This is a genomic window from Chitinophaga sp. 01L420, from assembly GCF_056399985.1.
Genome location: NZ_JBFTSK010000047.1, coordinates 1 through 57,671, shown reverse-complemented (window position 1 = coordinate 57,671; position 57,671 = coordinate 1). Strand labels below are relative to the sequence as shown.

At 44.5% G+C, this 57,671-nt stretch carries 41 protein-coding genes and 1 tRNA gene (1 of these 42 running past the window's edge); 24 read left to right on the top strand and 18 right to left on the bottom strand.

The features are described from left to right. The 3 genes from AC1DP6_RS30315 to AC1DP6_RS30305 form a co-directional block, all read right to left on the bottom strand. The coding region annotated (locus tag AC1DP6_RS30315) for an amino acid adenylation domain-containing protein (RefSeq protein ID WP_477058243.1) crosses the window boundary (this coding region is incomplete at its 3' end): on the bottom strand, positions 1 to 287 show 287 of its 5,054 nt. 4,767 nt of the annotated region lie to the left of the window's left edge. Positions 288 to 1,363: 1,076 nt separating this feature from the next. Further along, positions 1,364 to 2,188: a M57 family metalloprotease gene (locus AC1DP6_RS30310; RefSeq protein WP_477058242.1), complete on the bottom strand. Its 825-nt coding sequence runs from the start codon at positions 2,186 to 2,188 to the stop codon at positions 1,364 to 1,366. Positions 2,189 to 2,569: 381 nt separating this feature from the next. Then, positions 2,570 to 3,112: a GNAT family N-acetyltransferase gene (locus AC1DP6_RS30305; RefSeq protein WP_477058241.1), complete on the bottom strand. Its 543-nt coding sequence runs from the start codon at positions 3,110 to 3,112 to the stop codon at positions 2,570 to 2,572. Positions 3,113 to 3,340: 228 nt separating this feature from the next. Here AC1DP6_RS30305 and AC1DP6_RS30300 point away from each other — a divergent pair, with 228 nt between their 5' ends. After that, positions 3,341 to 3,580, top strand: a complete 240-nt coding sequence (locus AC1DP6_RS30300; RefSeq protein WP_477026797.1) for a GlsB/YeaQ/YmgE family stress response membrane protein — start codon at positions 3,341 to 3,343, stop codon at positions 3,578 to 3,580. Positions 3,581 to 3,649: 69 nt separating this feature from the next. On the opposite strand, the gene AC1DP6_RS30295 is transcribed toward AC1DP6_RS30300, so the two are convergent. Continuing rightward, entirely contained in the window at positions 3,650 to 5,803 is a 2,154-nt protein-coding gene (locus AC1DP6_RS30295) for a GH92 family glycosyl hydrolase (RefSeq protein ID WP_477058240.1), read from the bottom strand. Positions 5,804 to 6,032: 229 nt separating this feature from the next. Between AC1DP6_RS30295 and AC1DP6_RS30290 the strand changes: the two genes are divergently transcribed. The 9 genes from AC1DP6_RS30290 (at position 6,033) to AC1DP6_RS30250 (ending at position 18,189) form a co-directional block, all read left to right on the top strand. After that, entirely contained in the window at positions 6,033 to 6,992 is a 960-nt protein-coding gene (locus AC1DP6_RS30290) for an alpha/beta hydrolase family protein (RefSeq protein ID WP_477058239.1), read from the top strand. 190 nt (positions 6,993 to 7,182) lie between these two features. Beyond that, entirely contained in the window at positions 7,183 to 7,743 is a 561-nt protein-coding gene (locus AC1DP6_RS30285) for an RNA polymerase sigma-70 factor (RefSeq protein WP_477058238.1), read from the top strand. A 79-nt stretch (positions 7,744 to 7,822) separates the two neighbouring features. Beyond that, complete coding sequence (locus tag AC1DP6_RS30280) at positions 7,823 to 8,893, top strand: FecR family protein (RefSeq protein ID WP_477058237.1); 1,071 nt, start codon at positions 7,823 to 7,825, stop codon at positions 8,891 to 8,893. 196 nt (positions 8,894 to 9,089) lie between these two features. Then, positions 9,090 to 12,344, top strand: a complete 3,255-nt coding sequence (locus AC1DP6_RS30275) for a SusC/RagA family TonB-linked outer membrane protein (RefSeq protein ID WP_477058236.1) — start codon at positions 9,090 to 9,092, stop codon at positions 12,342 to 12,344. Between the two features lie 25 nt (positions 12,345 to 12,369). Further along, positions 12,370 to 13,920 (top strand): RagB/SusD family nutrient uptake outer membrane protein, encoded by a 1,551-nt coding sequence (locus AC1DP6_RS30270; protein WP_477058235.1) that lies wholly within the window; start codon positions 12,370 to 12,372, stop codon positions 13,918 to 13,920. Positions 13,921 to 14,084: 164 nt separating this feature from the next. Beyond that, positions 14,085 to 14,966: an ATP-grasp domain-containing protein gene (locus AC1DP6_RS30265; protein ID WP_477058234.1), complete on the top strand. Its 882-nt coding sequence runs from the start codon at positions 14,085 to 14,087 to the stop codon at positions 14,964 to 14,966. Positions 14,967 to 14,979: 13 nt separating this feature from the next. After that, positions 14,980 to 15,570: a Crp/Fnr family transcriptional regulator gene (locus AC1DP6_RS30260; RefSeq protein WP_477058233.1), complete on the top strand. Its 591-nt coding sequence runs from the start codon at positions 14,980 to 14,982 to the stop codon at positions 15,568 to 15,570. Positions 15,571 to 15,655: 85 nt separating this feature from the next. After that, positions 15,656 to 16,012: a nuclear transport factor 2 family protein gene (locus AC1DP6_RS30255; RefSeq protein WP_441578398.1), complete on the top strand. Its 357-nt coding sequence runs from the start codon at positions 15,656 to 15,658 to the stop codon at positions 16,010 to 16,012. 122 nt (positions 16,013 to 16,134) lie between these two features. Beyond that, positions 16,135 to 18,189: a LamG-like jellyroll fold domain-containing protein gene (locus AC1DP6_RS30250; protein ID WP_477058232.1), complete on the top strand. Its 2,055-nt coding sequence runs from the start codon at positions 16,135 to 16,137 to the stop codon at positions 18,187 to 18,189. Positions 18,190 to 18,305: 116 nt separating this feature from the next. Here the strand turns inward: AC1DP6_RS30250 and AC1DP6_RS30245 are convergent, their stop codons facing one another. The 3 genes from AC1DP6_RS30245 to AC1DP6_RS30235 all read right to left on the bottom strand — a co-directional run bounded on the left by AC1DP6_RS30245 (position 18,306) and on the right by AC1DP6_RS30235 (position 23,645). Beyond that, complete coding sequence (locus AC1DP6_RS30245; RefSeq protein ID WP_477058231.1) at positions 18,306 to 19,817, bottom strand: RagB/SusD family nutrient uptake outer membrane protein; 1,512 nt, start codon at positions 19,815 to 19,817, stop codon at positions 18,306 to 18,308. Between the two features lie 57 nt (positions 19,818 to 19,874). Further along, the gene (locus tag AC1DP6_RS30240; protein WP_477058230.1) at positions 19,875 to 22,943 is read right to left on the bottom strand and encodes a SusC/RagA family TonB-linked outer membrane protein; all 3,069 of its coding nucleotides are present in this window, start codon (positions 22,941 to 22,943) and stop codon (positions 19,875 to 19,877) included. Positions 22,944 to 23,150: 207 nt separating this feature from the next. Continuing rightward, positions 23,151 to 23,645: a hypothetical protein gene (locus tag AC1DP6_RS30235; RefSeq protein ID WP_477058229.1), complete on the bottom strand. Its 495-nt coding sequence runs from the start codon at positions 23,643 to 23,645 to the stop codon at positions 23,151 to 23,153. Positions 23,646 to 23,891: 246 nt separating this feature from the next. Between AC1DP6_RS30235 and AC1DP6_RS30230 the strand changes: the two genes are divergently transcribed. Beyond that, positions 23,892 to 24,623 carry a GntR family transcriptional regulator gene (locus AC1DP6_RS30230; protein ID WP_477058228.1) on the top strand — a complete coding sequence of 244 codons (732 nt, stop codon included), beginning with the start codon at positions 23,892 to 23,894 and terminating at the stop codon, positions 24,621 to 24,623. Positions 24,624 to 24,749: 126 nt separating this feature from the next. Then, on the top strand, positions 24,750 to 24,980 hold the full coding sequence (locus tag AC1DP6_RS30225; RefSeq protein WP_477058227.1) for a hypothetical protein: 231 nt from the start codon (positions 24,750 to 24,752) through the stop codon (positions 24,978 to 24,980). A gap of 185 nt (positions 24,981 to 25,165) precedes the next feature. On the opposite strand, the gene AC1DP6_RS30220 is transcribed toward AC1DP6_RS30225, so the two are convergent. After that, positions 25,166 to 26,053 (bottom strand): COG4315 family predicted lipoprotein, encoded by an 888-nt coding sequence (locus AC1DP6_RS30220; protein WP_477058226.1) that lies wholly within the window; start codon positions 26,051 to 26,053, stop codon positions 25,166 to 25,168. A 219-nt stretch (positions 26,054 to 26,272) separates the two neighbouring features. Here AC1DP6_RS30220 and AC1DP6_RS30215 point away from each other — a divergent pair, with 219 nt between their 5' ends. After that, entirely contained in the window at positions 26,273 to 30,304 is a 4,032-nt protein-coding gene (locus tag AC1DP6_RS30215; protein ID WP_477058225.1) for a DEAD/DEAH box helicase, read from the top strand. Between the two features lie 11 nt (positions 30,305 to 30,315). On the opposite strand, the gene AC1DP6_RS30210 is transcribed toward AC1DP6_RS30215, so the two are convergent. From AC1DP6_RS30210 to AC1DP6_RS30185, 6 genes are all read right to left on the bottom strand, one after another. Further along, positions 30,316 to 31,074: an SDR family NAD(P)-dependent oxidoreductase gene (locus AC1DP6_RS30210; protein WP_477058224.1), complete on the bottom strand. Its 759-nt coding sequence runs from the start codon at positions 31,072 to 31,074 to the stop codon at positions 30,316 to 30,318. A 22-nt stretch (positions 31,075 to 31,096) separates the two neighbouring features. After that, on the bottom strand, positions 31,097 to 32,815 hold the full coding sequence (locus AC1DP6_RS30205) for an IlvD/Edd family dehydratase (RefSeq protein ID WP_477058223.1): 1,719 nt from the start codon (positions 32,813 to 32,815) through the stop codon (positions 31,097 to 31,099). Positions 32,816 to 32,909: 94 nt separating this feature from the next. After that, positions 32,910 to 34,667 (bottom strand): family 43 glycosylhydrolase, encoded by a 1,758-nt coding sequence (locus AC1DP6_RS30200; protein WP_477058222.1) that lies wholly within the window; start codon positions 34,665 to 34,667, stop codon positions 32,910 to 32,912. A gap of 4 nt (positions 34,668 to 34,671) precedes the next feature. Continuing rightward, a complete protein-coding gene (locus tag AC1DP6_RS30195; RefSeq protein WP_477058221.1) occupies positions 34,672 to 36,000 on the bottom strand; it encodes a glucoamylase family protein in 1,329 nt (442 codons plus the stop codon). A gap of 19 nt (positions 36,001 to 36,019) precedes the next feature. Next, the gene (locus AC1DP6_RS30190) at positions 36,020 to 37,504 is read right to left on the bottom strand and encodes a RagB/SusD family nutrient uptake outer membrane protein (RefSeq protein WP_477058220.1); all 1,485 of its coding nucleotides are present in this window, start codon (positions 37,502 to 37,504) and stop codon (positions 36,020 to 36,022) included. 16 nt (positions 37,505 to 37,520) lie between these two features. Continuing rightward, positions 37,521 to 40,595, bottom strand: a complete 3,075-nt coding sequence (locus AC1DP6_RS30185; RefSeq protein WP_477058219.1) for a SusC/RagA family TonB-linked outer membrane protein — start codon at positions 40,593 to 40,595, stop codon at positions 37,521 to 37,523. A 432-nt stretch (positions 40,596 to 41,027) separates the two neighbouring features. Between AC1DP6_RS30185 and bglX the strand changes: the two genes are divergently transcribed. The 7 genes from bglX to AC1DP6_RS30150 all read left to right on the top strand — a co-directional run bounded on the left by bglX (position 41,028) and on the right by AC1DP6_RS30150 (position 49,562). Next, entirely contained in the window at positions 41,028 to 43,319 is a 2,292-nt protein-coding gene (gene bglX / locus AC1DP6_RS30180) for a beta-glucosidase BglX (protein ID WP_477058218.1), read from the top strand. A 184-nt stretch (positions 43,320 to 43,503) separates the two neighbouring features. Continuing rightward, positions 43,504 to 46,278 (top strand): outer membrane beta-barrel family protein, encoded by a 2,775-nt coding sequence (locus AC1DP6_RS30175; RefSeq protein ID WP_477058217.1) that lies wholly within the window; start codon positions 43,504 to 43,506, stop codon positions 46,276 to 46,278. Positions 46,279 to 46,283: 5 nt separating this feature from the next. After that, positions 46,284 to 47,054, top strand: a complete 771-nt coding sequence (locus tag AC1DP6_RS30170; protein WP_477058216.1) for a GLPGLI family protein — start codon at positions 46,284 to 46,286, stop codon at positions 47,052 to 47,054. A 24-nt stretch (positions 47,055 to 47,078) separates the two neighbouring features. Further along, positions 47,079 to 47,885 carry an AraC family transcriptional regulator gene (locus tag AC1DP6_RS30165; RefSeq protein ID WP_477058215.1) on the top strand — a complete coding sequence of 269 codons (807 nt, stop codon included), beginning with the start codon at positions 47,079 to 47,081 and terminating at the stop codon, positions 47,883 to 47,885. Between the two features lie 144 nt (positions 47,886 to 48,029). Further along, entirely contained in the window at positions 48,030 to 48,404 is a 375-nt protein-coding gene (locus AC1DP6_RS30160) for a VOC family protein (protein WP_477058214.1), read from the top strand. Positions 48,405 to 48,508: 104 nt separating this feature from the next. Beyond that, entirely contained in the window at positions 48,509 to 48,775 is a 267-nt protein-coding gene (locus AC1DP6_RS30155; RefSeq protein ID WP_477058213.1) for a hypothetical protein, read from the top strand. Between the two features lie 253 nt (positions 48,776 to 49,028). After that, complete coding sequence (locus AC1DP6_RS30150) at positions 49,029 to 49,562, top strand: hypothetical protein (RefSeq protein WP_477058212.1); 534 nt, start codon at positions 49,029 to 49,031, stop codon at positions 49,560 to 49,562. A gap of 9 nt (positions 49,563 to 49,571) precedes the next feature. Here the strand turns inward: AC1DP6_RS30150 and AC1DP6_RS30145 are convergent, their stop codons facing one another. After that, entirely contained in the window at positions 49,572 to 50,009 is a 438-nt protein-coding gene (locus tag AC1DP6_RS30145) for an acyl-CoA thioesterase (RefSeq protein ID WP_441578375.1), read from the bottom strand. A gap of 199 nt (positions 50,010 to 50,208) precedes the next feature. Between AC1DP6_RS30145 and AC1DP6_RS30140 the strand changes: the two genes are divergently transcribed. Beyond that, positions 50,209 to 50,293: transfer RNA gene (locus AC1DP6_RS30140), tRNA-Ser, on the top strand. 177 nt (positions 50,294 to 50,470) lie between these two features. Here the strand turns inward: AC1DP6_RS30140 and AC1DP6_RS30135 are convergent. From AC1DP6_RS30135 to AC1DP6_RS30125, 3 genes are all read right to left on the bottom strand, one after another. Beyond that, positions 50,471 to 51,058 (bottom strand): hypothetical protein, encoded by a 588-nt coding sequence (locus tag AC1DP6_RS30135; RefSeq protein ID WP_477058211.1) that lies wholly within the window; start codon positions 51,056 to 51,058, stop codon positions 50,471 to 50,473. A gap of 41 nt (positions 51,059 to 51,099) precedes the next feature. After that, positions 51,100 to 51,687 (bottom strand): hypothetical protein, encoded by a 588-nt coding sequence (locus AC1DP6_RS30130; RefSeq protein WP_477058210.1) that lies wholly within the window; start codon positions 51,685 to 51,687, stop codon positions 51,100 to 51,102. Positions 51,688 to 51,939: 252 nt separating this feature from the next. Next, positions 51,940 to 52,137 (bottom strand): hypothetical protein, encoded by a 198-nt coding sequence (locus tag AC1DP6_RS30125; protein ID WP_477058209.1) that lies wholly within the window; start codon positions 52,135 to 52,137, stop codon positions 51,940 to 51,942. A 350-nt stretch (positions 52,138 to 52,487) separates the two neighbouring features. Between AC1DP6_RS30125 and AC1DP6_RS30120 the strand changes: the two genes are divergently transcribed. The 3 genes from AC1DP6_RS30120 (at position 52,488) to AC1DP6_RS30110 (ending at position 57,353) form a co-directional block, all read left to right on the top strand. Further along, positions 52,488 to 53,030, top strand: coding sequence for a hypothetical protein (locus tag AC1DP6_RS30120; RefSeq protein ID WP_477058208.1), 543 nt, complete (start codon positions 52,488 to 52,490; stop codon positions 53,028 to 53,030). A gap of 181 nt (positions 53,031 to 53,211) precedes the next feature. Further along, complete coding sequence (locus tag AC1DP6_RS30115) at positions 53,212 to 55,227, top strand: M13 family metallopeptidase (RefSeq protein ID WP_477058207.1); 2,016 nt, start codon at positions 53,212 to 53,214, stop codon at positions 55,225 to 55,227. Positions 55,228 to 55,607: 380 nt separating this feature from the next. Continuing rightward, a complete protein-coding gene (locus AC1DP6_RS30110) occupies positions 55,608 to 57,353 on the top strand; it encodes a CocE/NonD family hydrolase (RefSeq protein WP_477058206.1) in 1,746 nt (581 codons plus the stop codon). The last annotated feature ends 318 nt before the right edge of the window (positions 57,354 to 57,671 follow it).

The following is a 57,671-nucleotide window of genomic DNA, read 5'->3' as shown; positions in this document are numbered from 1 at the left end:
CAGGCTTTCTGGCTATTTTCCTGGTTTGAAAAATCCAGGAAAGAAAAGATGGAGGCATCAGCAGCAACAGCTGGTTTTATTAAAAGCCGGGGTATGCCATCTATCTCTTCAAATCCGGAACGGAGTACATCATTTTGCGCAATCAGTATATAGATGGATTTTTCGAATAAACTAACATCTATACTTCCGTGTATGTGCGTATACACACATACATTGTATATGGCGGATTGCAGAAATAGTTTCTGTTCAAACCAGATGGCTCTTTGGTTAGCAGGAAGGGAAAACATATCTAAAAATTTGACACAAGTGACTATAATAGTGTAATATGGTAATTCTAAAAAGTGATAAAAAAGTTAAGTCTGAATTAAGTTTAAGAATGATGTTTTTTGTTATTGCTGGCATTCATACAAAGAGGGAATCATATCTTTTATCATTGTTGACATCTGTTTGGGAAGTTGTCACTGATTAAATAGAAACCAAGGTCATTTTGAGTGTTGAATCGCCTTTGATAACAACAACTACTTAACGGTTTAAAAACAGGTTATAACCATCACTTTTCAGCAACAGTAATATGATTCAATGTTATGTTCAGGTACAAAAACAATCCCGGCGGAAGTAATTGTTTTTTGTTTGTCAGTAAACGCTTTATTGATGAGTTTATTGGCGATGTTCCCGATTAGAGAACAGGGAAAATATACTATAAATGCATTTCACCTCTTTTTATGATGCACAGGCATTTCTACCTAATTTAAAAATTAAATGAGTTAAACAATAAATGCAAAAAAGAATAATCCAGCTTACTTAGTTAACTAAGTGTTGGATGGAAAGCAAATAGATAAATAGAACACCACAATATTAATGATTATCAGGTCTGGGTTTCATTTCGTTGTGATTTTTTACAATAAAAGTTTTCAATAATTAGTTGATCCTGCGCTTGGTGGCGTGCCGGGCATAACAAAAATCAACTGCATGTTCCGTGTTAACGAGATATGTTACTACCTGGATAGTATTTCGATTTCTAAATGTAAAATTTTTTGTTGGAAGAAAAAATTGTCTTCATTTCTTTATAAAGTTTTTAACAATGATATATTGATGATCACTGCTTTAGTCCTGCATTTTGTRCATAAATATATTTGGGGGTGGCATGAATTTTAAATTGTTGCAACATGTAAAATAGCGCTTTTACGTTATAGGCGGAATTGTTCTATAATGCTATATTGCCGCAGTGATAACACAGGTGTGAGGGAAATATCTTAATAATCATTCCTTTTTACACGGAAATAGAAAAAGGTTACACCAGCACGATCTGAGAAGTGTAACCTTTACGTTGATAATATTTTTTCAATGCATCTCTCCGTGTGGGTTATTGATAGAGGTAGTTCAACGCAATGATATCATTGCTATTAAACGTACGGTTGCCACCGTTGGAACAGGCAAGCATCCATGAATCTGCATCGGGTGAACTTGGTGTTCCCGGAATATAAACAGCGCCAACGCCGCCATCACCTTCATCTATCGGATCACCACCGCAGCTGTAAGAGCGGTCCATGTAATCTGTATGACGCATACCAATGCAATGTCCGATTTCATGTTGAATAACGGACCCTACATATTGTACATTGGGATTGCTGCCATATGCATCAGGGTGTGTGTTCATTTGCACCAGGTTGTACGGATCTCCGTTATCAGTAGGGAAACCAGACGAGCCTAACGTGATATAACCACCGCTGGGGCCTTCATAAAAGCCTTTAATAGTAATATCAGCTGTACCGCTGGTGATGCGCTGAAACTGTATACGAAGATTCAGGGCATTATAACGTTGAATCGCCAGGTCGGTGCCTTGCACAAACGCGGTGCCCAGACTGCTAACCTTTACTTTGATAATACGTGGTAAGCCATATACCGTGTTATCGGTATTGTATTGTTCTGTTTTGGCTACTCTTACCTTGCGGGTAACATCTTTCTTTGAAAGGTCCTTTGTACTCAGGAAAATATCTCCTTCTACAAGGTAGCCATCGTTTACTGCATGTACATTTCTGGTGCTGAATCCTTTCGCTTTTATTTGTGCTAACACGGCGTCAGGAACATTGGGTTTTTCACTACCACTTTGTTTATTATCCTTTTGGCATGAAATGGCCAAAGTTGCTGCCAGCAGGCAGGTAAAAAATAATGCTGCTTGATTTTTCATTGATTGAGATTTTGGGTTTTTTAGAATACGATCGTGCCTGCATGAAAAAAAGAGATATTCGCACGGCTAGCTGGATAGCCAGTGTCAGGAAATAATTAATGAAAGGAAATGCTCAGTAAGCAATAAAGAAAGCCAATAGGCATATATGCCCGCTAAATGAATCAATCTTTTTTCTGTTGGTGAAATCCAGTCCTGTACAGTGATTTGGGTCTACTGTGGGTTACAAAAGTTTACTTAAAGATGATGGTTTAGTCTCTCAGATTTTGTTGTAAATAGTAAATATCATTCAGGCAATATTACGGTTTTTGTTTCAGCCACATTTATGCGGTCGTTAATTTAATGGAATTTTAATGTCCTGCCGCAGCATTTCTTTTTCTGTCATCAATGTAATAATGGAAGGTAGGCATCCTTCCTGATTTCATACAAAAAATTCATTTTGGGGGCTTCCCCGTAGTAGGCAATGTTTTCCTCCGCTATTTTGCTGGCGCCTATTCTGCCAATAGCGATCTGAGAACGGATGTTTTCGGCGCCAATGTGGAAATGAACTTTATCTACATATTGGAAGATGTAGTCCAGCATCAGCTTTTTGACGATGCTGTTGATACCCGTTCCCCAAAATCTGGTACCATAAAAAGTATAGCCGATCAGTATACTTTTCTCCTGCTCATTATAGTCGTAGAAACGGGTGCTGCCTGCTATTTCTCCTGATTTTTTATCTATAATTTTAAATGCGCCCTGGCTGCGTATGGCGCCATCAAAATAAGTCAGGAAGACTTCTTTTTTCCAGCGGTCTTTATTGGGATGTTGTTGCCATATTGCTTCGTCAGCGGCTACAGCATATAGTGCGTCAAAGTCGGCTGCTGCTAAGGGTAACATCAGGGCGGTATCATTTTCTAAAATGGGTTGTATGGAGAAATTTATCATGGGCATTTACGTTTTTTCCGCACAAAATTACAATTAAACGGGAAGAGCTGAGTAGTCCAGGTGGAATAAAATGGATAGTCCAGTGTTGGTAAGGTAGTGTTACCAAACATACTTACCTGGCTTTATTAAGATGTAAAAATAATAGGTAATAACACGGCATCCCCTCAGAAAGAATGGCGAATATGTAAATTTATCGTTACATTCATCTCATCTCAAAAATCTCTTTTTATGTTATGGACTTTACTAATCGGTGGCATTGCAGGATGGCTTGCCGGTAAATTAATGCGTGGTGAAGGGTTTGGTGTGATTGTAGACATCCTTGTTGGYGTTGTTGGTGGCTGGCTGGGAGGCTGGGTATTCGGCAAACTGGGTATCCATATGGGGAATGGCTTCATTGGCTCCCTGATCGTTGCATTGATTGGGTCCATCATTCTTATCTGGCTCGTACGTCTTATTAAGGGAAGATAGCCTTTTAAAAGATCTTTTGCAGCACAGCACTCACCGGTATAGCACTGGTGAGTGCTGCGCTGTATGGTATTACTTCGTACTGATTTCTATCTTACCTCCATTCTTGAATAAATCATTCGGTACAAAATAGCCGTTAAGTTGTTGCCCGTTTACTTTGATCCCCGTTAAATTTCTGCCTCTTCCTGGTTTCGATATCGTGAGCAATTTACCACTCGCGGTTTTCCATTTTACTTCATCAAAAAGTGGTACTGTCACAATATATTCCGGATCAGTAGCAGAGAACGGATACAATCCTAATGCGCTGAATACATACCAGGACGACATTTCACCTGCATCATCCATGCCGCAGAGCGCAATGCCATCGTCGCCGATACCGTATAAAGTATTTAAGATGGTATCCAGAATATGCTGGGACTTTTCCGGTTTCCCAACAAAGTAGTATGCAAAAGGAGCTTCATGATCCGGCTGATTGCCATGGCAATACTGACCTATCATTGTTTCTACATTCCGGGCAATATATCGGGGATTCCAGGGAACGGTAAACAAGGAATCCAGTTTGGATTCAAATACTTTTGCACCACCGTATAAGGCCACTAAGCCGGGCATGTCGTGCGGCGCAAAGAAAGATACCTGCCAGGCGTTGGCTTCCCTATACATGTATTCGTAGTAGGGATATTGCGGATTAAAGGGGGTAATCCAGGAACCATTTTCCAGCCGACCCCGCATAAACCGGGTAGATGAATCAAATACATTTTTGTAGTTTTTGGACCTGGCCATCAATATCCTGTAGTTGGCCGTATCTCCCAGCTTTTTGGCAATCCGGGCAACGGAGTAATCATCATAGGCATACTCCAGTGTTTTAGACACACCTGCTTTCCCTTTTGTTTCTACGTGGGGATTCGTTACATCCGGATCTGAAATAAACCCTTTTTCAATATACTCCCTGATAAATGGTCGTGCACCACCTTCTACGTTGGCGTTCTTCAGTAGTATTTCATAAGTACCTTTGATATCAAAATTATCAATGCCTCTCAGGTAGGCACCTGCAATAGAGGAGGCGCCGTGATCACCATGAAAAAAAGTAGGGATAAATCCTTTTTTATCTCCCACATCTTTCATGGACTTAATCACATCCAATGTTACCTGGGGGGTGATCAGGCCCAGTAACACATCTTTATTCCGATAGGTATCCCACAGCGAAGGTTCTGTGTAATAATTGAAATCAGCTTTCACTACATGATGCCTGGCATCGGTAAATGCGCCGTTTACATCGCTGCGTAATGCAGGCCATAAGAATGACCGGTACAAACAGGAATAGAGCATTATTTTCTGTTTCTCTGTGCCTCCTTTTACCTTTATGGATGACAACAGTGTCTCCCATTTTTTCGTGGCTTCTTTGCGGATGTCAGCAAAAGATTTGCGCCCGATTTCTTTCTCCAGGTTTTCCTTTGCATTAGCTATGCTTACGAACGATATACCTATTTTCACTTCTACAGGAGCGGTACTGCCATCTACTAAATGCACCATGGCATAACCGTCGTTGTTGCCTTTGTTTTTCAATTCTAATTTTGCAATGTCTGTGTTCAGGAGTGCGTAAAAATAAATTCTTTCTCCCGCCTGCTGATAGCCCTGTACAGCATTGTTGCCTGCTTTTTCAATATCCCATCCGTTGACCCTGTTGTTGGCTCTGGCCAGGTCAAATAGAATTTGCCGGTCACTATTGTTTTTATATTCATATTGGTGATAACCGCATCTTAAGGTAGAAGTAAGGTTTACATTCACATTATAATCATCCAGGTACACCTGGTAGAATCCGGGTGCTGAACTTTCTTTTTTATGGGAGAAGTGTGAACCAAATTTTTCACCGGGATTTGAAACAGGCAGTATAGGAATGTTACAAAGATTCCAGTGTCCTTTGTTGGTATGTGTAAAGCCAAAAATAAAATTATCCTCATATTGGTATCCTGCGCCGGATCCATAGGCTGTTACAGGGCTTAACTGCACCATGGCATTGGGAAGAGAGCTGCCGGGAAAGGTAAGTCCGGCCCATGATCTCCAGCCCCGCGGTAATTCATATCCTAAAATTTTCGGATCTGTCAGTGGTGCGGTGCCAATAAAAGTATTTACATACTTCGTATAAGCCGTTTTAGTCTGGCTGTTAGCCGTTGCGGCAAACAGTAGTAACCATAAAATGTGGAATCCCTTGATAACTTGCTTGTTCATGCCTGGTAAATAGTTTTGTGGCTATCTCAAATATATAAGTACCTTATTGAGTGTCTTACACACACTGTATGTGATTGCTAAACCGATTTAGGCACCAATAAATGTATTCAAAAAAAAGTATTTATCAAAGCTATTATTGTGGAGTGGGACAGGCGTAGCAGCACACCCGTAATTATTATCGGAACGATGAACTATCTTGGGCGGGATTTTTTCACCATAATAATAACCCATGAAAAAAGTTTACCAGCCTTTACTGCTCCTGTTTTTATCAGCCGTTTTTCTTTCCTGTAATAACAGCAACGGTGGCAAAACCACGGAGGCAGCCCAGGAAACCTTGCCTGCTTTTGCGGATTCCCGGAAAGGGTTTGTTACCAAATTGACGCAGCACAACAAAATGGACGTGCCCGTACCCCAACCACCGAAGGAGCTGTTTTCCATTGTGGCCTATTCGTCTGATATTGGTAACATGGAAGCCTATCTTGGCAAAATACCGGACAGCGGGAAACTACATCCTGCCATTATCTGGATCAGCGGAGGCTTCGGAAATGATATTGGTGGCGTATGGGAGGACGCAGATCCGGAAAATGACCAGACAGCCGGTGCATTCAGGAAAGCAGGTATTGTGATGATGTATCCGGCTCAGAGGGGTGGTAACCGGAATCCCGGGTATGATGAGTCTGGTTTTGGTGAAATTGATGRTATACTGGCCGCCGCGGACTTTCTTGCTAAACAGCCCGGTATAGACTCGAATCGTATCTACCTGGGTGGGCATAGTACCGGTGGTACCAAGGTATTGCTGGCAGCAGAATGCAGTAAAAGATTCAGGGCGGTATTCAGCTTTGGGCCAGTACAATCCTATGATAGCTATGGACCGGAGTCCTGTACCTTCAATACGCAGGATAGCAAGGAATCACTCCTCAGATCACCGGCTTCCTGGTTTTCCTCTTTACAAACGCCGGTATATGTTTTTGAAGGAGATGGACAGGGTAATATAGAGGAGTTACGTGCCATGAAAAAGAAGGCAGCAGCAGGACAAAATAAGTATACCCATTTTTATGAGGTGAAAAATAAGGATCATTTTTCTGCGCTGCAGCCGGTTTGTAAAATTGCTGCGCAGAAAATTCTGGAAGATGATAAACCGGGCGCCGTAAATATGGATTTTGAAAAAGAGGTCGCAGCCATTCAATAGGTGCACCTGGCATATATGTAGCAAAGGGGGAGGAGAAGGCGTTGCAGGAAACCATAAGTAAGCTTTATATTGTCTGTTGGCATACAGTAGTTATAAATGGCGCGAATTTACGGGTAATTTACTATTGAAAATGGGTAATCTGGTGTTCATCTCCTATCAAAAGAAATCTTATTTTAGGCTATTCATGACCATGAGCAGCAAAGAACAGGATTATTATTCTTTTTGGGCATTGGGAGATCTTGCCGCATTTAAACAGATGATGAAGGCTTTCAGCCCTTCATTAAAGTATTTTGCGTGTAGTATCGTTGGAAATGAAGCGGAAGCAGAAGAGGTGGTAGCAGATGTGTTTATCAAAATATGGCAACAAAGAGCGGATATTACCCCGCCTGATAATTTGCAATACTATCTTTTTAAAGCGATAAAAAATACGGCCCTTAATTACCTCAAAAGTAATGGCCGCAGAACCACCCATTATGCTGCCTGGGAAGTACAGGTAAGCCGCCATGGCGCCCAGAGTCCGGAAGACATACTCATAAGCAAGGAGCAGCTGGATCATATCCGGTCCGCCATCCAGTCTTTGCCCCCGCGTTGCCGGCAGATTTTCGTGCTTGTAAAAGAAGAAGGCTTCACCTATGAACAGGTAGCTACCCTGCTCGACCTCTCAAAAGCCACCGTAAATGTACAGATGACCATTGCCCTGAAGAAAATATGGTCGGCACTGGGACCTACCATCAAATACTCCTACTCATAATTTTTTTACCCCGCTTAATTGTTTTCTCTTTTTGAGTTGTCTTATTAAAGAATTAATCAAAAAACTATACTTTCTGTAAATGCCCAAACGGTTATCGGAGCTATTGGCCCTGCACTGGAGCGGAGAAATTTCCGCCGCGGAAAAAGCGGAACTGGATGAATTGTTATTGCAACATCCCGGTGACTGGCTGAAGGCCGGCCAGATAGAGCAGCTTTCGTTCAGAAAGGTGTCTGCTTTTGATGAGGACGATGTGGATAGGCTGGTAAACAGGGTAAGCAGTTTTATAGAAGCCGAAAGCAGGGAGCAGGCATCTGCCAGCCCGGTGGCTGAAAGACGGCGCTTTACGGCCCGTAAATGGCTTGTATCGCTATTGGTCGTTGTTGGTTGTGCCGGCGCATTGCTGACATACTATTACAAACAGTCGCCCTTTGCCGGATATAAGATAGTAACAACAGACGCCGGTATGAAAACGAGGATCCGCATGGCAGATGGTAGCACCATTTTGCTCAACGCCGGCAGTACTTTGCGGTATCCGGAAAAAATGGACAAAGCCTTCAGAGAAGTATATCTCACAGGAGAAGCTTATTTCGATATCAAACACGCTGCCAGCCGCCCTTTTATTATACATGCGGAGAAAATGGATGTTCGGGTGCTGGGAACTTCTTTTAATATACGTTCTTATAAAGAGGAAGATTTTGAAGAAACAGCGGTGATCTCCGGAGCAGTAGAAGTGGTGGTAAAAGAAGGACAGCAGGCATTCCGGATAGCACCCAATGAAAAGGTATTGCTCAGAAAAGTGTCTGCAGAAAAAGACACGAAGGGAAATGCCGTGAATACGGCTACCACAAAAGGAAACATCGTTATTGAACGTCAGCCATTATCCCCCATTTCATCCACAGACAGCAGTCGGGTATTGGAAACAGCCTGGGTAAACAATCAACTGATATTTCAAAATGAAACATTGTCCGCTATTGTGCAAAGACTCGAACGCTGGTACGGTGTAAAGATCCTCATCCGCGATCCGCAACTGGCGGCATTAAGATTCTCTGGCCGGGCCGATAATGTGCCCATAGAAAAACTATTAAACATCTTACAGGAAATTCAACCATTCAAATATTCCATCCAGGATGATATAATAACGATTAACTAAACCTACCAATATGAATAACAGGATCATTATTGGGGAGCGACCTCCCTAGCGGGTTTACTATGCCGGATATTTCCAGCCATTGACCACTAAAGCATTCCACATTTATTGAGTCTTAATAAGAACTTTCCAGGTTATGAAAATACCAACGAAGCAAACAACGTTTGAGCTGTCATGTTATGGAAGAAAACTGCTGCTAATGTTTAAATTCACCGGCGTGTTGTTGGGGTTATTTCTCCAGGCATCCGCATCAGGATACTCGCAAAACACCATTTCCGTTTCCTTTGTAAAGGCGGATGTAGAAAAGGTTTTCCACTATCTCGAAAGAAAATCGGGATATACTTTTTACTATAGTAATACTGCCATAGAAAAATTGCCGAAACTCAGTCTGACCATGGAAAAGGCAGATATCCGGGACGTGCTGAATGAAATCTCACATCAAACAGGACTGCACTACGCTATCATGGATAATAACATGGTAGTGTTTAAAAATGCCGCTGACCAGATCCGGACAAAGAAAATCACTGGTAAAGTACTGGATGAAAAAGGACAACCTTTACCCAATATTACGGTGCAGGTAAAAGGCACTACCACAGGCGCCTTAACTACCACAGATGGTCTGTTCTCGCTGCAGGTACCGGATAATGCTATCCTGGTGATATCCGCCATCGGCTTCCTTAAACAGGAAATCACCGTGACCGATCAAACTGCTCTGACAATTACCCTGAAAGAAGATGTAGCCGGCCTGAATGAAGTAGTAGTGGTGGGATACGGTACCCAGGAAAAACATAAACTCACCAGTGCTGTGGCCACCATCTCAGGCGCTGATTTAAATAAACGCGTGGCTACCAATCCAGCTTCGCTGCTCCAGGGGCAGCTGCCAGGCCTACAGGTAACGCAGGGCTCCGGGGAGCCCGGAAATGAAAACGTACAGCTGCGTATCAGGGGGATCAGTACTTTCAGCGGCGCCGGCAACGATCCGCTGGTGGTGATTGACGGACTACCCGGTAGTCTGAGTGCATTAAACCCCAACGACATCGAATCCGTTTCCGTATTGAAAGATGCCGCCTCCGCCGCCATTTATGGTTCCCGTGGCGCTAACGGCGTGATTGTCGTTAAGACAAAAAAAGGCAAGAATGGCTTCTCGCTTACCTACGGCTATAACCTGGGTATTTCCAAAGCCGCAAAACTGCCGGACATCATTTCCAATTCTGCGGAGTATATGCAACTCTCCAATGAGGCCAGAGCTAACTCCGGATTGGCTCCAATCTATACCCAGCAACAGATAGACCTGTATCAGCATGCAACAGACCGTGTGAAATATCCCAACCACAACTGGCTGGATGATATTTTCCGCACTGCTTACACGCAGAACCACTATCTGAACATGAGCGGTGGAAAAGACAATACCAACTACAGTTTGGGCTTAGGCATCAGCAATCAGCCTGGTGTATTGATCGGGTTCGACTACAAAAAATATACACTTGATCTGGGCCTCAGCTCCAGGGTTAATAAAAGAGTGACTATCGGTACCAATGTACAGATGCGGTATGCCGACAGAAAATATCCTGAAAACGGCGCAGGGGATATGTTCCTCTCCGCGTTGGCACAATCACCACTCTATCCTGCTTCCAGCGATGGAAAGTGGATCAAAAAAGGTTATTCCAATGAACTAGGCAATAAGAACCCGGTAGCCATCGTAGGCGAAGATGTGAGGGTGAGAACGAATGATTACTATGCACAGGGTAATTTGTCGCTCGATGTGGATATCGTAGATGGACTGAGATGGGAGAACAGAGCAGGTATGAACTACGACAACTACAAAAGCAACGATTTCAGACCTACTGTGCCTACTTACTACTATAGTGATATGAGTCCTGCCGGGTTGCTGGATGATGGCACACCAGGGCTTAGCGTAGGCAATAGCGGTTATATTTATACTGTATATTATTCCCAGTTTACTTATAAGAAGAAATTTGGTGTACACAATCTTTCTGCCCTGGCAGGTTTTCAACAGGAACAGAATAAGGCTGACACCCTGAATGCCAGCCGCACACAGTTTCCCACTAACCTGTTGAGAGAACTGAATGCCGGACCTTCAGAAGGACAGGCCAATAATGGTACCTCCGGTCAATGGGCCATCCGTTCATTTTATGGTAATGCCAACTACGATTATAAAGATAAATACCTGTTTGGCGCCAGCGTTAGATATGATGGTACATCAAGACTCCCGTCAGATACGCGCTGGGGTTTGTTTTATTCCTTTTCAGGTGCATGGAGAATGTCGGAAGAATCATTCCTGAAACAGGCTTCCTGGATCAACGATCTTAAATTACGCGCTTCCTGGGGACAGCTAGGAAATCAGAACATAGGTACCTATCCTTATCAGTCCACACTGGACAACAGACCTTATGTATTTGGCTCCAGTGTTAGCACCGGCTTTAATGGCAGGCAACTGATAGATCCGGGACTGACCTGGGAAACTACCCGGGTACTCGATCTGGGTATTAACCTGACCGCCTTTGATAACAAACTTACGTTTACTGGTGACTGGTTTAATAAATACACCTTTGATATTTTGCGCACTTCCCAGGTGCCGCTATGGCTGGGTTTAGCGGCGCCCACTGTGAACAATGGAGCCGTGAGAAATAAAGGGTTTGAATTAAATGTACAATACAACGACCGGATCGGGAAGAATTTCACCTGGTATATAGGCGCCAATTTGCAGCGTTATAAAAATGTATTGGAGGAATTTGGTAAAAGACAGATCGATGATCATACTATCCGGGAAGAAGGACATGCCCTGGATGAATATTATATGTATCAGTGGGATGGTATTTTCCAGAGTGCAGATGAAATTGCAAAATCACCTAAACAGCCGGTGGCCGCTACCCCAGGTGATCTGAAAATAAAAGACGTGAACGGCGATGGTGTGATTGATGACAAAGACCGTACCTATACAAAAGGAAAGTATCCTTCCTTCCAATATGCGGTGAACCTCGGCGCTTCCTGGAAAAACTTTGATCTGAGTGCGCAATTATATGCATCTGAAGGACAGAAAATTTATGTAAACGGATGGGGTATAGAACCTTTCAGACAAGGATCTGTTCCCACCACCGACTGGCGCAACCGCTGGACACCGGAGCATCCCAGCACCACCATGCCTAAAATTTATGTAGCAGACGGATATCAACCGGTACAGTATTATGCTTCTACTTACTATCTGAAAGACGCCTCCTTTATAAGGCTGAGGAATGTGCAGTTGGGCTATAATCTGCCTGCTGCCAAAATTGCCAGGGCAGGTATCAAATCGCTGAGGGTATTCTTTACAGCAGATAACGTATTTACCATCAGCAAATTCCCGGGCCTTGATCCGGAACGCGTAGGAGACGGTAGCTATGTTACTTACCCGCAAACAAAAACATACACTTTCGGCGCCATGGTGCAGTTTTAATTTCTTCCTGTTAAATGATTCAGTTATGAAAAAATATCAGCAATACTTACTTTTAATTGCAGGTGCAGCAGTCATGATATTCAGCGGATGTAAGAAAGTGCTGGACGTAATGCCACCTGATAAACTGGCTTCTTCGTTGTTCTGGAAAACGCCGGCGGATGCAGATCAGGCACTCACTGGCTTATATAACTATCTCTATGCAAGTGGTGGTGGTTATGCTACCTCACAGTTTTCCGTTTTTGCCTGGGATAACTTCACAGATGATTCTTACGGACAATATAATTACGGCGGTGGGAACAATGCACTCATTTCGGGTATTACCCCGCAATCCGGCGATTTTGTAAATGTTTATTATGTAAATAGCTATCAGGCCATTGCTGCTGCCAATTCATTCCTGGCCAATGTTAGCAAAGTACTGACCGGCGATAAGCTCACCCTTTATAAAGGGGAAGCCTGTTTCCTCCGGGCATTTAACTACTTCTGGCTGGCACAGCTTTATGGTAATACCGTTATTATCACCGAGGATCCGTTTACTGTAGATTATACCTCTTCCCGCGCCAAATCCAGCAGAGAAGATGTGTTGAAGCTGGTGTTGACAGACCTGGATGCCGCTATCGCCGCATTGCCCGATGTTGCTTATAGTGATGGACATGCCGTGAAAGCCACTGCACAGGGCTATAAGGTAAGGGTGCTGTTGTTCCAGAAAAAATATGCCGAAGCCGCAGCGCTGGCAAAAGAAATCATGACCGCTAATAAATTCAATCTTAATGGCAGCTATGCCGGCAATTTTTATAAGCCAGATCAGAACAACAGTAAAGAAATCCTGTTTTCCGTAAGATACCAGCGCCCGAATATCCTGCACCAGGATGTGGCTATTGCGGTAAACCTGCAACGCTGGAAGGGCGAACAGGGTACACAGGACCTGATCAATGAATATGAAGCAGCAGATGGTAAAGACACGGCTTCTTCCGCTGTATATGTTAAAGGGAAACCTTATGAAAACAGGGATCCCCGTATGCGGCTTACCTTCTTTTTCCCCGGCGATACCAAAGCACAGGGATGGCCTTTTACCGGTGCACTGTCCGTTGCTACGCCTGGAAAAGATAGCTGGACAACCGGTTACTATGCTGTAAAAAAATGGCTGGATCCCAGCCTCGTGGATCCTGATTATGGTACTATAGATGACAATGATTTTGTATTGCTGCGTTATGCAGATATCCTGCTGATGTATGCAGAAGCACAAAATGAAGCAGCAGGGCCGGATGGTACCGTGTATGCGGCCATCAAACTAGTCAGGAACCGGAGCAATATGCCGGATCTTCCCGCAGGATTATCTCAAACGGATATGCGTACACGTATCCGGCATGAAAGACGCGTGGAATTTGCATTGGAAGGACTGCGTTATTTCGACTTGAGAAGATGGGGGATTGCCACACAAAAATTAAATGGGTTTGTGCCTAACCCATTACAACCTACTATTAAAACAAAGTACCAGGATAATTATGAATTCTGGCCTATTCCACAAACGGAAATAGACCGCAATGAACCGCTGCTGTTGCAGAATCCGGGATACTAAGGATCGTAATTAAATAACAGACGCTGTAAAGCAATGAGTCATCATTGTTTTACAGCGTTTGTTATTTAAGAAAAGAGCAGCCATATTATAATTAAGAAGTCATCCGTCTTTGAAGTATTTTTGCAGACCAAACCGATTGTCTCAAATATATAAAGCCGGGAACTATGAATAAAAGAATAGCGCTGGTGACCTATCAGCAACAAGCACGATATACTGCAGGCGTCACCGTGAATGAAGATGAACAATTGCTGAAATTTCTACAGGAGAAAGGACTCGACATTACTTCTGTTGTCTGGAATGCGCCGGAAATAAACTGGCCGGAATATGATGTGGCCATCATAAAATCACCCTGGGATTATCATGATCAGATAGATACATTCTATGCCTGGTTAAAGGCCACGGAGCAAGCTGGTGTACAGCTACTGAATTCCGCTGAAATGATTGCATGGAACAGCAACAAAAAATACCTCCTTGAAATAGCCGCCGCCGGATTACCTATTATCCCGAGCAGGCTGATTGAAAAGGGTGAAACACCAGACTGGAAGTCTTTTTTTTCGTTGTGGAATACCGATAAAATTGTAGTGAAGCCCTGTGTAAGCGCTGGCGCTAAAAATACAATGCTGCTTACCGTGGAGGCGATCGAAGAAAAACGTGATCAGCTGACTGCTTTATTGCAAACAGAAGATTACCTGGTACAGCCCTATCTGAACGAGATTGAGGAAGGAGAATGGTCATTTGTTTTTTTCGGGGGAGTGTTTAGCCACACGGTGTTAAAAACACCCAAACAAGGTGATTTCAGGGTACAACATTATCATGGAGGCTCCATCAGCACGGCGGTAACCACCGATGTGTTTATTCATAAAGCCGAAGCCTATGTAGATCATTTCGGGAAAGGCTCGTTATACGTAAGGGTAGATGGCCTTATTAAAGATGGAGAGTTTTACCTGATGGAACTGGAAATGATTGAACCCTATCTGTTTCTGAGTACTGCGGAAAATGGGTATGAAAATTATTACCAGGCGCTGAAGGGCATTATAGTATTTTAAATCCTATGACCGGATGTTTGACCTTGATAACATGGCGGCGAAAAATGTATTGGATTACATTCATTCGCTCACCCTTTATACAGATAAAAACTGGGAAGTGCTGTATCCGGCACTCAGCATCGTGGAATTCAAAAAAGATGATTACCTGTTGGAAACCGGTAAGATATGCGAGTCGCTGTTTTATATCAGCAAAGGCTGTTGCAGGGCTTTTTACGATAAAGACGGGAAAGATATCAACACCGCTTTCTTTTTTGAAAATGATATCGCCACCAATATTAACAGTTTTGCCCGGGGCGAAATATCCGCGCATGCAATTCAGACAATGGAAGCGCTAACAGCGGTGCAGTTTGATAAGCAGTTGTTGTATGCTGCGGCCATCAAAGACCCGGATATTGAAACGCTGGGCAGGAAATGCCTGCAGGGGATTGCGGCCAGACAGGAACAACATGCCGCTATATATAAACTCATGACAGGACTGGAGCGATACGAATACATGGAGGAACATTTCCCGGAGGTAGTACAACGGGTATCGTTAACACAGTTGTCTTCCTACCTGGGCGTAGCCAGGGAAACGTTGAGCCGTATCCGTGCCAGAAGAGGATAAGGAATGCTTTGTGACGAACGTCACAGGTTAATCTCCCGGAATCGCGCGAATTTTACACCACGATAGGAACTTTAAATTTTAAAACATGAGTGTAGCAACAACCACCAACGCAAAAGAAACGGTACTGGCTTTTATTAAGGCTTTGAACGATGAAGATTTTACAGCGGCCCGGCAGTATCTGCAGGATGATTTTACTTTCACCGGCGTGCTGGGTAGCCGTAACGGAGCAGACACCTACCTGACAGATATGTCACGTATGAAATTTAAGTACACGGTTAAAAAAGCATTTGCAGACGGCCAGGATGTGAGTCTGTATTATGACGTTAACATGGGTGACAAAACCATTTTCTGCAGCGGCTGGTATGAACTGGCAGATAACAAAATCAGTAAATTCCGGGTAATCTTTGATCCCCGCCCGCTGTTGGATAATCCGGCACAGTAAGTATAAGTAAGTATTAACAGCGGCAGCTCTTTAAAAGAGCTGCCGCTGTTTGTTTTAGCGTGTGGCCGGTTAATTTCTCCATTTATCGCTGAATTATTTTATACTTGTAGAAATAGTGAACAATGAAAGTCAACCTGTTTTTCCGTTGCGGGAAAAAACTATTCTTCGCCGGTATCTGGCTGTTTTCAGGTATCCTTTCCAATGCACAGTCCCGGAATAATGCCTTGCTGCTGGATGGCAACGATAATAATCCCTGTATAGGCATGGACATTATCCGCCGGCAATGGACACTGGAAGCCTGGATTAAAGGGGATGACAACAACTGGAAAGACAAGGAAGCGATTATAGGAGGAGGGGAGTATGCAGCATATCCCAACATCGACAATCTTCCCCTGATGCTTAAAAACGGGCATCTGCATTGTGCCAAGGCGAATATTACGGCGCCGGAAGTATTGGATAACAAATGGCACCATGTAGCCGCTACCTGCGATGGTAGTGAAACCAGGTTATATATTGATGGTAAAGAAGCAGGCAGCGCAAAAGTAGCAGTGGATATCCTGCCCGGTGCCATCGGCACTAATGACCAGGACTCCAGCACCTTTGGCGGCACCATTGATGAGGTCCGTATCTGGACCACCGCTCTAGCTCCGGCAACGCTGCGGCAGTGGATGTATCAGCCGCTTACTTCCCGCCACCCCAATTTCAACGCACTGAAAGGATATTATACTTTTGATGATATGGCCGATGATGTTTGTCTGAACCTCGTGGGAAAAGGTCACCAGGCCTATCATATGCGGAATACCCGTAAAAAATACAAGGGGAAACTACCACTGGCCGTTCTGGTGAAAAATGATAACCCGCTATTTGTAACACCCTCCACCAAACAACAACTATTTAATGCCGTGACCATTCAAAGTGAATGGGATGCCGACCAGGGCAGCAAAGGCGATGCGGTACTAAAACTACGTATAGTGGTCAACGGTATCACAGCTCCGCTGAAATTAACAGCGTTACAACTGGACTTGTCGCATGCCTCCACCATCAGAGATGTGGCAGCGGTGCATGTTTATGAGGCGGGGCAAACGTCCCGTACTGCTGCTGGCAAAGAGCTGTTTGGCGCTGGAAAAACACCGGTCCGGAAAATGATTTTTACTTTGTCTCCGGCAGATGGATATACCCTGAAAGACGGGGTAAATTATTTCCTGGTAACCTTTGATGTGAAGCCGGATGCAACGCCTGGTGATACACTGCATGCAGCAGTGGCTTCTTTTTCATTGAATGGGATAAAGTACACATCGGAAGAAGCGTCTTCCAATATTGTGAAAACAGTGGTGGCATCTTCCGCTACTAATCCGTATATAGTGAAGTTATTACAATGGAATATCTGGCATGGTGGGGTACATGTGGGCAACAACGGGCCAAACCGGATCAAAGAACTACTCGTTAAAACAAATGCGGATATTATTTCCATGCAGGAAGCTTATGGCTCCCAGCAAATGTTGAGGGACTCCCTGGGATTCCAGTTGCAAACATCTGCTCCCGGCGCCAACCTGGCTCTTTTCAGCCGGTATCCGCTGGTCGCACATCCCTCCAATGATAAATTTAAATCCAACACTGCTACCATCCAGTTACCTGGCCACCGGAAAATACTGATGGGCAACTGGTGGTTGCGATATGCCTTTAAACATGAGTATACTGATTTTTATCCCACATCCGGATATAATACAGCTGATTGGGTGGCAGAAGATAGTGAACTGGCGGAAATGGATGCACGTAAAAATATAGAACAGGACATAGACCCGGTTTTGCAGGCTGATACTACAATACCCGTTATCCTGGCCGGGGATTTTAATTCCGGCAGTCACCTGGACTGGACCGGCAGAGCGGCATTCCTGCATTATGGATATGGCCCGGTGGAATTACCTGTGTCAAAGCTGATGCTGGGAAAAGGCTACCTCGACAGTTACCGCGAACTTCAACCGGATGAAGTCACGCATCCTGCCGGCACCTTTGCCGCTATTTACGGACATCTGCAAACTTCCAGGATAGATTTTATTTACTATAAAGGGCCGCGCATTAAGGCGGTATCTTCCAAAATTATCAGAACAGCACCGGAGATCGATGATGTATGGGCTTCCGATCATTCGGCAGTATTGACGGTGTTTGAAGTGCGGTAAGCGGAAAGCATAAAGCCAAAAGCTATTGAAGCGAATGATCTAAGCGGAAAATAATATTCGCCCAGGTCATTCGCTTCAATAGCTTTTGGCTTTATGCCTTTTGCTTTCCGCTTCTACTAGAAGCCGGTATTATTGGGTAAAAGATTCGGGTTCACGTCCAATTCCTGTTTAGGAACGGGGAACAACAAATTCTTTTCCGCAAAAGTGGCATTAAATACGGTGGTATGTCCGATGAAGTTATCCCAGTTGCCGGTAACATCATTATGTACTTTCCGGGTTCGGATCATATCGAACCACATTTTATTTTCAAAGCACAGTTCGAAGTACCGTTGCAGCCATACTTCCTGTTCAAAAGCGGTTTGAGACATGCCCGCAGGTAAAGGACCCAGGTTCGCACGATCGCGGATCGCTTTCACATATTTAAGCGCATCGGCATTAGGACCGCCTTCTGCGCGGTTAGACGCTTCTGCATACATCAGGTATACATCTGCGAGGCGATAAATGGTAAAGTTAAGATCAGACTTAGCTGTATTTACCACTGCCAGTGAATCAAAGAATTTGTAGATGTATGTATTCTTGAAAGTGACCGTATCGGTGCTGTTCATCTTTCTATATTTGGTATAGAAAAATTGTCTCTCCTGTACGCGCTTATCTCCAGCAGGGAATGACTTTATAAACTGAGGGGTAGGATATACGGATCCATATTCATCAGAATATTTGGAGATGCCTGCGTAGTTGGGAATGGTGAGGGGTGTCAGCGGATTGGTTGAAGGTACAGAGGCTGCATACTGCACCTGGAAAATGAATTCGCCGATGTTTTTATTCTGCGGATTAATCATATCCGTATAAGTGTTGAATAGTGTAGCGCCACTGTTGGCGATTACCGCTTTGGAAGCTGCTGCCGACAAGGCGTAATACTGATTTCCGCCATTGATAGCCGCACCTGCATAAGTAAGATATACATCAGCCAGCAGCGTTTGTACTAAGCTCATGGTCACATGACCGGTATTGTCTTTCCACGCCAGTGTTGATTTTGCCGCTTCTACCAGGTCCGGAATAATGATACTGTCGTAAATGGCTTTGGCAGGCGTACGTGACAGGTTCAGATTGTCGGGGGTAGGTACGGTGGGTACCACTGTTACTTTAGGAACAGCGCCATACAGTCTTACCAGGTAAAAGTAATACAGTGCACGCAGCGTCCTGGCGGTAGCCAGCTGGTTAGTAGTAGTGGCAGCGGGTTGTATGGCCTTCGGAATATTCTGAATGGCCAGGTTACACGCGCCTACTCCGAGGTATAAACGTTGCCACCAGGTGTCTACATAAAACGAGGTGATATTGTAGCTGAGATTCTGGAAGTTGATAAAACCTGTTTGCCCAAGATCACTGTTGGCCTTACCGGTCATAAACTCCATCAGGTTGTAGGTGTTGCCTCCGTAAGAAGAAGGCTGGCCCCAAATTAAACCCGGGAGATTCTGATAACAACCATTTGTAAAAGCGGTGGCCACTTTGGGGCTGGTAAGATCAGCATCCGGCGTGAGGAAGTTTGTTGGTTTTTCTTCCAGGAATTTTTTGCAGGAGCAACTGAGCAACACCAGCAACGCGATTAATATATGTTTTGTCGTTTTCATTTTCAGATTTTTTAATTCACTAAAATGATATCACATCAATGGTTAAACGCAACGCTGCTAAAAGTTAAGATTTACACCCAGGTTCCACACGCGGGGGCGTGGATAAGGGAAGAAGTCAATGTTCTGAGAGAAGCCGATGTTGGCGCCATAGGTGCTGTTAAATGTATCTACTTCCGGATCGTAACCAGTGTATTTGGTGATCAGGAAAAGGTTTTGCACGCTGGCGTAAATACGGAATTTGGTGATATGACTTCTTTGCATGAAAGCATCCGGGAACGTATAACCGAGTGTAAAGTTCTGGCCACGGATATAAGAACCATCTTCTACCCACCAGGTATCAAAGTGAGAATCCTGTGTGAATTTATAGCTGCGCACCTGCGCAATGGAGGTGTTCTGGTTATTAGGCGTCCACGCATTTAACACGGTAGCCAGACTGTTCGCCAGTGTTTGACGGTCTTCTGTAGAGTGTTTAAAGGTAGCAGCGGTGTTTACACCCTGTACAAAGCGTATATCACAGGTAAGATCCCATCCTTTGTATTTGAAATTAGTACTAAAAGTACCAGTCCACTTAGGATAGGCCCGGCCTATGATGCTATAGGATGGATTACCATTGGCATCATAAATATATTTTCTGTCGCCGGGCAGCAGGGAATGTTTGGCTGCTTCTGCTGCTTCATCAGAGCTGTAGGTGCCCAGCCTGGTCATACCATAGAAGGAACCAATAGGTTCACCTACCCGCAATACGTTGGTTTGACCCAGGAAGTTTGGTCCGGGGAAGATATCCGCATTACCATCATTGAGGTTTAATATTTTGTTTTTATTGGAGGCGAAAATGAAATTAGTTGTCCAGGTAAAGTTGGAGTTTTGAATATTCACGGTATTCAGACTTACTTCAAAACCTCTGTTTCTCACGGATCCTACGTTCTTGTACACATTCGCATTGAACATGCCGGCCGACCATGGAATAGGCGCTGCCAGTAACAGGTCTTTGGTAGTACGGTTGTAGTAATCTACGCTCAGGTTAATACGGCTTTGTAAAACAGACAGTTCTATACCTGCATCCACCTGGTTGGATTTTTCCCATTTAAGATTTGGGTTACCGATATAGCCGGGCACTAATGTGGGTTGATTGGCACCACTTAACACCGTTTGGTCGGGTCTGTACTGTGCAAAGTTCTGGAACTGACCGATTTCCTGGTTACCGGTAAGTCCGTAGCTGGCGCGGATCTTTAAGTTGTTGATAAATTTGCTGTGTTTCAGCCATTCTTCTTCTGACACACGCCATGCGGCGGCAACGGAAGGGAAGAACGCAAATTGTTTACCGGGACTGAATTTGGAAGAACCATCATATCTGCCGGTAGCGGTAAACAGGTATTTGTTGTGCAGGCTGTAGTTAACACGTCCATAATACGAGTTCATGTCCCAGGGGGTAGTCAGCGAGGTGGCATTGGAACGTACAGATCCTGCTGCCAGACTATTCCACTGGAAATAATCAGACAGGAAGTTCTGGGTTTCCGCGAGGTCATTTTCTCCTGAATATTTGATAAAGGAGAGACCGGCTACTGCATTTAAAGAGCTGTTATTTTTGAACTGTTTGTTATAGGTAAAATAGCTTTCTGACTGCCAGTATTTATTGTAGTCATTGGTAATTCTGGCTACACCACCCTGATCCTGCGACAGGTGAGGCAAATCACCGGCAGAGTAGTAGTTGGCTTTGTTGCTGACCAGGTCATAACCAAAATCTGTTTTAAAATCCAGGTCTTTGGTAATGTGGAACAGCAGGTAAACATTACCCAGTGTATGTTGCTGATTGTTCAGTGTATACCGGTTCTGCGCAATATGTACCGGGTTGGGGCCTCCTTCCAGACCGGCAATATCATTATTACCAGCCCAGGTACCGTCAGGATATCTTACAGGTACAATAGGTACTTCTTCTGTTACCATCCTGGCTACGTTCAGAGAACCGTTACCATCAGAGATCAATCTTTGTTTGCTGGAAATGATGTTCAGGCTACCGCCTACTTTCAGCCAGTCTTTTACATCATTGTCGAAAGTGAGCCTGGCGGAATATCTTCTGAACCAGGATTCTGTCATTAAACCATTCTGATTCAGGAAGCCCAGAGAGGCGCTGTACAGCATTTTGTCGTTGCCGCCCTGGAAGTTTAGCTGGTGGCTGGTAGACACGGCTGGTTTATATACTTCTTTTTCCCAGTTGGTATTATAAATGGGTTTGTCGTTGGCATCAAACAGCAATGGGAAATTCTGATGATTGAGCGCCGCCGGTGGAGCCCAGGTGCCATGTGCCGGGTCAAATTTGGTGGCATTGACAAATGCTTCGTTATATACCTTTACAAATTCATCTGAATTCAATGTTTTAAGATGCCTGGACAGGGTGCTTACGTTCAGGTCGCCCTGGTAGCTTACCTGGGTAGGACCGGGTTTACCGCGTTTGGTGGTGATCATGATCACACCGTTGGCACCTCTGGCACCATAGATGGCGGTGGAAGATGCATCTTTCAATACTTCGAGGGAGGCGATATCATTGGGGTTGATGGCGTTACCATCTACGCCCGCCACACCATCTACTACGTAGAGTGGATCGAGGGAGGAGTTGACAGAGCCGATACCCCTGATACGTACTTTTGCTGCCTGTCCCGGAGCACTGCTGTTAACATTTACATCCACGCCGGGTACTTTACCCTGCAATGCCTGTGAAATGTTGGGTACTGGTGCATCCATGATCTGTTCTGCCTTGAGAGAGGTGACGGCGCCAGTCAGATCAGACTTTTTTACGGAACCATAACCAATCACCACGAGATCATTGAGTGTATTGGCTTGTTCCGATAATACTACGTTGATAACAGTTTGGTTACCTACTTTCACTTCTTTCGTAGCAAATCCTGTAAAGGAAAATACGAGGACTGCATTAACGTCGGGTACTGTTACTGTGTAGAAGCCTTTGGCGTCTGCTATGGTACCTTTTACGGTACCCTTAATGGCCACCGTGGTATTAGGGATCTCGCTCCCGTCCGCAGCATTGGTGACCTTGCCACTTATTTTAATCTGGGCCATAGCATGCATGGAGAGTAGTATACATGCAAGCACATAAACAAGTTTTGTTTTCATAACAAGTCTTTAGAGATGATGGAATAATAGCCGGTAAATCGTTCGTTTAGTTGATAATGTGCGTGGGATTTCAGTGCACATGGAAACCCCACCTTTACAAGTTGATTTAGCGTTGAATCATAGTAATAACAAGTTTTTTAATTCAGATAGATCTGGTTGAATAATGAATAATAAATGAACAGCCGTAATTGTTTACTATTCTGTTATTTACCGCCCATTTTTTTGTTGGGTGATAGCATCGGGTAATACGCCTGCTTCTCCTCTTAAATTTCCTGAACCTTCGGGTGTGCCTGTCTTAACGTTATTCCATTCGTAGAAGTTCTGATGAGCGATGACGTAATCCGTCACGGGTTTAAGTTCATCAACAGCTTCGGGTATACATCCATTTTTTATGAGGGTTTGTATCATTCGGTGGCCAGGCCATATATGGTCGGCTGCGTGCTTATAAATACCCGGATATGGTGACTCCAAAGCCCCGTCCATGCCTTGCAAAATCGTTTTATCACTGAGGGCTAAAAAAAAGCGACCCTTATTGCCGGTAACTGGAAGGTATTGGAATGCCTGGGACTGTACGGTATCCGGTTGGCTGTCTCTAAGAATGGACGCCGCGAGGACCGTTTGTTGATTATTTTGAGCATGCGTGTTTTCCGTGAAGAAAACAGGAAGGGTAATACCTGCGATTATGGGAATCAAATTTTTCATAATGTGGCCCCGGATATTATGTACAAACATAGAAACATTAAATTATTAATGCAAGAAAAGTTTTTCACAGGTGTGGAATATTCCTTTATTGTATTAATAAGCTGATTATAACACCTATAAATGCCAATTGTTTATTTAATTTGAAAAAATGACATCGATGTCATTTTTCCTTATGACCATACATATGTACTAAAATAAGGGGGCTGAAAATTGTTTTTCTAATTATTTTCCAGTTGCTTTGCAGGCATGAATTTGAGTATAGATCATAAAAATCCTCTACCCCTTCATATTCAGGCTGAAAACCTGTTGCGAAACATGATCAAAGATCCACAATACGCCGGTGGAAAATTTTTACCTAATGAAGTACAGTTAGCAAAACAACTGGCTATTTCCCGATCTACATTGCGTCATGCTTTAAATAAACTCGTATACGAAGGGTTACTGACCCGGAAAAAGGGAGTAGGTACAAAAGTAGCAGAAGCAGCCATCAGCTCTAAATCAAAGAACTGGTTAAGCTTTACGCAGGAAATGACAGMCCGCGGAATTTCTATAAAAAATTTCGAGCTGCATGTTACCTGGGTATTGCCGGATGAAACGATTGCTAACTTTTTTGAAATCAGCCCTTCCAAAAAAGTGCTGAAGCTGGAACGCCTGAGAGGCAAAGCGGAAGGACCTTTCGTTTATTTCATCTCTTATTTCCATCCCCGCGTAGGATTAACAGGAGAAGAAGATTTTAAACGGCCGCTGTACGATATCCTCGAGAAAGATTACATGACAATCGCCACTTTATCCAAAGAGGAAATCAGCGCTAAAACGGCCGATAAATTTATTGCCTCCAAACTGGAACTGGAAGCCGGCAGCCCCATTCTTTTCAGGAAACGGTTTGTATACGACCAGGGAGAACGCCCCATTGAATACAACCTGGGCTATTACAGGGCCGACAGCTTTGTGTATACTGTTGAAAGCAGAAGAGATTAAGCGCAATTTTTCCTGTTAAAAGATTTTTATTTTATCTCCGTATTCCCCGATACCTTTAAAGTGTTTCCTGCAAAGCATCTGCTTGCATGAACAGTCACTTTATACCTGTCCCTGTATTGTACTTATATGACATCATTGCTGTCGTTTTTACTCCTGTTAACCACTGCCACTCCACCAGACAGTGGCCTCATCCTACTTACTCAAGATCAACCAAGAGCGAAAATATTGAAAGAGTCCCACTGCGGAGGCAAGATGGATGTATGGACACCCATAGCTGGTCATGAATATGATGGGGTGAGGGTAGGGGGACGGCGTTATTGCCACCAGAAGAGAAATTGCCACTATCGCCTGGGCTAAGATGGCCACTATGTTGAGTGTGTGAGCAGTGCTAAGGAAGTGATCAGTATCTATGAAACTCTGAAAGGCCGGCCGGCCATTGAACCTGAAATTTATTGTCTCCGGCAAGGGTATGAAAAAGCCATCGCAGAACAATAGTTACTGAACAGTACCGGCTTTGGATAAAGCCGGTACTGTGCTGATTATTATGGCTGCGGAGCTGCTGCTACATCTTTGGTAACAACAGGCCATACACCCGGCGCCGGGAAGCTAACGCCTTTGTTGGCGCCTCTTACACCTGCGTCCTGTCCGAAGTAGTACAGTGGCCAGCCTTTGTAGGTCAATTGTTTTTTACCAAATACAGTGATGCTGCCAAACAGTGTTTTGTCGAGTGTAGAAGGTACAACGATCTGATCTGTTTCATAAATAGGCCACACCGCATTATTAGAGAAATCTGCTTTTGTAAATTTATTGACATTGAATTTATCAATGCTGAAAGCATAGAGTGTAATGCCTTTGCCATCGGTGAAGTAGAGTGTTTTACCGGTACCTTCTGTATGGTCCGCCAGGTATTTTTTACCGTCTGCACCTACCAGTTGGGCATTTACCAGTTGTATGGAGTAGTCTGTTTTGGCTACAAACCACACGTTATTTACCGCTTCACCTTTTGTTTCACCAGCAGCTTCACGCACATTGGCACCATTTACGTTTGGTGCATAGTAGTACAGCGGCCATCCTTTGTAGGTAGTTTGTTTTTTGCCGTCAGTTGTGGTAATGGTGCTGAAATCCTTGATATCTAAACCTGTGCCCAGTGCGGCCTGTGCCAGGTTGTCGCCGGCGTAATAAATAGGCCATACCGCTGCGCATCCGCCACTGCAGTTATTGGCGCCGTTGAAATCGTTGGAGAAATAGTAGAGAGAATTGCCATCCACATCAGAGATATGTGCGCCGAGTGTAGCGCTGGTAGTGAGTTGTACAACTGGTTTAGGTGTGGGTTTATCCGGGTTATTGTTGTCATTTCCGCCGCAGGCGCTGAAAACCACAATGCCGGCCACAGCTATCCATGAGAATAAGGTGTTTGTTACGCAGTTCATGCTGATTAAAATTTTTTGAAAATGAAAGATAAATACGCAATTGCCTGCCGTTGGTCAGCAAGGTTTGGCAATCCGGTACGTATCCTTATTCGCAAAAAACAGGGAAAAGGTTGCCGCACTAGAAAAATAATTTTAGGGTAGCCAGGGTAAATCCGRTATAAATTCCAACGCCATTATTTAAAACCGCCCCACTCCCTATAATCCGCTAAATTTGCAGACATGGTAAACGAAAGCTACTACCTGCAGCAATATGAATCACAGGAAAGCCATACCCGGCTGGTGATGGATGTGATGTCTGTGTATCTGTATCCACTGGAAACATTCACCATTACAGACGCCGTAAACCGGGTAAAGGAAGTGAAGGGCACGGCYATCAGCATGATATTAAAGCATCTGGTGACCACCGGGCTGGCCATCAAAAATGTAACCGGCAACTACGCATTGATACCGGAACTGAACTTTTTACTATTTCCGAAAAATATAGGTCAGCCGCAATATGTTGTCCTGAAGGTCAGATCGCGCCATGCCTTTCATGTTTTTTATAGCGTAAGTGCACGTTTGCAGGATCTGCAACAACTGCTCACTGCTTATTTTACCGGCGACCGCTTTTTATTATCTGCTCCTGTGAAAAGGCTGGAGCTGGAACTGGGTGAATACCAGCCGTACTTATCTTACCTGTTGTACTTCCCGGCATATGCGGAGCTGTTGCCCTTTTTCAGCCAGGAAAGTGTAAACAGTATGGCTTCCTATGCATTGAAGTATAACCTGCTTAAAATGCCGCCGGTAGCTGAACTGGAAGCATTTCGTCAGCAATATGAAGTTGGTTTTCCGGAGTTGTCTATCCTGCAGGGGCATTTTAATTTGCCTGCGGCAGATACATCTGCCGACGATTTGTATGCCCGGGCGGTCATATTATTGTATAGTGGAGAACCGGAAAAAGCCCTTGCGCAGTTTGAAAAGGGAATCAAGCGGCAACGGCAGTACGATAAGAAAAATATCCTGCCTTTATCCCCGGTATTTTCTTTTTATTATGCATTTACATTGGCGGTATTGCCCGGTGAAAAGGTGAACCCGCTGATTACAAAAATAGTAGCTGCCTACGAACGAAAGCTGTTACCCGCTTTTACTCCGGCCGTTTGTCTCCTGCATTTTCACGCAGGGCGCAAAGAAAAAGCGGATAATCTGTTATTGATTTTGCTGGAAGGCGCGGAAAGCAAATTGTTAAGCTACCTGGCGATACTGTGTTTGCAGCTACTACATCCCAAGAGCAGATTATTACGCACCTTTAGCCCACAGGCAGGCCACCTGCTGAGCCTGGGTATGGAACGCCACTACCGGCTACTGACCTACGAATATTTGTATTTATTTAAGGGAGATGATTACGTAGGTTATGAAAGTCAGTTCCAGGAAGCTGCTGCCATCACCGGCCATCCGCCGGTATTTTCCCAGATGGAGCAAACACCTGACTGGGAGCGGCTTTTGAATACATTACTGGGGGCAGACAGTCATCTTACAAAAAAAGAAAAAAATGTGGCGGTCTCCCGGTTAATCTACCTGATAGATTTTGATCATTATAAAATACAACCGGTACTGCAAACTTCGCAGGGAGCAAACACCTGGAGCGCCGGCAGAAATGTGGCATTGAAGAAGCTGAAAGATGGAAAGGCGGAAGCCATGACCGATCAGGATTTTCGTATAGGTAATACCGTACAGAAAGATCATTACTATAACTATGATGGCGAATCGTTTTCTTTCGCAGAAACCGTATGGCAGGAAATTGCAGGGCATCCGCTTTTATTTTCCGCTGATGATCCCACTATTTCTGTGGAAATTGTAAAAGCACAGCCGGAGCTGAGTGTGAACAAAAACGGTCATGGATATACGTTTAGTGCCAATATAGCCGACTATATCAGTGAAACGGTGTTTGTAAAAGAAACCAATACCCGGCTGAAAGTGATCAATCTTACTGCACAGCAGCGGCGGTTGTTGCAAACACTGCAACAGATACCCATGGTGCCGGCCGCAGGAAAAGATAAACTCATACAGGTATTAAAAAGCATTGGTGCACATCTGACTATCCATGCGGATATGGGAGATATTGCAGCCAACATCAATAAGCGACCGGGGGACAGCCGTATTGTAATACAGCTGCTGCCACTGGGAGAAGGGCTAAAAGCAGGGATATATGTAAAGCCATTTACGATGGATCCGCCTTATTGTAAACCAGGTACGGGCGCACATAATATCATCGGCATCAGTAACGGAGAACGCTGGCAGGCCATCCGGGACCTGGCCAGAGAGAAAAGTAATATCACTGCGTTGATGAACCTCATCCAGGGCGCTATTGCACAGGACCTTTCCGATGATACCATCATTTTTGAAGATCCCCTGGACTGCTTACAACTGTTGGAAATCATTAAAGAACATCCGGAGCTGGTCAGGGCAGAATGGCCGGAAGGCGAGCGTTATAAAATCAGCCACCAGGCAGGCTTTTCTCACCTGAGTATTTCACTGAAAGAAAAGGACCACTGGTTTATGTGCGATGGAGAGCTGAAGGTAGATGAAACCACTGTGCTGGCGCTGAAAGACTTACTGGACACTACCCGTACCGTTAAGAAAAGATTTATTGCCTTACAGAACGGCGAATACCTGGCGCTAACAGCCGACTTACGCAGACGCCTGAACGAAATGTCCAGCGTTGCGAAGATAGACCGTAATGCCGTAAGCATACAACCTTTTGCGGCAACGGTGCTGGATGAATTGCTGGAGCAGGCAGGTAGTGTTACCACAGATGCTGCCTGGAAAGCCTTCTCCCTCAAACGCAGTACTGCCATGGAATTGGTGGCACCGGTACCGGTTACCCTGCAAACAACGCTGCGGCCCTACCAGGAAGAGGGCTACCGCTGGATGACCCACCTGGCTGCCTGGGGAGCCGGCGCCTGCCTGGCTGATGATATGGGATTAGGTAAAACCATCCAGGCCATTTCGCTGCTCCTGCACCGGGGGCAGGAAGGTGCTGCGCTGGTCATCTGTCCCGCTTCTGTGGTGAGCAACTGGAGCAATGAAATAAACCGGTTTGCCCCTTCATTGAATGTAATATACCTGCACAATGGCAACAGGGCCGCCCTGGTAAAAGGCGCCGGTTCTTTTGATGTAGTCATCACTACCTATGGTTTGCTGCAGGCGGAAGAGCAGTTGTTGTCTTCTGTGAAATGGCCTACCATCGTGCTGGATGAAGCGCATACCATTAAAAACTTCCAGACAAAAACATCCAAAGCCGCCATGTCGCTGCAGGCAGGATTTAAACTCATGCTAACGGGAACGCCTATACAAAATCATATGGGAGAGATCTGGAACCTGTTTAATTTCCTGAACCCCGGGTTACTGGGTACACTGGATCATTTTAATAAACAGTTTGTATTCCCGTCTGTACGCAATCCGGAAAGTACGGTGAAGCAGCATTTGAAAAAGCTGATCGCGCCATTTATCCTGCGTCGTACCAAAACCGGTGTGCTGGATGAGTTGCCACCTAAAACAGAGATCGTGAAGCTGGTGAGTTTGTCGCCGGACGAAGCGGCCTTTTACGAAGCCTTGCGCCGCAAAGCCCTGGAGAATATCAAGGCGCAGGAGGGCAGTATGGCACAACAACATATCCGTGCACTGGCAGAGATCAGTCGCCTGAGAATGGCCGCCTGTAACCCGCAGATGGTGGATGCAGAAACAGATATTGCTTCTTCTAAATTAGCTGTGTTCCGGGAAATCGTGGAAGAGCTGATCTCCAATAACCACCGGGCGCTGGTGTTCAGCCAGTTTGTAAAACACCTGGACCTAGTGCGGGAAGCGTTGAATGCCATGGGCGTTACTTATCTCTATCTCGATGGCAGCACGCCGATGTCGCAGCGGGATAAACTGGTGAAAGATTTCCAGGCAGGCAAAGGGCAGTTGTTCCTGATCAGCCTGAAAGCAGGTGGACTGGGGCTTAACTTAACCGCAGCGGATTATGTGATTCATATGGACCCGTGGTGGAACCCGGCTATTGAAGAACAGGCCTCTGACCGCGCACATCGTATCGGGCAAACCAGGCCGGTGACTATTTACAGACTGGTAGCGCAACATACGATTGAAGAAAAAATTATAGAGCTGCATAATAGTAAAAGAGATCTGGCGGATCAGCTGCTCGAAGGCAGTGACCAGTCAGGCAGGTTGAATGCGAAAGAGCTGCTGGAGTTGATTGCAGACAGAGATGAGTAGCCGGCGATGCCTCAGAAAGGCGAGGGACTGATACTTGTCCAGCCGCCATCAATGATCAGGCTTTGGCCGGTAATATGCCGGGCCATATCTGATACCAGGAAAAGGGCCGCATTGGCAATGTCGAGTGTAAGTGCCGGTCGCCCCATCGGTGTTAATGCAGACCAGGTTTTTTCATACGCAGGATCGTCGAGCGTACGTTCTGTGAGTGTAGCTCCGGGTGCAATGGTGTTCACAGTAATTTTATGGGGAGATAGTTCTATCACTAAATTTTTAGCGAGCATTTCAAGCGCGGCTTTACTCATGCCGTAGGCGGCCAGGTCTTTATGGGCCTGGTGGCCGGTAACAGAAGACATGAACAGGATGGCGCCGCCCTGTTCCTGTTGTTTCATCCTGTTGGCGGCCGTTTGTGCGAGGAAAAAAGTACCACCCAGGTTTACCTGCATGACCCTGGAAAAAGCGGCGGGTGTATAAGTAAAGAAATCGCCAAACAGGGTAATGCCTGCGTTGGCAATGACAATATCGATACTGCCGTAGCGGGTAACAGCCACCTTGACCATTTGCTGTATAAAGTTTACATCGCTGGAATCGCCGGGCATAGCAATGCAAATACCTTTATCGCTGGTGATAGCATCGGCGGCGTTATTAGCCAGCGTTTCATCGATATCATTCAGTATTACGATGGCGCCTCTTTGTACCAGCTGTTTGCATATTTCAAATCCAATTCCCTGGCCTGCGCCGGTAACGATAGCTACTTTATTTTCGAATTGCATAACGGGTGTTTTGGGCGTTTTATTAATGGGAGTCCCTGGTAACTTCGCTGCCGGAGCTACCTTTCAGGAAATCAAGGTCCGCACCTAAATGGGCTTGTTCTACGTGCTGCTGGTACAGTTGCACATACCCGCGGGTAGATTGTGGATATACTGCTTTCCAGGATGCTTTTCTGCTGTCAATTTCCGCCGGTGTAATGTCTGCATGGAGGCGGCGGTTATGCACATCCAGCGTAATCATATCTCCATCGCGGATAACAGCGAGGGTGCCACCGGTAGCTGCTTCCGGCGATACGTGCAGTACGACGGTGCCAAACCCGGTGCCGCTCATGCGTCCGTCGGAGATGCGTACCATGTCGGTAACGCCTTTGGCCAATAGTTTGGCCGGCAAGCCCAGGTTGCCTACTTCCGGCATGCCGGGGTAGCCTTTGGGACCTACATTTTTAAGTACCAGGATACTGTTTTCATCTACTTCCAGCGCAGGGTCATCGATCCGTTTTTTATAATCGTCAATGTCTTCAAATACGACTGCTTTGCCGGTATGTTGCATCAGGTGCGGGCTGGCAGCAGAAGGTTTGATCACCGCACCCTGTTCGCAGATGTTTCCTTTTAACACCACGATACCGGAAACAGCGTTGAAGGGACTGTCCAGCGGAGAAATAACTTCTTTATTATAGCTGACTGCATGTGCATAATTGGTGCCGATGGTTTTGCCGTTGGCAGTGATACAATCCTTGTGCAGATGATCGAGCAGGATGTTGATCACGGCCGGAAGTCCGCCGGCATAGTAAAGATCTTCCATAAAATAACTCCCTGATGGTTGCAGGTTAGCAATCAGCGGGATGTTGGTGGAAAAAGTATCCATGTCCTGCAGGTTCAGTTCAACTCCGATACGTCCGGCTATGGCCAGCAGGTGAATGACAAAGTTGGTAGAGCCACCTATGGCGGCATTTACGCGGATAGCATTTTCAAAGGCTTCCCTGGTAAGGAGATCTGACAAACGCCTGTTTTCGCGCACCATTTTCACGATTTCAGTGCCGGAGAGTTGAGCCAGCACTTTACGTGCAGCATCCGGTGCAGGAATGGCGGCGTTTTGTGGCAGGGAAAGTCCGAGGGATTCTACCATACAGGCCATCGTGGAGGCGGTACCCATTACCGCGCAGTGGCCGTCGCTGCGGCACATGCCGGCTTCTGCCAGCATCAGTTCTTCGTTGGTCATCCGACCAGCTCTTACATCTTCACTGAACCGCCAGATATCACTGGTGCCGATCTGGTGGCCCCGGTGTCTGCCGGTGAGCATAGCACCACCGGAAACAACAATCGTAGGTATATTCACACTACAGGCGCCCATTACCAACGCCGGCGTGGTTTTATCACAACCGCATAATAATACCACCCCATCCAGCGGGTTGGCGCGGATGGATTCTTCCACATCCATACTTACCAGGTTGCGGTATAGCATCGCTGTTGGCTTGATCAGCGTTTCACCGAGCGACATCACCGGAAACTCCAGCGGATAACCGCCAGCCTCCAGTACGCCACGCTTTACGGCTTCTGCCAGCTCCCTGAAATGTGAATTACAAGGTGTGAGCTCCGACCAGGTATTACAAATGCCGATAATGGGTTTTCCTTCCAGCTCATGAGCGGGGATGCCCTGCTTTTTCAGCCAGGCGCGGTAAATAAAACCGTCTTTGCCTCCACGGGCAAACCAATGACTACTTCTGAGTGCGTGTTCCTGCTGCATAACGGGAAAGGATATAGAATAAGATACAATTATTTACGGATTCCGAAATTTACGCATTTTGAATTTGTAATGCAATGCCAAAGCAGGGATATGACTATTCCGCTTTGACCACCTTACTACCCGCAGAAATACCGTTTTCATTAATCGCCACAATAGAATAATAGTAAGGCTGCTGCTTATCCATCCCTTTAAAGTAATATTCATTGGCATTATGCACCATTATACAACCATATAATTTATCCGGTGCAGTGCCGAAGTAGATGTTATAAGCATAGGCATTGTCTACCGTTTGCCATTTGATCCAGGCACTGCGTTTATCCTTCTCCGTGCGTAGCACCATGAATGATTTTACTGTGTCCGGCGTTTGGCCGTTACCGTTACCAAATACCCGGAGTCCGCTGATCGCAAATTTTCCACCCGGCATATGTATGTTTTCCAACCGGATATACCTGGCTTTTACCGGCTTTGGTAAAGCGATGTAGTCGTGGGGCACATCCGTTTTATTATGACTTTTATCTGCCAGCACCTGCCATCTTTTTCCATCTGTTGAATAACGGAGTATATACTGATGATAGATATCCAGTTGTTTGCCCATGAAAGGAGCATCCTGATCGGCGTAGTTGATCTGTATGGCGTTTACCCTACTTACGGCACCCAGATCGGTTTGTATCCATTCGCCTTTGTTGCCGGTGGCAGCGCTCCAATAGGTTTTAATGTTTTCGTCTACCGCATTGTCAGGGAAATAGCCTCCGAGCGTAGAAGATACGGTTACTGGTTTGTTATAATTCAACAGCATCCACCCGGTAAAGGAGGGATCCATGCGGAAGTCAGTATGTCCGTTCACGTTAGTATCGCGTGGAATACGGTGTGGATAATCTCCGAAGGCAGTGTTGCTATATAGCACATCGTCTTTATCAAAACCTGCAGGCCACAGGCCCAGCCTTCTTTCAAAACTATTTTTTACAGATATCACGGTAGTAGATATATGCCACCAGTTGCCTTTGGTATCCTGGAAAGTGCTGCCGTGACCGGCGCCACGGGCGAATCCTCCTGGTTTAAAGGAAAAAGGATTATGCGCCTGGGGGATAAAAGGGCCCAGCGGATGATCACTCACTACTACACCATCCGCATAGCCACTGAATTCTGTTCCGGGCGCTCCATATTGCAGGTAATATTTTCCATTATGTTTCGTCATCCAGGCGCCCTCTATAAACGGATCCAGGAAAGTGTTATCCATATATTCGCCAAATCGTTGCCAGCCGTACCGTTCATCGTTCAGGAGGTATAACTCTTTTCTGGCGCCTTTCAGTTGCAACGTTCGTTTATCCACTTCTCCTCCATAAAGCGGATAGCTGTTACTGCTGCCATTGTATTGGTACAGTCTTCCATCGTCATCCAGGAAAAAATCGGGATCCCAGCCACCTGCTGCGAAAGAGTCTACCGCCGTTTTCCATTGATTGCCTTTGGGGTTGGTGCTCATCCAGATGGGGAAATCACTGGTGTAGGTAGAGCCAAATACCATCATGGTATCCCCCATCACCCAAACAGCCGGCGCGCACAATTCATCATATACATGATGCCAGGGCTGCAGGAATTTACGGGCAATGAAATGCCATTGCGTAAGGTCTTCGCTCCACCAGTAACCCCATTGATTGGTAGAAAAAAGATAGTAGTCGCCCTTATAGGTTACGATGACAGGATCGGCGGTAGCCCTGTGTTTGCCCCATTCCGTGAAATTGGGAATGGGGCAGTAGCCATAGTCAATATTCATTGGGTTACAATAGGTGGTTTGTGCGTATAACCGTTCCTGTGATAGCAGATATATTACCGATAGCAGAAGGTATGCTCTCATATACTTATTTTAATTGCGGGCTTGTAAAATCCAGTTTTTTTAATCCTGTTTGTATTTCCGGGCAGCTCATAAAAAGCTGCCACAACAAACCGCTGCGGTAATTCTCTATCATCACAATGATAGGCCCCTGGTCAATGGCCAGGTGCGAAGTAGCGTACCATTGCTTTGTTTCATTAAAAGCATCCGTGAATCCATATTGGCTCCATATTTTTTTTCCCAGCTTGTAATAAAAGTATTTCAATGCCTGCATGGAATATTCCGGTGTGTAAGGAAATGCAGATAAGGCAGCCGTAGGAGTAATGGTACCAAAGTCGTTTTCCGGTGAGTGTGCATTGTAACCATCATAGGTATCGCTGGCGGTGAGTCCCCAGCAATCAGCGCTATAGCCTTTGAACCCCTTTGGATTACGTATGCAGTATTCCCGGTTGATCCGCGTATGGTTGCTATTCTGTTCCCAATAGTCGGCGTAACGATCTTTTAATCCGCGGGGATCAAGTCCCAGGAAAGAATAATGTGAAAAGAAAAGCGGGCCGCCGAAATCAAATCCCAGTGGTAACCGTATTCCGAAAAATTCTTTGCCGTTGAGGAAAGATCTGCCGCTGGCCCACCCCTGATGATACACACTCGCCTTTACAGGATAGGTAGGGGAAGATGCTGCCAGCACATATGTCATGAGGCACTCGTTCCATCCCCTGATTTCATGGTTCATACTCCATCCGTTGTTGGGACTCCAATGCCAGTACAATACACTTCGTTCATCGCGCGTATACCAGTCCCATTCTGCTTCCTGCCAGGTCCAGTTGATTTTATCACGCAGTTCTTTTTCGCGGGGTGTATTACGGTCAAAGTACTGCCGTGCGGTTAAGAGTCCTTCAAACAGAAAGGAAGTTTCTACGAGGTCGCCGCCATCATCTTTCCTGCTGAAGGGGATGGTTTTTCCTGTGCGGCCGTTGAGCCAGTGAGGAAATACACCGTGATAGTGATCTGCTTTCCGTAAAAAATCGATGATGGTCAGGAGCCTGTTCAGCGCTGCTTCGCGGGTAATCCATTGACGCGAGGCGGCTACTACGATGGCCATTACGCCAAAGCCGGTGCCACCGGTGGTCACTACTTCATCACCATAATCGTACGCCTTGTTGCTGCGCTCCCGTGCCATACCTGAAACGGGATGACCGAAGTCCCAGAAGTAACGGAAGGTTTGTTGTTGTACCAGTTCCAGCAATGCCGTATCTGAAAGCCCCTGCCGGATGGCAGACCTGTTGGGTGTTTGCTGTTGTGCCTGCGCGTAATACGCGAACAGGCACAACAGGATGATATATTTTAATGATTGCATTCTTTGCAGTTTATAGTCCTTAATATCCGGGATTTTGTGTCAGTTTGCCTGCGCTCACATCTATTTCATTTTGTGGAACCGGCCACACTTCATTTTTACCGGTTACGAAACCCAGTGGTCCGAATAGCTGCGGTGCACGTCCCTGACGGATCACATCAAAATAGCGGTCGTTCTCCATCGCGAGTTCCACCCGTCTTTCACGCCAGATAGCATTGCGTAAGGCCACTTTTTCTGTTACGGTTACATCGGGTAATATACCGGTTAAACCGTTTCTGGCGCGTAGTCTTACAGCATTGAGCGAAGAAAGGGCCTGTGTGGCATTCCCCAGTTCATTTGCTGCTTCAGCGTTCATCAGTAATACTTCTGCATAACGGATGACGCGGATGTTTTGATCGGCTCCTTCTTTATAGCCGCTAACGAATTTATTAAATGGCACGTATGATTTCTGGTTAAACCGGGGATTTACGCCGGTAGGTGAAATCTTGTCTCCTTCAGGAGTTGTTTCGCCACGGAAGATGATGGTAGCATCGCGCCTGGGATCGCCGGGTTCGTAGGAGGTGTCAAGACTGAGGGTAGGTACATTAAAGCCCCAGCCACCGCCTACCGCTTCTTTTACGCCCTGGATCTGGGAGTATTGTGAGTTGGAGGCGTCTGCATTTCCGAGGATCAGTTGTGCCTGTATTTCAAAAACAGATTCAGGTGCGTTTTCATTCGGAATACGGAATAATTGTTCATAATTGGGGAAGAGCGTATATCCCAGTTGCATCACCTGGTTAGTATAATTGAGTACATCAGCCCATTTCTTTTGGTACATCGCTACTTTAGCGTGGAGCGATAATGCTGCCCCTTTAGTAGCACGTCCTTTATCGGCAGCCGGATAGCTGACCGGCAGCACTGTTGCAGCTTCCGTGAGGTCCTGTTCAATAGCCGTCCATACTTCTGCTGCGGGTGTTCTGGCAATATTGTAATCATCCGGTGTTTTTGGAAGATGTAACCGTAGCGGAACATCACCAAACGCGCGTACCAGCCGGAAATTGGCGTAGGCCCTTACGAACTTAGCTTCGGCGAGGTAGCGGGTTTTCAGGGCGGCGTCCATGGTGATGTTGGGAATATTGTCGATCACCTGGTTGCAGAAATTGACTTCCTGGTACTGTCCCTGCCAGAACTCCAGGATTTGTCCTTCTGTGGGAGAGGCGCTGAAATTGTCGAAGTTGGTGAGGAAACTGGCATCAGAAGGGGTGCTGCCTTTTTCTGTATCATCAGCACCCAGACTTTCGATGGCCAGCGCAGCGAAGCCTACCTGTTTCCATTCCCGGAGATTGGCATATATGGCGTTCACGCCTTTGGTAGCATCTGCTTCTGACTGCCAGAATTGTTGGCTTGGCTGCTGGCCTTGTGGTGGCACATCCAGGAAACTTTTTCCGCAACCGGCTGTCATCGCTAACAGGACCGGCATCAAGTAAACGGCTATACGCAATTGGTAATATATGTGGTTATTTTTCATGATCGTAATGATTTGGTTAGAATGTGACGTTTACACCGAAATTATAGGTGGCGTATAATGGGTACACACTGTTGTCGATGCCAACGTTGTTAGGTGTGCCACCAATTTCAGGTGAAAATCCGCGATACCTGAAAAAGTTAAAGGCATTCTGCGCATTCAGGTACAGCCGGAGATTTTTCATCTTCCATCTGTTGATCAGCGCTGTGGGAAAACGATAACCAAGTTGTATGTTCCTGATCCTGAAATAACTGCCGCTTTCTACAAAGAAGGAGCTGGGCAGATAGTTTTGTCTGCCACCGATGAAGGCGGAAGGATAGGTGTTGGATGTACCTTCCCCGTGCCAGCGCTTATTATAAAAATCCTGGGTGAAGTTTTCATTTCCAAAGCGTAGTCCGATGTTGGCGTTATATACGTCTACATCTGCCACACCCTGGAAGTCAACAGCCAGATCAAACTGTTTATAGGAAAAATAAGTATTGATGCCATAGGTATATTTTGGATTTGGATTACCCAGTGCTACACGATCATTAAAATCTATTTTTCCGTCCGGTGTGCCATGAGAACCGCTTACATCGCGGTATTTAAAGTCTCCTGCCTTAGCTTTCGGCTGGGCAGAGGCTGCGGCTTCCGCATCGGTCTGAAAAATTCCATCTACCTGGTAACCAAAAAACTGGCCTATGGGCTGACCTACAAGGGTGCGTGTTCCCAGCGCTCCTCCGGTAGCAGCACCACCGCCGCCATAAATAGGATTATTACCACTTTCCACAGACAGCACCTTATTATTATTGATACCCAGGTTGGCGCCGACCGAATAGCTGAAGTCTTTATTGCCAGGTTCATCTTTCCAGTTCACCGTAAATTCCCAACCCCGGTTCTGGATATTGGCCTGATTGGTAATGATGGTGCTGGATTGAGTACCTACCGATCCGGGGAAGGGCACATTAAAGATGGCCCGTTGTGTTTCCCGGTTATAAAAGCCAGCTTCCACATATAACCTGTTCTGCAATACACTGGCTTCCAGACCAACATCGGTACCTACTGCTCTTTCCCAGTATGTAACCGGTGCTACCACAGAATTGATACTGGCGCCTGTGTTGATGATGCCACCGAAAATAGCCGTCAGGTAGGGGTCCTGGGCTACCCTCAGCACAGATACGTTGGAAGGAATAGACGCATTCCCGATTTTACCCCAGCTGGCACGCAGTTTCAGGTTATCAAAGATGTTTGTATTTTTCAGAAAAGGTTCCTGGCTGATCACCCATCCGGCACCTATGGATGGGAAATATCCCCATCGCTGGTCACCAAAGAATTTGGAAGATCCATCTGCACGAATGGATGCGGTCAGCAGGTATTTATTTTTGTACGCATAATTTAAACGGCCAAAATAGGAAGCCACTGTGTAAAGATCTCCTTCATCTTTCACCTCTCTTCCATCGGCATTCCCGAGTCGGAGATAGCGGTCTCCTTCGCTGTTATTGGGTACATTCTGCGCGGAAGCAATGAGTTTATAGAGCTTGTATTGCTGGGCCGACTGACCGGCGAGTACGCGCAAATCATGATCGCCGAATTTGTTTTCGTATGTCAATGTATTTTCCACGATCCAGTTAGTACGGTCGGTACCTGTACGCATTAATACACTGACATTATTCCGCTGCACAACGGTAGCGGCGTACACCGGTGTATAATTACGGATAATACTATCGCCATATTCGCCACCTGCGCTTGCATGAAAAGTGAAATGTTTCGCGAAGCGCAGGTCTGCATACACACTTCCTGTAACGACATGTCTTTTCGTGGTTTGGTCATAGACATCCAGCGTTACCTGCGGGTTGTTGGCCGCGCCACTACCCAGATTATATTTACTGGGATCACCGTAGGAGCCATCCGGATTATGCACCGGCACTATGGGAGCGGAATTATATAATTGCCCGAAAATGGCATCGGGCACATCATTGGAATTATATACAGCGGCCGTCACGGTATAACCTATTCTCAACGGCTCAAATACCTGGAAGTCGTTTTGTAGTCTTGCGGTTACCCTGGTAAAATCATTTGTTTTTACGATGCCTTCCTGTTTAAGGTAACCCACAGAAAAACTATAAGTAGATTTTTCGGTCCCCCCACTGATAGATAGCTGGTGATTGGTGATCATGGCATTTCGCAGCTCCTGGTCATACCAGTTGGTGCCTTCGCCGAATTCATCCGGATTCAGCAGGTTGGGTTGATTATTTTGTTTGCTTAGTTCATTGACAAGGATGGCATATTCATGGCCATTGGCCATTTTTACTTTGTTGGTAACACGCTGAAATCCGACAAACCCATTGTAATTAACTGCCGGTTTGCCTGCTTTTCCTTTTTTGGTAGTGATGAGCACTACGCCATTGGCGGCCCGGATGCCATAAATGGCTTCACTGGACGCATCTTTCAGGATACTCATGTTTTCGATATCCCCCGGATTTAAAAAGCTGATATCATCATACCAGACACCGTCTATCACATAGAGTGGATTAGGGCTGCCATAGATGGTACCGGCGCCCCGGATTTTAATATTGGGTGCTGCGCCGGGCTTGCCGCTGTTAGTGATCTGCACGCCGGCTACTTTTCCCTGTAAACCGCTGATGGCGTTCGGTGCAGGTTGTTTGGATATTTCTTCTCCTTTTACCTGCGTAATAGCCCCGGTAATATCCACTTTACGTTGCACGCCATAACCTACTACCACTACCTGTTCTACCTGGGTAACAGATTCAGACAGGGCGATATCGATGACCGTTTGATTGCCAACAGGCACTTCTTTATTGGCATATCCAATAAACGTGGCTACCAGTGTAGCATTAGACGGCGCTAAAATGCTGTAGGTGCCATCGTCCCTGGTGACTGTTCCGCGGGTGGTACCTTTTACCGCGATCGTCACACCAGGTAAGGGAGAACCGGAGCTGCCTCCTGTAACCTTACCGCTGATTTTTATGTCCTGCGACTGTGCTGCAGTCGTCTGTAGCAGGATTAGGAAGAACGACAAAAAAAGAAGGATGGCTGCGCGCATTTTCTTGTGGGCATACAAATTGCGTTCAATGCCGGTTAACGTTTTTTTCATACGTAGAAATTAAAATGTAAAGGCAATAACATTGCTGCTGCTGTTGAGGAGCAAGTTGTTTGGGTTTTTTCCAGATGAATAATACACTATCTGTTGGCCTTAAGAGYTGTTGTAAACAGGTGCTATCATATACAGGCGTTTAACAATGATGTAAAAACGAGCCTTCCGTGTTGCTCGTAGAAATAGGTCTTAACTTTTGTATTGAGTTTTCTGTAAAGGGTTATAATAGGATTACACTAAAAATACGTTAATAACGTTTACATGGAAAATTAGAAATACTGTCGGTTAGCACCATATGCTGTGCCAGTTATTTAATATGTACCTCCGGATGAAGAAAAGTAAGATCAGTGGCCATAGCATTACGGTGGTCTTCGTATATTTATAACCGTGGCCAGGTAATACAAAAATTTTTTGCCATCTAAATATGCTTGTATGAAAACCCCTTTTTTTTCTCTTCTGATAGCTGGTATCATCGGTTTATTACCACTTCATGCACAAATACCGGCAACAACCGCCAAAATGAATGCTTTTGTTAGTGGGCTGATGAGTAAGATGACCCTGGAAGAAAAGATTGGTCAACTGAACCTGCTTACACCCGGAGGAGGTGTGGCTACTGGTGCTGTGGTGAGCGCAGATGTAGAAACAAAGATCAGCAAAGGTCAGGTAGGTGGCTTATTTGGGGTAATTGGTGTGGAAAAAATCCGCAAAGCGCAGCAATTGGCCGTCAGCAAGAGCCGGCTCAAAATTCCATTGTTGTTTGGATCAGATGTGATCCACGGATATAAAACCACTTTCCCTATTCCGCTGGGATTATCCTGTAGCTGGGATATGGTGTTGATTGAACATAGTGCACACCTGGCTGGGATAGAAGCCAGTGCCGACGGATTATGCTGGGTTTATTCGCCTATGGTGGATATTGCCCGTGATCCACGTTGGGGACGGGTAGCAGAAGGCTCAGGAGAAGATGTTTACCTGGGGTCAAAGATCGCTGCGGCCATGGTGCGGGGCTACCAGGGAGATGATCTTGCCGCCAATAATACGGTGATGGCCTGTGTGAAACATTTTGCTTTATATGGTGCAGCAGAAGCCGGAAGGGATTACAATACCACTGATATGAGTCGCATTAAAATGTATGAATATTACCTTCCTCCGTACAAGGCGGCTATTGACGCAGGCGCCGGTAGTGTAATGACCTCATTCAATGAAATAGACGGCATTCCTGCTACTGCCAATAAATGGCTGATGACAGACCTGCTGCGGAAACAGTGGGGATTTAAGGGGTTTGTGGTAACAGATTATACCGCTATCAATGAAATGATGGCACATGGTATGGGAAACCTGCAAACGGTATCGGCGCTGGCATTGAATGCCGGCGTAGATATGGATATGGTAGGAGAGGGTTATCTCACTACATTGCCGGCATCGCTGCAGCAACACAAGGTCACACAACGACAGATTGATGATGCCTGCCGCCGTATACTGGAGGCTAAATACAAACTTGGGTTGTTTGAAGATCCGTACCGCTACTGTGATGACAGCCGCGCCGGACATGAAATTTTAAGTGCAGATAAGAAAAAGGCTGCCAGGGAGCTGGGTGCACGTTCCTGCGTATTACTGAAAAATAACCAGCAGGTACTCCCACTGAAGAAATCGGGCACTATTGCGCTGATAGGACCGCTGGCCAATAACAAAAATAATATGTTGGGCACCTGGGCGGTGAATGGTGATCCGCAGGCAGCCGTGCCTGTACTGGAGGGTATAAGAAGTGCAGTAGGTAACGGTGCAAACATATTATTCGCCAAAGGCGCCAATATCAGTGATGATAGCATTTTTGCCAGGAAAGTAAATGTATTTGGCGAGCGGATTGATATTGATCCCAGATCAGCAGAGCAACTCCGGGCGGAGGCAGTAGCTACGGCCAATAAAGCCGACGTAATTGTGGCCGTGGTAGGAGAAGCATCGGAGATGAGCGGCGAAGCAGCCAGCAGATCGGACATAGGATTGCCGGGAAGTCAGCAGCAATTATTACGTGCGTTGGCGCAAACCGGTAAGCCCCTGGTAGTGGTGTTAATGAGTGGTCGTCCATTAACATTGACCACTGAAAATGATCTGGCTACCGCCCTGCTGGAGGTATGGTTCCCGGGTATAGAAGCTGGCAATGCAGTAGCCGATGTACTTTTCGGTCATTATAATCCGTCAGGGAAATTGACTATGAGCTTTCCCCGCAATGTTGGGCAGATTCCGATTTATTACAATCACAAAAATACAGGCCGCCCCCAGGGGGATGGTCCTACTGAAAAGTTTCATTCCAACTACCTGGATGTAGCCAATGATCCGCTGTTTCCTTTTGGATACGGTTTAAGCTATACCACCTTTAAATATGACCACCTGAAACTGGATAAGACAACATTGGGTCTTAAAGACAAAATGGACGTTTCTTTTACCCTCACTAATACCGGCGCTTATGCCGGTGAAGAAACTGTGCAGATATATCTCCGGGATAAAGAAGCTACGATAGCGAGGCCGGTAAAGGAATTAAAAGATTTTAAAAAGATCCGGCTGGAACCCGGAGAAAATAAAACGATTCATTTTACGGTGGATAAAGAAAAACTTTCTTATTTCAACAGCAGCCTGCAATGGACGGCAGATCCGGGTATGTTTGAAATAATGATTGGTGCTTCATCTGCTGATATACGTTTGAAAAGTGAATTTGAGCTTCGGTAAAATGGCGTGATTGAATTTCTAAAGCCATGTAAAAGCAAAGAGATTTGTTAATCCCTTCTTTCTCTACATGATAACTAGGTTATCATTTAACAGATGTTTATCACACACCCCGATAAAAGTTCAGATTTTATTATGGAATTTTAACGGCATTGCATCTGTACCCAACAACCTGTATTTACCCACAATGAAAAAAATAATAGGATTTATCCTTTGTCTGCTCACAACGCAACTCTGTCTGGCACAGCAGGCTGCTGTAAAAGGAAATGTGGTAGACACACTTAATCGCGTTCAATTATCACACTCGGTAATCGCCCTTCTCAATGCCAAAGACTCTATACTAGTAAAGTTTACACGAAGTGATGAAAAAGGCCACTTTGAGCTAAAGGGCATTCCCGCTGGTAAGTATGTGTTGCTGATTAGCTATCCTGCCTTTGCTGACTACGTAGAGCCTTTAACGTTATCTGATACTTCCCTCGTGCATCTGGATAAAATTATGCTTACGCAGCGATCCCGGTTGTTGCAGGAAGTAGTCATCCAACAGAAGGTAGCCGCTATCAAAATGAAAGGAGATACCACCGAATTTAATGCGGCCAGCTTCAAAACAGAAGCCAATGCATCTGTGGAAGACCTGCTGAAAAAGCTGCCTGGTATGCAGGTAGATAATAAAGGACAGATCACTGCAAAGGGTGAAACCGTGAAAAAAGTATTGGTAGATGGAGAAGAATTTTTTGGAGATGATCCTACGCTGGTCACCAAAAATCTGCGGGCAGACATGGTCGATAAAGTACAGTTGTACGACAAGAAAAGTGATCAGTCTAATTTTACCGGGGTTGATGACGGCGAAAAAACCAAGACAATTAATATTCAGCTGAAGGAAGATAAGAAACGGGGCTATTTCGGTAAACTGGCTGCAGGCGCAGGAGATCAGGGTTTCCATAACAGTGAGGCCATGGTAAATGTATTCAGAGGCAAACAAAAACTGGCGGCGTTTGGGATTGTGTCCAACACCGGCAAGGTGGGTTTGAACTGGGGGGACCGGGAGAAGTTCGGATCCGGTGGTGGTGAATTGTCGGTTAATGATGACGGTGACTTTGAGTTCAGCGATGACGGAGGTGAGCCTGACAGCTGGGCGGGACGATACCAGGGTAATGGGTATCCGCTGGTGCAGACCGGTGGCTTACACTATGGCAATAAATGGGATAGGGACCGGCAGAACGTAAATGCCAACTACAAGATCATGAAATTGTTTGTGGATGGCAGCAGGAACACCGTTTCACAGGATTTATTGAAAGACACTACTTACTACAATAATTCTTCGGAGCAGTTTAGAAATAGTATTCTTCGTAACCGCCTGAGTGGGAGTTATGAAAACCAGATTGACTCCAGCTCTTCTATCAAGCTAATGGTAGACGGTGGACTGGATCATAAAATATCCAGCACATTCAATACTGCCGAAGTATTGGCGAATAAGGATATGGTTAATAACAGTCAGCGGAAAACGTCTTCGGTGTTTGATATTGGAGGGGTGAACTCCAGTATCTTATGGCGCAAGAAACTGAAGAAAAAAGGACGTACCGTTTCTGTGTTTTTTGCAGAGAATTATAACCGTACCAATGGAGAAGGGCTGTTGGATGCGCAAACCAACTTCTATAAGATGGGGCGCGTAGATTCGGTACAAAATACCGATCAGCGTAAGACAACGAATAATGAAGCCATCAGTATCAATAGTAACATTACCTATACAGAGCCGTTGTCAAAAAGTTCATCACTGGTGATTAATTACGGTATTAATTTAGATAACAACCATTCCAATAAACTTTCCTTTAACCAAAACAGCGAAGGGAAATATGTCATGATGGATTCGCTGTACAGTAATGATTATGCATTTAATATTCTTACCCATAAGGGCGGTTTGAGCTACGCCTATACGAAGAAAAAAGTGCGCATTAATATCGGTAGTAATGTGGGACTGACCAGCTTTCAACAAAAGGATATGTTCAGGGATCATCAGCGGGATCGTAGTTTTGTTAACTGGTATCCGAGGGCTCTCCTCCGGTATAATATAACCCCACAGCGCCGTTTATCATTCACCTATAACGGCTCTACGCAGCAGCCGGGCATCAACCAGCTGCAACCGATCCTGGTAAATGATGATCCGGTGAATGTGGTGATAGGGAACCCGAATCTGAAACCTTCTTTTAATAATAACTTTGATGCCAACTTCTCCGATTATAAGGTCATGACGAACCGCGGTATCTGGGTGAACATGAGCTATTCGACTACCAGTAATGCGATCAGTGACCGTAGTATACTGGATGCAAACGGAAAAAGAACCACACAGGCCGTTAACGTAAATGGTAATAGTAGTGCCAGGTTCTATTCAAATTTTAACTGGAAGATTGTGCCGCTGGATCTGAGAATAGGTACCGGGGTAAATGGAAGTCTCAACAGGAATGTGAACTACGTGAACGACGTATATAACGTGACAAAATCCGGGAACGTTGGTTTAAATTTATTTGCATCGAAAGAGAAGGAAAAGAAATACGAGGTATATCTGGATGCCAGCGCTAATTACAATAGCAGTGTATCTTCTGTGCAAAATACGCTGCGTACCAATTACTGGACTTATAATCTCAATCCCAGTACAAATATCCACCTGCCACTGAAGTTTCAGTTGCATGCAGATATGAACTGCATGATCCGTCAGAAAACGCCGGTATTTACCAGTAATAACAGCGTTGCTATCGTCAATGCATCTGTTGCGAAAAAATTTGGAAAGAAAGAATTGGTAGAGATCAATTTTTCCATGAGTGATATCCTGAATCAGAACATAGGATTTGAAAGATCGGTATCTACCAACAGGATTACGCAGTCCACCTATAGTACTATTGGCCGCTATGGCCTGCTGTCTTTTATCTGGAATTTTAACAAATTAGGCGCTGCTGCGCCCAAAGAATAGTTGCTATGAAAAACATTTGTAAGAAAATAAGTCTACTCACCCTCCTCATCGTATCTGCTTTAACGATGCAGGCTCAGCATACTATTTTTCTGCAGCAGGGACGTATTGAATATGAGAAGCGGTTGAACATRCATGCCAGGATGAACCAGATGAGCAATGGTGAAGAGGGATCCTGGATGGATGGTTTGAAAAAGGGGATGGATCAATACCAGGTCACCTACTTCGATTATTCGTTTGCCAACAATACTACTTTGTATAAGCCGGGAAGGGAAAATGAAACGGCCAATAAGAATCCTTTCTGGGGGGAGGGGCCTGCAGAAGAGAACGTGGTGTATTCCAGACTGGATAGTATGCAAAGCATTTCACAGAAGAAAGTATTTGAGCAATTGTTTGTGGTGAAGGATACTATCCGCTCCATCCGTTGGAAGATTACGGATGAAACCCGTAAAATAGCCGGGTTTGATTGCCGGCGGGCCAACGCCGTTATCATGGATTCCATTTATGTGGTGGCATTTTATACCGATGCCATTGTTACACCGGGAGGGCCGGAGTCGTTCAGTGGACTGCCGGGGATGATTCTGGGGGTAGCGTTGCCGCATGAGCATATTACCTGGTTTGCGACCAAAGTACTGGTAGATGATATTAAAGAAGGTGCCCTAAAGCCACCGGTCAAGGGAAAGGAGGTCAATAATAAGGAGCTGAATACCACTATCAGTAAAAGCATCGGTAAGTGGGGGAATTGGGGAAAGGCATATATTAAAGCGATTTTGTTATAATTGCAGCTGATAGCTGATCATTTAATGCAACGGATACATAACATAAGAGCGCTTTATTCCCCTGTTCAGCCTTGTGTGAAGCAGGCGGCAGGGGAGGTGGTGTACCGGGAGTTTTTACCGGATGTAAGGTTGCAGGATTTTATTTATTGTTACTGGCAGCTGAAAACCGAATATCCGTTAACGGAGCCTTATCATTACCGCGTAGTGGCTGATGGCTGCATAGATATCTTTTTTGAGCTGCATGACCCACAGCATCCTGTTGTAATGGGTTTCAGCGATGCCTATACGGAATTCCCGCTGGGGCCCACGTTTAATTATGCAGGCATCCGTTTTTTGCCTGGCATGTTTCCGCAGTTGTATAGGGTAAATGCCGCTGAACTGGCCCACCAGGAGGCCCTTTTGGAAGATGTGGCACCTGTGGGATACCATTTCCTGAGAGAGGGACTACCTGGACATCCAACGGTAACGGCCATAAAATCGATGCTGGATAAGCACTTCCTGGTATTTCTCTCAAAAACTGATATTCATGCAGACAGCAGGTTCTATGAATCCATAGACCTTATCCTGCGTACATCCGGTGCGGTGAGCATAGAAAAGGAGGTACCTCAGGGTATCAGTTCGCGGCAGTTGCGGCGTTTGTTTGCTGAATATATAGGCGGCACCCCCAAAGCTTTCAGTAACGTGGTCCGGTTTCAGCAGATTTTGCAATCTTCTCCTGAAGTGCTGAAAAACAGGTTGTACCTGGACGCCGGCTACTATGACCAGGCTCATTTCATTAAAGCGTTTAAGCGGCTGTACGGCCTTACGCCATCCCAGGTCTTCGAAAAATAACTTTGTCCGATTTTTACAATGTTGGCGCCTGCGCGGATAATAACTTTGCTGTCATAAAATTTCAAGGAAATGAAACGATGGCTGTTATTACTGACTTTTTCTTTTTTTATATCCCATCTTTATTCACAAACAAAACCGGTTAAGATGAAATTGAACGCGGGCATCATTACTTCGAAAATAGCGGAGAGTAAAAAGTTTTATACAGATATATTAGGCTTTGGGGTTACGTTTGAAAACGACTTTTACCTGTTGTTGCATACCCCGGATAAGTCTGCTGCTATTAGTTTTTTATCGCCGGAACATGCTTCTCAACAGCCTTTGTTCAGGCCTGCTTTTAATGGGAAAGGGGTATACCTGACCATAGAGGTGGCGCATGTAGACGAACTTTATCAGCAGTTAAAAGCCAAAGGAGCGCATATTGTGATCGATATCCGTAATGAGCCCTGGGGAGACCGGCATTTCGCTATACAGGACCCTAATGGGGTGGGAATAGACCTGGTGACCTATTCACAGCCATAGTGTGTGTTAACATAATTTTAAGATAAAGAAATCATAAAAAGGTGGGTGATGGCACCAAAGAGGAATCATTTTTGTTTTATGCCAGGTAACTAAAAATTTTAACCATGGCAAAGCTAAGCAAGGACACCGTAAAACAAGAAATTCAGGAACTGGCCATCGGTAACTATAAAAGTTATCCTGCTGATTATGAAGAAGCGCCGGCAGCGGTTTCAGAGAACATCCAGTCATTGGCAAAGGGTTATTGGGACAGCCGCGAATTCAAGGAAGTAACGCGTGATGAGCGGTTAGGAATAGACCTGGAAGACTATAAGCACTGGACAAAAGAGGCGTATGATGCCTTTATGGAAGCCAATCATCAATCAATGAATTGATTCCACCACACATTATTACCACAAGGATAGCCCCGGCACCCACGTGCCGGGGCATTTTTTTGTAATCTGCAACTATTTAAGGAAGCTGGTTGTTTAACTATAACGGTGGATTCACTGCCATATAAATGTAGTGGGCACTACACCTGCTTGGTGACTTAAATCTGCATCTACACCTCTTTTGAGCTGGTGTTCGTAACCCCTGATTGCATTGGGCCAGTGGCTGAACCTGCCATTAATCCTAAAATTTCAGCGCATGAAAAAGTTTGTATGTTTGTTGGTGATCCTGGGTGCCGCCTGGCGGTTGTGTGCTCAGAGTGCCCCTGTTGCGGCGGTTGTTATACAGGATGAGGACCTGGTGACACAAATCTTTGGCAAGAATAAAGAGTCGCTCCTGGATGATTTATTGCAGATATCTCCGGTAGAAATGCAGGCGTTTCAGTCCACTTTCCTGGAGTATGAAACGGAAAAAAGCCCCTGGTTAGCGGAGCGTATTGCTTTACTGAAGATGTATAATGAAGAGTTTTCTTCTATTGACGAGCGTAAAATGAATTCGCTTACCAGGCAAATCATTAACAACGACCTTGAATTCGGACGTTTACAAATGCGCTATTTCAGGCGGATGAATAAGCTGTTGGGAGCTACCAGGGCAGCTAAATTCTTCCAGCTGGACAATTACCTGGAGCAGTCGTCCCGCGTATTTTTACAAAACAAGCTACCATTTATTAAGGAGTTGGAAACAGGCAGGCAGGCGTTTTCGCACGACAGCAAGCCGCTTACCAGCAGGTAGCCATGGGTGCTAGACCGCTTCTTCTATAAAGTCTTCGCTACGTGGAATGGCTTTGAATTTTTCGAGCAAGTCTGCCGGGAGTCCTGTAAGCTTACGTTTACGGGTATCTATCCATGCACCGTCTACGAGTACTGTAGCGGATTTGGTACCATCTCCCCGGAAAATTTCATGTTTTATAGACCAGCGGGAGGCATCTGTTCTGCATTTTGTCAGTTCGCAGGTGACCTGGACTTTGTCGTTGGCGCCAATTTCCCGGTGATAGAAGAGTTCTTCGCGGAAGAGGATAGGGCCTATCTGTAGTTGTACGAAATGGGCAGCATCGAGGCCTATTTTATCCAACATGGTTAACCGTGCCTGGGCGGCAAAGTCGGCATAGGCCGAATGCCGCAGGTGCATGTTAGCGTCTATCTGTGACCATAATACGGGTCCTTCAAAGAATATGTTCATCTTTAAATTTACGAAAAAGCCGCATAAAATAATCGTGGAAGGAAGTTGCATATAATAGAAATATCTACCTATAACGGCTATACGTAAAAATAATCGGCCGGGGATACCGGTCAGGGAAGGGGCTGTTAACGAAATTTTTCAATAAAAAAAAGTAAAACAAATTTTTTTAGAAACATTTCCTTTTATACTTTCGCAGCCTGGAGAGTTGGCAGAGCGGTCGATTGCGGCAGTCTTGAAAACTGTTGACTGTAACAGGTCCCGGGGTTCGAATCCCTGACTCTCCGCAAAAAGCGATACAAAATTCAGTAATGGATTTTGTGTCGCTTTTTCATTTTTAAGAAGGTGACCTTCTGTTTGAGATTAAATTTGACTCCTTTATCCATAAAAATGCCCCCAAAAGTGTCTAACTTTTTGGGGGCACTTCAGACAGAGGCTGCCAATTCCGTGTTAAATGCTTAGATCTATTTAGCTTTTTTAGCTACGAATTTACCAAGTACTTTACCAGCTTTGGCGTATGCATCACCGATACGAGGACCGGTGGCAAACTGACCTTTACCGCCTTTCATATCATTCAGCATAATTTTGCAGAGGACTTTAGATTTATCAGCAGCATCGTAAAAATAAATTTCGAGATTAACCGCTGCTTTGGCAGAAGTAATGCCTACATTATATCCTACCTCGATAAATTTGGTATGTACTTCCATGATATATTTAGTAGCAGCATCTTCGCTGATGGTTCTTTTGGAATATTTCGCAAACAGCTCGTTGAATTTAGGCTGGTAATGATTTTTTCTATCGCTTATCCAGCTTTCTTCCCATGCTTTGCCGGTGCCGGGTTCTTTCGATTCTTTCTCTGCTTTTTTTCTTTTGATGTAGGTAGCTTCTTTGCCATCCTTGCCTACGGTTATATCATCGTATACATAGGAGATCTGTATTTCTTTAACATCTTTCAGGAAGGTCAGGTTGCCTTTAACAACATCCTGCGCCTGTGAGGAAATGCCGGTCATCATTGATCCTGCCACGAGGATCAGTGCAAATAATTTTTTCATAGTGCAAAGGGATAAATGATATAAAGTGAAAAAGGAAATGCTTAGAAGTTAAATAGTGTTGCCAGGCTGTAAATGTCAGGTTTATTATCTGTTATACCTTTCATGTAGCTCAGTTTTATTTCTATGTTGTGTACCCTGCCTACGCCTATACGAAGACCTGCATTGGCCACCGGACCAGTAGTGCTGGAACTTTCGGAGGAATTGTACTCGTCATAGTCGCCTGAGTAATTATCGGCCTCGGTGCTAAAGTGATACCCGTATCCGGCGCCTACAAAAAAGCCCATGCGGCTATGTGCATTCTTGCTGGAGCCGCGGCCGAAGTTTACGTTGACTACAGCCGGCAAATTGAACATGAAGCGGATGTTAGTAGTTTCATTCCTGTAGGAGCCAATATGACTACTGTAGTTACCACCTAATCCCACGCTCAGCGGAACACCCACAGATAAGGACAAATTATCTTTCTGGAAAAAATTAATGCGGGGGGAATAAGTAAGTCCACCTACTGCCCTGGCATCTGAATACTCCGTTTTATCCACCAGGACGATGACGCCTGCGCCATGCATAAACCTTTGAGAATAAGCGCTGAGACACGCTGCAAAGGCAAAGGTCAACAATATGATCTTCTTCATTGTGTTTTGGGAATTTTATGAATATGAATTAGTGTTACAATTTATAGGCTACTGCTACCGTACTTCAGCGCGGGTGCAAATTAAGTACATTAAAATCATTTTATGAAAGGAAATAATGGAAATACCATGAATGTGTGATCTACTAAAACGTATATACGTTATCGTTATGATAAGTTGTGCCCCAATATATTTTGCCAGATGCATGCTGCCGGGGAAATTTTGTTGTTCCTACTCAATTCGGATTCAATTTATCTAGATTGGTATTTTGGGCTCAAGCTGGTTGAGGCAGCCTTTTTTGTTTTCAATGTCGGTTACCTGAGTTATGATTTCAGCAGTATAAGTATCATCAGTATTTCTTTTTTGAGCATCTATATCGCGTTTTATATCCTTAGCTGCTTTTAGATTGTACACAGTCGATACTGATTGATTGACAATATTGCGAATCAGCATATCAGCAGCTAATTGGATTGTTGCTTAGTATTAGTTTTAGTAGTTTTCTCTTCTCAGGAAGGTTTGACTTTTCCAGTACTCTATTGGGTGTCTGCCTGGATGTGGCAATCCCATTTTATTCCATGCTTCGTCTAATCCTAAGCCAAACCTCCTGGCGATATTTTCCATAAGTGGGGTATATAACTTATGTTTGTAAACAGGACAGTTGAAAGGTTATGTGATATGAACTACGTAACATTGAAATAACATGAATTATACATTTTTTTTTGACGATGACTTAGATGATTTGTTATCAGAAGCAAAAACAGCAAAAAAAGATTAAGAATTATGAATCATGGAATCAACCATCGTTGAAAGTTGAATTAGAAAATTTAAATAAATTAGATTTTGTTCATCAAGGAATCAAGGAATACTATGAAAAAAGAAGTGACGGCTTTGAATTAGAATGGTGGTCAAATAAAGAAAAGGGAATAGGAGGGAAAATACAATTAGCTCAAACTAAGTATTTATTTGCGGAAGATAATGGAATATACGATGAAGGAGATGAAACAGATCTTAAATATTTTCGTCCGCTTGATTATCCATTGCCGGAGACTTATGTAGGTTTCGTAATAAAGCCAGATATTGTATATAAGTCGCTTTACTATATGAGTACAAGTAATTATGAATTAGATAATCTGGATTTAGACTATAATGATTATACCCAAATGGCAGTTGAAGCACGTGTATTTAATCATTGGCAACTTGTTTTATTACACTATATGGATGGTAGTGGCATTGGTTCAGTAGAAACGGAAAATTTTAAAACTGAAATGCCTGAGATATTTCCAGATTGGACATGGGAAAATTTTATTGCCAAGTTTGAGAGTTTACGTCTTTCTAATAAAAAATAAATAAAATTTCAAAAAAGACAAAAAGCGGAACCTTTTAAGTAAGGCTTCGCTTTTTTTATGTTCAACGACGTGATCTATAAAGATTCCAGTATCTTCAGCAGGATGTATTTGAAAAAATGTTAGATAGAAACGATATCTTTATTATATCACTCAACATCATTTCGCAATCAATCTAATCTATATGAAGAACTGGTTTTTACTATCCGTTTTCTTAGTTTCTTTTGTTGCCTGCCAACCGCGAACAAATGAAAAACCCTTCGTTGCTATTGAAGGAATCGACTCGACCCTTCAGCCGGGCGATAATTTTTATAATTATGTAAATTTAAAATGGTATGATACCGCACAAATACCACCCAGCCAGTCGGGCGTAGGTGCATACCGGTTTATGAACTATCAGCAACGCCTCAAGTTGCAGGGCATCCTTGACAGCGTATCAAAAAGTAATAATCCCCCCGGCAGCCTTGAACAAAAGATCGGTGATTTCTTTGCTTCCGGAATGGATACCAATATCATCAATCAGCGCGGCTTTGAGCCACTCAAAACCGGGTTGCAGCGGATCAATGCTATCACCAGTACTGCTGATATGCTTACATTCATGGCGGAAGAAACCAAATTGTCAAACATCTTCCTTATTGATTTTCAAGTTTCGCCGGATCAGGAAAACAGTAGCATAAATATGGGGCACATTAATCAAACTGGTATCGGCATGCCTGACAGGGATTATTACTTCAATACTGACACCTCCACCATTGCTATACAGCAAGCATATAAAAAATACCTTGCAGATCTTTTTACGCTGACTGGAAGCGATACTGCATTAGCGCAAAAAAATGCAGCACTTGTTTATAACATCCAAAAGCAGTTGGCCACATCACATAAAACCAATGTTGAGCTGCGGGACATAAAAGCCAATTTCCATAAAGTAGGCCTGGCCGCTTTAAATAAGCAACAACCCAATATAGGTTGGACAACTTTCTTCCAGCATCTGGGTGCTACCATAGATTCACTGGATGTAGCCCAACCAGGTTATTATGACAAATTGAACACACTCCTCAAATCGATCCCGCTCGAGGATTGGAAAGTATACCTCAGCGCAAATTATATTAGTACCTATGCAGAGTACCTCAGCAAACCCTTTGTGAATTCATCCTTTGAATATAATAAAGTCCTTACGGGACAGACCATGCAGAAAACACGCGGCGAGACCATGTCAGGCGTAGTAGATACCTATCTTGGCCAGGCATTGGGACAATTATATACGAAGCTATATTTCCCGGAGTCGGCCAAAACACGGATGCTGGAGCTTGTGAATAACCTGCAGAAGGCGTTCTCCAATAGGGTGGACAAGCTGGACTGGATGAGTGACAGCACCAAGCAAAAAGCCAAGGTGAAATTATTTGCTATCACCAAAAAGATCGGATACCCCGATAAGTGGCGCGAATACAATAATGTAAATATTGTGAGGAATAAATATTTTGAGAATGTGGTATCGGCGGCCGCGAACAACTTCCAATACAACCTCGCCAAATTGGGGAAGCCGGTTGACAAGACGGAGTGGTTCACTACACCTTCCACAGTTACCGCTTATAACAACCCTTCCGCCAATGAGATTGTGTTCCCCGCCGGAATTCTGCAGCCTCCCTACTTTGACAACAACGCTGACGACGCGCTTAACTATGGTGGCATTGGCATGGTGATCGGGCATGAAATGACGCATACGTTTGACGATCAGGGTGCCCAGTTTGATAAAGACGGTAACGTAAAAAACTGGTGGACACCTGAAGACTATAAGAAGTTTAAGGCCAAAACGCAACAGGTCATTGACCTGTACAGTACCTTCACCGTACTGGATAGCATTCATATAAAAGGTGCGCTTACAGTAGGAGAAAACACAGCGGATATCAGCGGAATTGCCGTAGCGTATGATGCTTTTAAAATGACCAAACAAGGACAGGATACAACGAAAATCGGAGGCTTTACGCCTGATCAGCGATTTTTCCTTTCAGTGGCCAGGATCTGGCGGGTGAAAATGAAAGACGAATACCTGCGCTACTGGGTTAATAACGATCCCCATTCTCCACCCATATGGCGTGTAAATGGCCCACTAATGAACATCCCCGCTTTTTACTCCGCTTTTAATGTACGATCCGGAGAGAGGATGTACCTGGACAAAGATAAGCGGATCAAGATATGGTAAGGTGCGGAGGCGCTAAGAGCGATACAAAATTCATAATTGGATTTTGTGTCGCTTTTTCATTTTTAAGGTGGTGGCTATTAGGTGTTTTCGATTTGGAAGGGGGACTCGATAGTGATATTTTACATCGAGATTTTTTCGGGTCATCATTTCTGATATCCTTTCTTTTTTAGCTATCTATATGACTACTATTGATTGTATTAATTCTCTTCTCATCATCTTTTTATTAAGAATTACCATTATATTAGCATTTTTAGAAAACTAATTGATAGTTCAGATCAATATGAAAAATAAAGCAGTAAAACTGTTTTATAATATGTAAGGGTAAGTTAACTGCAATCATAAGAGACGGGATAGCTATCCCAAATAAGTAAAAATAATAAATGAAAATATTTTTGAATTTCATAGTTCTATTTCTGGCATTTTTCAATTGCCCAGCCCAACAAACAAAAAAAGTAAAAACGGAAGATTTAAAAAGTATCTATGACATTGAAGATAGTGTTTCTGTAAAAACCAGAGACGGAGCAATACTATCTTTAATGGTTGTAAGAAAAAAAGGGGATAAAAATCCTAAACCTGTAATACTTCAATCTACTATTTATGTTAGAGATACAGGCAGAGATATTGCATCATTAAAGAAATCTGTAGATAATGGTTATGTTGGTGTTATTGCATATGCAAGAGGAAAAAGATTTAGTCCGGACAAAATATTTCCATACGAAAATGACGCAAATGATACTTACGATGTTATTGATTGGATCAGTAAGCAAAAATGGTGCAACGGAAGTGTGGGTATGTATGGCGGCAGTTATAATGGCTTTACACAATGGGCCGCTTGCAAAACCCTACACCCTGCCCTTAAAACAATTGTACCTTCAGTAGCGGCACGGCCAGGCCAAGGGCTGCCTGTAGAAAATAATATTTTCGTAAACCCAAATTATGAATGGTCATTTTACGTTGGGAATAATAAATATCTGGACACTATAGCCGGAAATGATAGACAGCGTTTCAGAAAAATGCAAAACACATGGTGGGAAACAGGAGTTGCCTACAAAAAATTAGACAGCATAGATGGTGTTCCCAACAAATGGTTTCAACGATGGATAAGCCATCCATCTTTCGACAGTTATTGGCAAAAAATGACGCCATATAAAAAGGATTTTGCACAAATAAAAATTCCTGTTTTGGCGTTTGACGGTTATTATAACGATGGACAAAGCTCAGGTTTGTACTATCTAAGAGAGCTTCAAAAGTATAGTCCGGAAACACCTGTTTATCTTATCATTGGACCTTACGGACATTTTGGTACGCAAAGAGGCGGAGAACCCATTTTGTATGAATACGAGGTAGATCCAGTTGCGTTGTTCGATATCAATAAAATTACTTATCAATGGTTTGACTATATTCTAAAAAATGGAACTAAACCGGAAGCCCTAAAAGACAAAATCAACTATGAGGTAATGGGGGCCAATGAATGGAGAAGTGCTCCATCGATTGATAAAATGAATGATGGCTTTTTAACGCTGTATTTGACCGATGATAAGTCTGGTAAATTCTATTCTTTGAATTCAAATAAACCGGTTAAAAAGAGTTATCTATCACAAGAAGTTGATTTTGCAGACAGAGAGAAAACAAATAACGATTATTATCCTGAACCCATTATTCGTAAAGAAATTGATACAGCTAACGGATTTAATTTTATTAGTGAACCTTTAAAAGAACCAATTCTAATAAATGGCTCTTTTTTGGGAGAAATCAAAGCCAGCATCAATAAAAGGGATATGGATATTGGCGTGACATTATATGAGGTAATGCCAAATGGAGAGTATTTCCATTTATCTTATTTTATTGGACGGGCAAGCTATTCAACTGATATTACAAAAAGAAAATTGCTAAAACCAAATGAAATTGAAACTATTCCATTCTCTAATACGCATTTGGTAAGCAAACGACTAAGTAAAGGGAGTCGATTATTAATTTATCTAAATGTAAATAAAAATCCGTTTTCTGAACTAAATTATGGGACAGGAAAAACGGTATCTGAAGAAACAATAAAAGATGCCCAGGAACCATTAAAAGTTAAATGGTACAACGATAGTTTTGTGAAAATTCCTATATTAAGAAACTGATTATCCCCTATATATGTAAAAGGCAAATATCCCGACTTATGTTAATTAGAGTTTGGCCTTTGCATCATTCAATAGTGACAGCAATTGAATAATATCCCCATCCTTCATAAAGACATAGGACTTCTCATCAAAGCGCTCTAGTTTTAAAAAGGTGGACCATTGTTTTTTTGACACTATCTCATAAACTGTGTAAATCTGAAAATCGGGGATTCACCTCGATTTTCTTAATTTTAAAACTATATACACAGTATTATGAAAGCAGAAGACTTCATATCAGACGACTTTTTAAAACAATTTAAGACAGGCAAGGAATTGAAT

What these genes read in the sequence shown, in the direction of transcription:
- AC1DP6_RS30310 (WP_477058242.1), bottom strand. Translation starts at nt 2,188, where the DNA reads ATGAAAAATCAAGCAGCATTATTTTTTACCTGCCTGCTGGCAGCAACT.
- AC1DP6_RS30305 (WP_477058241.1), bottom strand. Translation starts at nt 3,112, where the DNA reads ATGATAAATTTCTCCATACAACCCATTTTAGAAAATGATACCGCCCTG.
- AC1DP6_RS30295 (WP_477058240.1), bottom strand. Translation starts at nt 5,803, where the DNA reads ATGAACAAGCAAGTTATCAAGGGATTCCACATTTTATGGTTACTACTG.
- AC1DP6_RS30285 (WP_477058238.1), top strand. Translation starts at nt 7,183, where the DNA reads ATGAGCAGCAAAGAACAGGATTATTATTCTTTTTGGGCATTGGGAGAT.
- AC1DP6_RS30280 (WP_477058237.1), top strand. Translation starts at nt 7,823, where the DNA reads ATGCCCAAACGGTTATCGGAGCTATTGGCCCTGCACTGGAGCGGAGAA.
- AC1DP6_RS30275 (WP_477058236.1), top strand. Translation starts at nt 9,090, where the DNA reads ATGTTTAAATTCACCGGCGTGTTGTTGGGGTTATTTCTCCAGGCATCC.
- AC1DP6_RS30270 (WP_477058235.1), top strand. Translation starts at nt 12,370, where the DNA reads ATGAAAAAATATCAGCAATACTTACTTTTAATTGCAGGTGCAGCAGTC.
- AC1DP6_RS30265 (WP_477058234.1), top strand. Translation starts at nt 14,085, where the DNA reads ATGAATAAAAGAATAGCGCTGGTGACCTATCAGCAACAAGCACGATAT.
- AC1DP6_RS30260 (WP_477058233.1), top strand. Translation starts at nt 14,980, where the DNA reads ATGTTTGACCTTGATAACATGGCGGCGAAAAATGTATTGGATTACATT.
- AC1DP6_RS30255 (WP_441578398.1), top strand. Translation starts at nt 15,656, where the DNA reads ATGAGTGTAGCAACAACCACCAACGCAAAAGAAACGGTACTGGCTTTT.
- AC1DP6_RS30250 (WP_477058232.1), top strand. Translation starts at nt 16,135, where the DNA reads ATGAAAGTCAACCTGTTTTTCCGTTGCGGGAAAAAACTATTCTTCGCC.
- AC1DP6_RS30245 (WP_477058231.1), bottom strand. Translation starts at nt 19,817, where the DNA reads ATGAAAACGACAAAACATATATTAATCGCGTTGCTGGTGTTGCTCAGT.
- AC1DP6_RS30240 (WP_477058230.1), bottom strand. Translation starts at nt 22,943, where the DNA reads ATGAAAACAAAACTTGTTTATGTGCTTGCATGTATACTACTCTCCATG.
- AC1DP6_RS30235 (WP_477058229.1), bottom strand. Translation starts at nt 23,645, where the DNA reads ATGAAAAATTTGATTCCCATAATCGCAGGTATTACCCTTCCTGTTTTC.
- AC1DP6_RS30225 (WP_477058227.1), top strand. Translation starts at nt 24,750, where the DNA reads ATGACATCATTGCTGTCGTTTTTACTCCTGTTAACCACTGCCACTCCA.
- AC1DP6_RS30220 (WP_477058226.1), bottom strand. Translation starts at nt 26,053, where the DNA reads ATGAACTGCGTAACAAACACCTTATTCTCATGGATAGCTGTGGCCGGC.
- AC1DP6_RS30210 (WP_477058224.1), bottom strand. Translation starts at nt 31,074, where the DNA reads ATGCAATTCGAAAATAAAGTAGCTATCGTTACCGGCGCAGGCCAGGGA.
- AC1DP6_RS30205 (WP_477058223.1), bottom strand. Translation starts at nt 32,815, where the DNA reads ATGCAGCAGGAACACGCACTCAGAAGTAGTCATTGGTTTGCCCGTGGA.
- AC1DP6_RS30200 (WP_477058222.1), bottom strand. Translation starts at nt 34,667, where the DNA reads ATGAGAGCATACCTTCTGCTATCGGTAATATATCTGCTATCACAGGAA.
- AC1DP6_RS30195 (WP_477058221.1), bottom strand. Translation starts at nt 36,000, where the DNA reads ATGCAATCATTAAAATATATCATCCTGTTGTGCCTGTTCGCGTATTAC.
- AC1DP6_RS30190 (WP_477058220.1), bottom strand. Translation starts at nt 37,504, where the DNA reads ATGAAAAATAACCACATATATTACCAATTGCGTATAGCCGTTTACTTG.
- AC1DP6_RS30185 (WP_477058219.1), bottom strand. Translation starts at nt 40,595, where the DNA reads ATGAAAAAAACGTTAACCGGCATTGAACGCAATTTGTATGCCCACAAG.
- bglX (WP_477058218.1), top strand. Translation starts at nt 41,028, where the DNA reads ATGAAAACCCCTTTTTTTTCTCTTCTGATAGCTGGTATCATCGGTTTA.
- AC1DP6_RS30175 (WP_477058217.1), top strand. Translation starts at nt 43,504, where the DNA reads ATGAAAAAAATAATAGGATTTATCCTTTGTCTGCTCACAACGCAACTC.
- AC1DP6_RS30165 (WP_477058215.1), top strand. Translation starts at nt 47,079, where the DNA reads ATGCAACGGATACATAACATAAGAGCGCTTTATTCCCCTGTTCAGCCT.
- AC1DP6_RS30160 (WP_477058214.1), top strand. Translation starts at nt 48,030, where the DNA reads ATGAAATTGAACGCGGGCATCATTACTTCGAAAATAGCGGAGAGTAAA.
- AC1DP6_RS30155 (WP_477058213.1), top strand. Translation starts at nt 48,509, where the DNA reads ATGGCAAAGCTAAGCAAGGACACCGTAAAACAAGAAATTCAGGAACTG.
- AC1DP6_RS30150 (WP_477058212.1), top strand. Translation starts at nt 49,029, where the DNA reads ATGAAAAAGTTTGTATGTTTGTTGGTGATCCTGGGTGCCGCCTGGCGG.
- AC1DP6_RS30145 (WP_441578375.1), bottom strand. Translation starts at nt 50,009, where the DNA reads ATGAACATATTCTTTGAAGGACCCGTATTATGGTCACAGATAGACGCT.
- AC1DP6_RS30135 (WP_477058211.1), bottom strand. Translation starts at nt 51,058, where the DNA reads ATGAAAAAATTATTTGCACTGATCCTCGTGGCAGGATCAATGATGACC.
- AC1DP6_RS30130 (WP_477058210.1), bottom strand. Translation starts at nt 51,687, where the DNA reads ATGAAGAAGATCATATTGTTGACCTTTGCCTTTGCAGCGTGTCTCAGC.
- AC1DP6_RS30125 (WP_477058209.1), bottom strand. Translation starts at nt 52,137, where the DNA reads ATGCTGATTCGCAATATTGTCAATCAATCAGTATCGACTGTGTACAAT.
- AC1DP6_RS30115 (WP_477058207.1), top strand. Translation starts at nt 53,212, where the DNA reads ATGAAGAACTGGTTTTTACTATCCGTTTTCTTAGTTTCTTTTGTTGCC.
- AC1DP6_RS30110 (WP_477058206.1), top strand. Translation starts at nt 55,608, where the DNA reads ATGAAAATATTTTTGAATTTCATAGTTCTATTTCTGGCATTTTTCAAT.